Origin of the sequence: Nitrosomonas sp. Nm51, assembly GCF_900111165.1 — a bacterium.
In the GTDB taxonomy this organism is placed as follows: Bacteria; Pseudomonadota; Gammaproteobacteria; order Burkholderiales; family Nitrosomonadaceae; genus Nitrosomonas.
Genome location: NZ_FOGH01000008.1, coordinates 1 through 57,671 on the forward strand (window position 1 = coordinate 1; position 57,671 = coordinate 57,671).

Consider the following 57,671-nt stretch of genomic DNA (forward strand, 5'->3'; position numbering starts at 1 on the left):
CATTTCACCCATTGGGTGACTCCTGTCTTTAGTCCGAAAACCTTGACACTACTACGTTTGAGCTAATTTTTGTAGATCTAACTGAGGAAAATAGGTTTAAAGCATGCTTTTCCGCTACACTGCAGTACACTTTAAAATTCCGGATATCGTGGCATCAGGTGTTCTGGTGATTACTCAAAGGAATAATTCGTGGTGAATACTATCCGCCACGCCTAGCCTTCTCGTGTCAATTATCTTGACCGGTTCGCATCAGCGAGTGCGCCAGCTTCGTTCCCAAGGCTCGCCGCCCGGCCGTCACCGGGAGACAGAATGGCCGGTAATTGATTGTTCAGCAATCGGCGATATACTCCCGGTTGTATTTGCAGCGCTTTCTTGTTTTCGCGCTGCAACTGCCGCAAGATACTGCGTTCATGCCGCAATCGGGTATCAGTCAATAATTGAATGAATGGATCGGCTTCATATTCAGCCGACTGATGCATTTGCAACCATACGCGCCGTTTACAAGAAACCCGCGAAGCGGCATTACTGGCCCTAATCATCTTTACACTGGTATTATTCATGCAATCGCTTATCAGCTTGTCACTGCAATCCTCCAGATTGACTATTATTAAGGATCAGGTAATGATAGCTGAAATCCATACTGAAACAGGCAAGCATGAAAACAATTGGACAGAAGGAATAATGTTATGAAAATTGTATCAGTATTTAGCGCAATTGCGATATCTGCCCTGCTGGTTGCACCGGTTCCGGCTGCTCCGCTGAATAAATATATGGATGATTCACCAGCGGCAGTTATTCAGGCGCAACCCACGCCTGAAGATGTCAAGCGGCGCCTGAATGATAAAATGCAGCGTTCCATTCAAATTTTGAACAACATGGAGGAAGATGAAAAAACACAATGGATACAGGAATACCAAAAAAGACTGAAACAGGCGATCGAAACCAATGATTATTTGAAAGCGGCGTACTATAGAGAAATTCTGGATCAAGTCGAATAGTAAAACAAACATGAAAACACTCACTCTATTCTTTTTTCTGCTGATAATCGCTTCGGCCGCTGCCGCGCAGGGTATTGAATCTGAATCTACGGAAAAAAACGGTGCCGCTGAACTGGAGGACCTTGCATTTGACCGGGTGTTCGACAAAATTATTCTTGAAGAATCCACGCCGGCAGCAGGTACCCCGGATTCAGTCAATTCTATCCGCCATGTTCGTGTGGTAAATGAATTCTATTATGTCATCATCCTGTCCGTCATGTGCCTGTTGTCCCTCAGCATTGTCCTTTACTTTTTACTCAAACTAAAAAAAGACGCTCAGCCCAACGACATTGTCAGCGGTGCAGGCCTGATTCTGATCGTTTTCGGTACGATTATTCTGGTATTGATTGTCGATACTTCAGAACAACTGACAGCCGCGATTGGCATTCTTGGCGCTATCGCAGGTTATCTGTTCCGCACTGCACAAGAAAACGGACAACCATCTCAGCCTAACGTTAAAACAACAGTGGAAAAATAAACCCATTTTATTTTCTCATTGCACCTCTGAACTGCATGCATGAATTTCGCAAAGCGCTTTGTTTACAACGCGCGTACTGGTATACTCTCGCATCTTGAACTTACCGTTTATCTAAGATCAAGGGCGGGCCTCCCCGCATTGCAAAGTAGCGAACCTGGTCAGGTCCGGAAGGAAGCAGCCACAGCTATTTATTGCGAGTGCCGGGGGTCTGGCTCGCCACCCTGAATTTTCAAACAGCTTATCCCGCCTGTTCGTTCGCAGTCACATTTTCTTTTAAATCCAGGTCAAAACGGATAGATGCATGGCGCCTGCGTGACCTGTTATAATGATTCTAAAGCATTCCTAAATTTTCTAAAATTCAACGTGTCACAATCCCAAGTCCTTGCACGCAAGTGGCGACCGAAAAACTTTTCTGAGTTGACCGGCCAGGACCATGTCGTCAAAGCGCTAACAAATGCACTGGAGCAGAACCGGTTACATCATGCATATCTTTTCACAGGAACACGCGGTGTCGGCAAGACCACGGTAGCCCGTATTTTAGCCAAAGCGTTAAATTGCGAGACCGGTATAACGGCAACCCCATGCGGCACCTGTAACGCCTGCACACAAATTGATCAGGGACATTTTATTGACCTGATCGAACTGGATGCCGCATCAAATACACAGGTCGATCATATGCGCGACTTGTTGGAAAATGCACTCTATGCGCCAGCGGGAGCGCGTTTCAAAATTTATATAATTGACGAAGTGCACATGCTGTCCAAATCGGCGTTTAACGCCATGCTTAAAACGCTCGAAGAACCACCTGCCCACGTCAAATTTGTACTCGCCACAACAGATCCGCAAAAAATACCGGTGACTGTTCTCTCTCGATGCCTGCAGTTTAATTTGAAGCAAATACCGATTGCATTAATTTCAGAACATCTCAAACATATCCTGACACAGGAAAATATTTCATCGGACGGCGCCGCATTAGCGCTCATTGCAAAAGCCGCTCAAGGCAGCATGCGCGACGCATTAAGCATCCTGGATCAGGCAATTGCCTTTGGCGAAAACGAAGTAGCGGAAAACACTGTCCGTAATATGCTCGGTGCGGTTGACCAATTTTATCTTCACGACCTGCTTGAAGCACTGGTATCAAAAAACGGTGCCAAAATGCTGGCAATTGCTGACGAAATCGACGCTCGGGGCTTGTCATTTGATACCGTGCTACACGATTTCTCAGTGCTGCTGCATCACATCGCATTAGCACAGGTGGTGCCGCAGGCAATCCATGAAGATGAACCGGCACATCCGCATATACTATCATTCGCTGAAATGCTTGCAGCCGAGGATATACAACTGTTTTATCAGATTGCGCTGCACGGGCGCCGTGATTTAGGTCTTGCGCCGGACGAATTCTCCGGTTTTACCATGACATTAATACGCATGCTCGCGTTTATGCCCGATAACCACACAACAGGCCCGGCAAAACAGATGTCACGGACGCCCGGCATTCCGGACGCAAAAAATACATTCAGCGCATCTGTTCAAATTGACCAGCCAACGGTTTCTTCCGATCATTCAGGTCACTATAAGGAACCGCCGGCAACGCATAAAACACCTGCATCCGTTCCGGATCTGAACTGGCACGATCTGATTAAACAACTGAATTTAGCTGGTATGGCTAAAATGCTGGCGCAACATAGTGAGGCAAAGCTGCTGACTCCAGAGACCATCGAGTTGTTTGTCCCGGAAGTCCACAGACACCTGCTGGACAAGAAATACCAGAATGCCATTCAGAACGCACTGGACGCCTACTTCGGCCAGTCAGTCGCGCTGAATTTCTCAGTTGGCAGCATTACCGGCATGACACCGGTTGCATTACAACAGCTTGAAAACGAGCAAAAGCAGACCGAGGCGATTGCGGCCATTGAAAAAGACCCGATCGTACAGGATCTGATAGACAGTTTTGATGCAAAAATCATAGAATCTTCCATCAAACCTATTCGAAATTAAAGGAGATTTACCATGAAAGGAAATTTGGCAAACATGATGAAACAGGCACAGCAGGTTCAGGAGAGCATGAAGCAAATGCAGGAAAAACTGGCCACACTGGAAGTTGAAGGTCAGTCCGGCGCAGGGATGGTTAAAGTTGTCATGACCTGCCGCCATGACGTCAAAAGCATACAGATAGACAGCAGTCTCGTTGGTGATGGCGACGACAAAGAAATGCTCGAAGACCTGATTGCTGCCGCATTTAATGATGCTGTCCGGCGAGTCGAATCGACAACGCAGGAAAAAATGGCCGAACTGACCGGAGGGCTCGGCCTGCCACCCGGCATGAAGCTGCCGTTCTGATTGAGGTGACTAAGCTGTTTTCCATGCGCACACACAAATTATCCAGATCCGGCAAAACCAAAGCACCGCCACGATTACCTGGCGCTAACAGACAAGCCGTTCCCGCTGCGGCGGCAACCTACAAACTGCAAAAACTGCTGGCGCAAAAAGGACTGGGGTCAAGGCGTGAAATGGAAGCGTTAATTGCTGCCGGCCGCGTCAGTATAAATGGCAGAAAGGCTGTTTTGGGAGACCGCGTTGGCGCAAAAGACCGCGTTCAGATCGGAAAACGCATCATCCGTTTCGATTTGGCCGAACGCCTGCCACGTATATTGCTGTATCACAAACCAGAAGGCGAAATTGTCACCCGGCTCGACCCCGAAGGCCGGCCAACAGTATTTGACAAATTGCCCCATCTCAGATCTTCTAAATGGATCGCAATCGGCCGCCTGGACTTTAATACCAGCGGTCTCCTGATTTTTACTACCGATGGCTCGCTGGCAAACCGGCTCATGCATCCACGCTTTGAAGTGGAACGCGAATATGCGGTCCGAATTATCGGACAATTAACCAGCGAACAAATTATCCAGCTGACTACCGGTATTCAACTCGACGACGGCAGCGCATCGTTTGATCAATTAACGGAACTGGGTGGTGAAAACATCAACCGCTGGTATCGCGTCATTTTGAAAGAAGGAAAAAACCGGGAAGTCAGACGCATGTTTGAAACACTCGGTATAACAGTCAGCCGCCTGATGCGCGTGCGTTTTGGCCCGATTAACTTACCCGCCCGTATCAAGCGCGGAAAATGGCTGGAACTCGATGAAAAGGAAACTCGGCGGCTGTTAACGTTACTGGCCTGAACGGGTCCGCCAGACAGTCAGGCTGCAAGCTGATCGCGGCTTAACAAAAAAACAAAGCCGTTACCCGCGCTGGTTTCCAGCCATGTGAATGGCAACTGCGGAAACATCTCCAGCAACGCATCCCTGTTATGTCCAATTTCCACAACAAGCAGCCCCTGATCAGTCAAATGACCGGCCGCATTCAGCAGAATATGCCGCGTTGCATCCAATCCATCCATACCGCTGGCCAGCGCACCGGGCGGCTCATGACGGTATTCATCAGGCAGTGCCGCCATAGACACGGCATTTACATAAGGCGGATTACTGATAATCAGATCGTAGCGTTTGCCGGACAGCCCCTCAAACATATCGGATTGAATCAAATGGATTCGATGTATTAATTGATAATCGGCAACATTTTTATCCGCAACCGCCAGCGCATCCTGAGAAATATCAACCGCGTCAATTTCAGCCTGCTCGAACGCATGCGCCATCAGTATGGCAAGACAACCGGAACCCGTACACAGATCCAGGGCACAATGAATATGCCCGGAATCTGTAATCCACGGTTCCAGATGATTATGCAGAAGCTCCGCAATAAATGAACGTGGAATAATGGCACGTTCATCTACATAAAAAGCATAGTCACCCAGCCAGGCTTCGTGCGTCAAATAAGCCGCCGGCTTTCTTTCTAAAATCCGCTGCTGCAAGACCGCCTCGACTTCACTTAGCTCATCACTGGTTAACCGGGCATCAAGAAAAGGTTCAAGTTGGTCCAGAGGCAGGTGCAATGTATGCAGAATTAAATATACTGCCTCATCGTAAGCATGCGTTGAGCCGTGGCCAAAGAAAAGACCGGCCTGGTTAAACTTGCTGACCGCAAAACGCAACAGATCGCGAATGGTATATAAATGATTTTTTTCCAAAGAAAACATGTGCCGGTAACCGTCATGGACTTATAAAACAAGATTAAACAACCATACGCTATCATATGATATTGCCGGGTTCTGTGCGCTTGTCAATGACCATGGCAAGACGTGCCTTGCAGGTGGCGGTTCTGTTGTCAAAAGGCGCACAGACCATGGATGCTGACAAGCGCACCCACAGGCGTTACCATGGTGTCCTGCGACTGCGTTACTGTACTTGAAAAGGGAGCTACCTTTTCCAGCATGCTGCGCCTGTTGTATAACACCACGGCAACGCTGTACCCGGCAATATATGGATAGCGTACCAGAATGTCATAACACCTGCGCAAAGATTTGAATCTTTACAAGATTGCATTAAACTGTTACAAGTGGTACAAATAAAAAAAGATATTCAATTCATGCGTTCAGCGCTCGATCAGGCAGAAAAGGCGCGGATATTGGGCGAAGTGCCGGTGGGGGCTGTAATCGTGCAAAATGAAATGATCATCGGGCGCGGATACAACTGTCCAATTACAACACGGGATCCAACGGCCCACGCTGAAGTTATGGCATTACGCGATTGCGGTCATAAAGTGAATAATTACCGTCTTCTCAATTGTACGCTTTATGTCACACTGGAGCCCTGCACTATGTGTATCGGCGCGCTTTTTCATGCACGAATCGAACGTTTGGTCTATGCCGCAGCCGACCCTAAAACAGGTGTATGCGGCAGCATTATCGACTTGCCCACCGAAACACGGTTGAATCATCATATGCAGGTCGACAGCGGTGTTTTGGCTGAAGAAGCCAGCATACTGCTTAAGCACTTTTTTGCGCAACGGCGCAAAAAACCGGAAACGATATAATCCGCTGCGACACAATCAGGTAATGATGAAAATTAATATCTCCATCCACAGGCAGCAGCTCGATCTAGTCAATGAAGACGGCCGGTTCATTAAACATTATCAAATTTCTTCCGCAAAAAATGGCGTCGGCCAGCAGAACGGAAGTTTTTGTACGCCGCTGGGCAAACATACAATCCGTGCCAAGATAGGCTCAGGGCAACCCGTCAATACGGTATTTGTCCGCCGCCGGCCAACTGGAGAAATTTATACGCCGGAATTAGGGAAACAGTATCCGGCGCGGGACTGGATTTTGACACGCATCTTGTGGCTGTCAGGTTGCGAACCGGGATTTAACCGGCTTGGACCGGTAGATACGATGCAGCGGTATATCTATATTCACGGCAGTCCCGACAGCGTGGAAATGGGAAAGCCTGGATCTATCGGTTGTATCCGTATTTCAAATAATGATCTGCTGGAATTGTTTGACCAGGTACCTGCAGGCACCCAGGTCAATATTACGCAATGATTTTCGGCATACGATATTCGACCAGCAATTTAACCAGATTGCACTTTTCAAAATATATCCAGGATTTATCCCGGCAGTGCTCGAAAAAAACGCATCAAGCGAACGCAATTCAAATTGAGACCCGCGACATGGAGATGGCACGCACGTGAATCTGATTCATCAGCGATTGAATGGACTTATCAGTTGCTTATTCATCATTTTGACCATTCTGCCGGTATCTGCAGTTGCAGAAGAATGGATCTACACAGTACGCCCGGGCGATAATCTGTGGAACCTGTCTGAGCGCCATCTTTTGGGCATACAATATGTTAAACGCCTGCAACAATTAAATCAGATTCAGAATCCCTATGTCATACCGCCCGGCAAGCAATTGAGAATCCCCGTTGCCTGGTCACGCGTCTCCGATAAGGTATCCGCGCAGATTATCAGTGTTCACGGTGGCGCATTCATTGAACGTGCAAACCAAAAAAAAGAAGCTGCTGCACCTGGAATGCAGTTATCGGCTGGCGACACGGTTCAGAGCGAAAACGACTCATTTGTGACCATTGAATTTGCAGACAATTCTCTAGTGCGCGTTCAGGACAATAGCCGCATCCATCTGGAGAACATGCAGATACTGGGCGACTACGGATTAATCGACACACTGATACGCTTAGAACAAGGACGTACGGAAAATTCGGTGCCTAACAACACCCGCCAGGGCACGCGGCTCAGGATAAAGACACCGTCCGCTACCAGTTCTGTCAGAGGTACAGCGTTTCGTGTTGGCATAATTGAACCGCAATCCAGCACAACGAGCGAGGTACTTACCGGCAATATTTCGGTCAGCGCCTCAGAAGCGTTTGTTAAAGTACCTGCCGGTTTTGGCACCGTCACCGCTTTAAATGAACCGCCCGCACCACCTGTAGTACTGCTGCCGCCACCTGATTTAACCGGCACATCGAGCTATTACGAAAGTCTGCCACTGGTGATCCGCTTGAATCCATTGCATGGCGCTCATGCTTACCGCACACAAATTGCACTGGACCCGGATTTCAATCATCTGGTTTCCGAATTTAGCACAGCAACGTTGCCTTTTCGGGACGGCAACATACCTGACGGCGAATACTGGCTACGGATACGTGGCATTGATGAATCCGGCATAGAAGGCAAAGATGCAGTCATGCGTTTCGGTTTAAACGCTCACCCGGAACCGCCTTTCATCACCGCACCGTTACCCGGGGACGCGGCCGCACCGGAAAGCCAGCAATTCAGCTGGACGAGTCAATCCGGGCAGCTGCATTATGTCCTGATGATCAGTAGAAACACGGAATTTACCGATCTGGTCTATTTTAATTCTGAAATAAAAGCGAACACGTTCACGTTATCCGAATCGCTTACACCCGGTCATTACTTCTGGCGCATTGCGGCTGTTTCACCTGCAGAAGGGGCGGGCCCTTTTAGCGACGCCATGCCTTTCAGAGTGCCATATCCCGGTCCCTCACTTGAAGCTACCGAAGTTGACGAGCAGGAAATTACATTTGCATGGCGCGCTGCTGCCGAGGGTCAGCGTTTTCATTTTCAGTTTGCGCAAGATGCGTCATTTTCCGACATTCTGCACGAAGAAACGACCGAAGCATCCCGTATCACAATCGAAAAACCTGCAGGCGGCACATACTATTTACGTATCAAAACGATTGAATCTGACGGTTTCGAGGGCCCATGGGGACCGCCTCAAATGATAGATATTCCCCGTGATTTTCCTTACTGGCTGATGTTGCTGCTATTCCTTCCGCTGCTTGTTTTGATATGATTTATCTGCGAAGCTTTAGAAAACGCATCAATACGTTTGTTTTACGTATTGCAATACTGCTGGCCATCGTCGCAACCTTAGCCTATTCGGAAGTTTTGGAACGCCTGGATTTCATGATCTATGATGGACTATCGGTACTTATTCAATACCCGCAAAATTCTGATATCGTTATTGTCGCTATCGATGAACAGAGTCTGGATATTCTGGGCAGGTGGCCATGGTCGAGAGAAATCCATGCAAAACTTATTAACAGGTTGAAATCAATTGATAATCAGCGGATGGCTCTGGACTTGCTTTTCTCCGAACCACAACTTGATGATACGTATGCCGACCAGTTACTGGCTGCGGCAATTGCCTTGCACGGTAATGTTGTCCTTCCCCTGGTGCCGGTTTCAACCTCGTATTCAGAATCTTTGTATCTGGCCGCGCCTGATCCGCTTCTCAGACATAATGCCGTACTGGGCCACACCGACATCGAGATTGACAGTGATGGCATTGCACGGCGTGCTTTTCTTTACGCGGGGATTAACGCTCCAACATGGCCTGCGCTGGCTCAGGTATTGTTTGACCCTGCAACTGCAGTAGAACCATACCTGCTTAGCGCTGAAGATAAAAAACCGGGAAATCAGCCCAGATACTGGCTTCGTGCTGAAGAAGCATTGATCCCCTTTATTGAAAAGCCGGGAAGTTTTCGCCAGGTCTCCTACGCAGGCGTTCTGTTTGACGATAATATTCTGGCCAGCCTGAAAGACAAAACAGTGATTGTCGGCGTGACCGCTGCTGGATTGGGCACGCGTTTTGCAACACCTGTATCTTCAGCGAATCGTCAGCCCATGACTGGTGTCGAGTGGCATGCAAATGTCTATTCGATGCTGCAGCATAACCGCGCGATTTATCCGGTTTCCAGCACATGGATTACCTTGATTTCGCTAGCGTGGGTCGCGCTTATTCTGACAGGTATTAGCTGGACGAAAAAAAACCTGACAATTCCGATACTTCTTTTCGCTTCGGCGGCAGGCTTATTTTTAGCCTACCTGCTACTGAAAATCAATCATGTGTGGATACCGCCTGGCGCGGCCTTACTGGGGACTCTGGCGATTTATCCGTTGTCAAACTGGCGCCGCATCAATCAGTTTGTACGCGCGTACCTGATCACAAAGATACGCTCAAGCACTGCGCTGGAATCGATTAAAGACGGTGTTATCATAACCGATGCGCATGATCATGTGACCTATATCAACAATGGCGCCGAGAAAATTCTGCGTACGGAGTTCAGTCACATCAAAGGGAAAAACCTGCAACAGGTTTTGAATCTCCGTTCAAATATCAATAACCAGCCAGAAGATCTTTCCGTTAGAAATATTTTACCATCCGGTTTGGACGGTCCAGGAATGCTGGAATGCCGCCTGAGAACCAAATATGGTGATGAACGCTCTGTCAGAATAACGCGTAATCAGCTCTATGATGAGCGCAAAGTACTGATCGGTTCTGTTATCGCGATGTCCGATATCACGGACACGATCGAACTCGCTGAGCAGGTCGCGAATCAGGAAAATTATGATGCATTGACCAAGCTGCCGAACCGGTCAAAATTATTGTCCCAGTTCGATCACATGATCCAGGCTGCCGAAAATAACGGCAACATTATCACCGCCTTTTTTGTTGCACTGGATAATTTCAAAAAGATTAATGATGCTATGGGACATCAGGCCGGAGATAAGCTGCTCAAAATGGTTTCCATCCGCCTGCATGAAGCCGTGCAGCACAATGATATTGTTGCCCGCTGGGGAGGCGACGAATTCATACTGCTGTTCGATTATCTGGATAATATCGATTCGATATCTGAAATGGCACAAAAAATTCTGGATGTGATCAGACAAAAATTTGAAATTGACGATATGGAAGTCTTTGTTGCCGCCAGTATCGGCATCAGTTTTTATCCTGAAAGCGGCTTGACCAGCGAAACCGTGTTGAAAAAAGCAGGTACAGCCATGTACGGCGCCAAACGGGATGGCGGTAACCGTTTTGATTACTATTCTCACGAATCTTCCATAGTATGGACGCGTGACCGGCTAGAACTGGAAAAAGAACTGCGGAGCGCTATCCTTAACCGTGAACTTCAAGTTTTATTTCAACCTATCATTGATGCAAAAACGCACCATATTACGCGCATGGAAGCGCTGGTCCGCTGGCCGCATCCTACGAGAGGTTTTCTTTCACCCAGCGAATTTATCCCACTGGCGGAAAACGTCGGCTTGATTGAACAGCTGGGCGAACTGGTATTGAGAATGTCCTGCCTTTCAGCATATCAGCTTTTGCAACTGGGATACCCGGTCAACGTTGCAGTCAATGTTAATCCCCGCCAGCTGCTGAATAAAGACTTTCTGCAAACCATTGTTAAAGCACTGCACGACACCCAGTTACCCGCCTGTTCTCTGATACTCGAAATCACCGAAAGCTCCATCGTCAAAGACATCGAACGTGTTGGCATTATCCTCAGAGCAATCAAGGAACTCGACATCATGATTGCGCTGGATGATTTTGGTACAGGCTATTCCTCGCTCACTTTGCTGCGCGAATTACCGATTGATATTCTGAAAATTGACAAGTCTTTCATACGCACACTGGATCAGAATCAGAACGACCTTACGATAGTGCAGGCCATTATTGGTCTAGGCAACAATATGGGGCTGGCGGTCGTCGCAGAAGGAGTTGAAACAGCGCAGCAAAACCAGATTCTGCTGCAACATCACTGTTATTATCAGCAAGGTTACTTCTTTAGCAGGCCTGTTCCTTACAAGGCGTTATTGGAATTAGTGCACGAAAAGAATGAACGTCTACAGCCCGGCAATCTCTTTGATGCCGCAGCAGATACAACGGTACAGACTAGAAAGGCAGTAATTCGTTCGGATCACCAATAGCGCCGACTTCGCGCACCGCTTGCGCATAAGCCGCATCTTCCCGCAGCTTCATCATTGAAGCAAAATGCCGCTTTCCATGCATGCGCGCTAATCGCGCAAGGCTGGTTGCAGAAATATTCCATTGCAGTGTTTCCAGCAATTCATCTGCCGCCTGAAAATCGTTGCAAACCAGTATCATATCGCACCCCGCTTCAAGTGCAGCTTGTGCCCGGGCTGCAACAGACTTGAAATACGCAGCACCCTGCATGCTCAAATCGTCACTAAAAATGCAGCCTTCAAACGACAGTCGCTGTCTGAGTACCTTTTGTAACCATTGTCGGGAAAACCCGGCCGGATACTGATCAATATGTGGATAAATCACATGGGCAGCCATTATGCCTGCCAATCCAAAGTCAATCATGCGTTGAAAAGGCACCAGGTCATCCATTTCAATATCCGCATACCGGCGTTGATCAATCGATTTCTCAACATGTGAATCGGCCTGTATACCGCCATGCCCGGGAAAATGTTTGCCCACAGCTTGCATACCGCCTGTTTTCAAGCCGGTCATAAGCGCATGTGCAAGTTCGGATACTGCATGAATATCCCGGTGGAACGCCCGGTCACCAATAACGCTGCTCTGTCCGTAATCAATATCCAGCACAGGCGTAAAACTTAAATCAATACCGCAGACAACCAGTTCACTTGCCAGCACAAATCCTGCCTGCTTTGACAAATGACGTGCCCGCACCTGATTCTGATCCCAGATTTTTCCGAGTTCACGCATCGCCGGCAACCTGGTAAAATCATCTTTGAATCGCTGCACCCGGCCACCCTCCTGATCAACCGCGATCAGCAAGTGCGGTGTCCGCAGTGATCGAATCTCATGAATCAGCGCCGTCAGTTGCTTTCGAGAGGAATAATTCCGCGAAAACAGAATAACGCCGCCGGTTAGCGGATGCAGCAACCGCCGTTTATCCTCATCGGTCAGTGCTGTGGCAACGATATCGAGCATAACAGGGCCGAGTGGCATAATTATTTCTCCAGTACAACAAATGCACAGGCAATATTCATTTCATCGCTGATGGACAGGTAATGGCCCACAATACCTTTCTCGTGGATAAACCGGCTAAGTTCCGGATGAAATTCAAAATAGGGCTTTCCGAATATATCGTGCGCTATGGTGATAAAGTGCAGATTGACCGGATGCCGCAGGCCAGTTCCTATTGCTTTTGACAGCGCTTCCTTGGCGGCGAAACGACCGGCTAAAAACAGTACGGGCTTACTGCTGTTTTGGTATTCCCGCCATTCAGGTTCGGTCAGTATGCGGCGCGCAAATTTGTCGCCATACCGCGCTATCGAGCGCGCAATTCTTGCAGGATCAACCAGATCAGTACCGATGCCATAAATCACGCACCCGCCTCAGAAATCAACCGTTTCATTTCCCCAACTGCTTTTTCAAGACCCACAAAAATTGCCTGACCAATTATTGCATGACCGATATTGAGTTCGGAAACGCCAGGGATTGCTGCAATTGCCTGCACATTCTGGTAATGCAGACCATGGCCGGCATTGACTTTCAATCCCCGCCCGATACCGAAGGCAACCGCTTGTTTAATTTTTTCCAGCTCACTGAGCCGCGCGTCTGCGGTTGTTGCATCGGCATAGCTGCCGGTGTGAATTTCAATCACCGGAGCGCCTGACTGCACCGCTGCCTCAATCTGCTCTAAATCTGCGTTTATGAACAGTGAAACGCGTACGCCCGCATCCTTTAACTGGGTGCACACGCGGCTTATTTGTTCAAAATGTCTGACAACATCAAGACCGCCCTCAGTCGTCAGTTCTTCACGCCGTTCAGGAACCAGGCAAATATCCTGTGGTTTGATGCGCAACGCAAAATCGATCATTTCAGCAGTCACCGCACTTTCAAGATTCATTCGCGTTGTTAATATATAACGTAGCGATTCTACGTCGCGATCCTGAATATGGCGCCTGTCTTCGCGTAAATGCAGCGTAATAGCATCGGCACCTGCCGATTCAGCAATACGCGCAGCCTCAACAGGGTCCGGATAGATTGTTCCGCGCGCCTGCCTGATTGTTGCCACATGATCTATATTGACGCCAAGTTCCACCATCTGTTTCATTCTCCGTTTAAGCCAGTACTTTCAATCTGATATTGTCATGTACAGCGTTACCGTGGTGCTTTGCAGTAAGGCGCAGTGGACAGGAAAGGGTATTTCCCTTTTCAAGCAGTGTAACTGCGACTGCAGGGCACCACGGTAACGCCCTGTGGGTGAATTTGTCAGCGCACATGGACTACGTTGAGTCTTTTGGCAATAGAATGACTATTACCTGCAAGACGCGCCTCGCCATGAACGCTGACAAATTCACTGAACACGGTAGTATCAAGTTGAAAGAATACTGGTACGCTATCAATATGAAATAGAAGACTACTCATGACCAAGCTGTTTCAGAGCATGGGCATCATTTGCCCATCCACTACGCACCTTTATCCAAATCTGTAGAAATACTTTTTTATTAAAAAATGTCTCCATTTCTTTACGCGCCTGACTCGAAATCAGCTTCAGTTTTTCACCACCTTTACCTATGATAATGGCTTTCTGATTAGGCTTATCAATCAGGATTGTCGCATATATTGTGTTTAGCTTTTCAGTTTCGGTAAATTGATCGACGATCACGCTGGTGGAATAAGGTATTTCATCCCCAATCAGGCGAAACAGCTTCTCGCGCACCAGCTCAGCGGCAATGAACCGTACATTCCTATCGGTTATTTCATCCGCATCAAACAATGGCGGATTTTCCGGCAAGTGCGGGCGAATCGCGTCGATCAGATTTGTAAGTTGTATCTGACTGGCTGCGCTCACAGGAATTATTGCTGCATAACCAAATTGTTTGTCCATCTCGTCAAGAAAAGGCAATAACCGATTTTTATCAGCCAACCAGTCAATTTTGTTAATTACCAGTATAACGGGAGCAGTTTCGGGTATAAGTTTCAGTACCAGTCTGTCCCGCTCGTCAAAACGCAACGCTTCAATGACAAACAAAACAACATCGACATCCTGCATACTTTGTGTCACGACCTTATTCATCGCAGCATTCATTCGGTTTTTGTATCGCACCTGAAAACCCGGCGTATCCACAAAAATAATCTGCAGATGCTGGTCGGTAAAAATACCATTGATGCGATAACGCGTTGTTTGTGCTTTTCTGGATGTTATACTGATTTTTTGCCGTATCAGGCTATTGAGCAGCGTCGATTTGCCAACATTTGGCCGACCTACAATAGCAACGTAACCGGTGCGAAATTGGCTGTCATACTGCATGCTGAAGACTGCTCACCACAATACTTTTTTTCAATACGGCTATCAATTGACCAAGGACTATGAAAGTGTATCAACAGTAAGGGCCAAATCGTAGGCCTTTTTCGCGGCAGCCTGCTCCGCGCTGCGGCGGCTTGAGCCTTCGCCCTGAGTAAGAATGTTGAATTCCGGTACCGCGCATTCCACTCTAAATTTTTGTTGATGCGCCTTTCCTGTTGTTGTAATTACCGTATAGGCAGGCAAATCCAGTTTCCGACTTTGCAATAATTCCTGTAACAATGTTTTGGGATCTTTTCCATGCGTGGAACGATCAATAGTCTCAAGCGCAGGTGTGTATAATCTGTCAATAACCGCTTCAGCCTGTGCAAAACCGTTGTCCAGATAGATTGCACCGAAAACGGCCTCCAGTGCATCGGCCAGTATAGACGGCCGCCGTCTTCCCCCGCTTTTGAGCTCACCCTCTCCCAACTGGATCAGTTGATCCATTTCCAGAGACATCGCCATCTCAAATAAAGCCTTTTGATTAACCATGCTTGCACGTAAAAGGGATAGTTGTCCTTCGGGAATATCGCGAAACCTTTTGAAAATTAACGCAGCAACCGCGCAATTCAAAACACTGTCTCCTAAAAATTCCAGGCGTTCGTTGTGTATTGCATTATGGCTGCGGTGCGTTAACGCTTCATGCAGCAACGCAGATTTAGCGAATTGGTAACCGAGCCGGTTACAAAATAAATCTACTTTGATTTCCCAATTGCTTCGCATGCGTTATGTCAATCGTTTAGTAAATTTTTTGTCAATTCTACCTGATAGGCCGTCACCTACTTTGCATATCAAAATCGATTTGCAGAGAAATATTGGCAAACAACGGCACCTTTTCGGAATAGGCTACACTCAGGATATTTTGTCCTTTGTCCCGGGAAATCTTGATATCTTTAGCCGTAATTACCGTAATGCCGTCAACCTGGGCACGTTTGGAGAAAGCGAGCCTGATTTGACTGGCAGTTGCATTTTGCAGACTGGCGTCACTGGCAACTGCGGCCAGATTTTTTCTGATGGAAGCATTTTCAATATAAACCGGTATAACCTTCATACCCAGCAACAAAACCATGATCAGCACAACCGACCAGAACAGCATACCCGTTAAACTAATGCCATGTTGTCTATCACGCTGCCCATTCAGATTCATAGTTCCCCCCAAGAAAATGATATTCGATTACTGAATACGTTGGCCGATTCGATCAAAGTCTCCGAAATTCCACCAGATCATAAATGCTTTGCCTACGATATTTTCCTCCGGCACAAATCCCCAGTACCGGCTGTCACTGCTGCTATCCCTGTTGTCGCCCAAGGTAAAGTAGTTTCCAGGCGGAACTTTACAAGTAAATCCGGTGCGGCTGTATTGACAATTTTCGCGAAAAGGAAATGCGCGCACATTTGCGTACTGCAATCCGTGGACTTCCCGGTTCATTAAAATCGAATGATTGGTTTCTCCAAGATATTCGGTATATTTCTCAGAATAGATGTATCCCAGTCCAGGTTCCACATATTTATAATCATCCTCATATACCTGTTTTACGATCTGATCATTAATAAACAATTGCTTGTTATGATAGGTAATCACATCGCCGGGAACACCGACAACACGTTTAATATAGTCTATGGAAGAATCCTCTGGAAAACGGAACACCAGCACATCTCCCGCTTCGGGGCTATCCATTTCAATTATTTTTTTATTGATAATTGGAAGGCGAATGCCATACACAAATTTATTGACCAAAATAAAATCTCCAACTACCAGCGTGGGAATCATCGAACCGGACGGTATTTTAAACGGCTCGACAATAAACGAGCGTAAACAAAATACAATTAAAATAATCGGAAAAAAACTCTTGGGATACTCTATCCACCAAGGCTCATCTTCATCCGGCTTACGTCTATGGCGCCATATAAAATAATCAAGCACCCAGACAACACCGGTAATCACCAGCAAAGAGAATAAAACCAAAGGAAAGTTCATGTAATTACCTTTCTGATTTTTTTATGTAGTTATTAACAGGTTGTTGAAAAGCCATCGATAAACGGTCTGTTCAGCATTATTTCATATTTCCTTTGAGATAGATTTTAGCTGCCTTCGACAAATACCGGTTTTCACGATTTGATATCAGTCTGCAAAATCGCTAAGAAAGCTTCCTGCGGAATTTCCACATTACCCACACGTTTCATCCTTTTTTTACCAGCTTTTTGCTTCTCGAGCAATTTGCGTTTCCGGGTAATATCACCACCATAGCATTTCGCGAGCACATTCTTACGTAAAGCCTTGACAGTCTCTCTGGCGATAATATGCGCTCCAACAGCTGCCTGCACAGCTATATCAAACATCTGCCGCGGAATAAGCTGCCGCATTTTTTGCACCAGCTCCCGGCCGCGATGTTGACTGCTGCTGCGGTGAACAATTATAGATAACGCATCGACCCTGTCACCATTAATTAAAATATCCAGCTTAACCAGATCCGACACACGGAATTCTTTAAATTCATAATCCAGCGATGCATAACCGCGACTGGTCGATTTCAGCCGGTCAAAGAAGTCCATAACGACTTCATTCAGGGGCATTTCATAAGTCAGCATGACCTGTTTACCCATATATTGCATATTTTTCTGAATGCCCCGCTTATTGACACAGAGTGTAATGACAGCACCAACATATTCCTCTGGAACTAAAATAGTCGTCGTAATAATAGGTTCACGAATTTCAGCGGTCTTGGACAGATCTGGGATTCTTGAAGGGTTGTCGATTTCGATGATGGCCCCGTCACGCAGCAGTATTTGATAGACAACAGTAGGTGCAGTCGTAATCAAATCCATGTCATATTCTCTTTCAAGGCGTTCTTGCACAATGTCCATATGCAATAACCCCAGAAATCCGCAACGAAATCCGAATCCAAGTGCCTGAGAAGTTTCCGGCTCGAACTGCAAGGAGGAGTCGTTGAGCCTGAGCTTTTCCAGGGCCGCCCGTAGAGCGTCATACTGATTGGATTCAACCGGATATAATCCTGCAAAGACTTGTGGCTTGATCTCTTTAAAACCCTGTAAAGGTTTTTCCGCTGGATTCCGAGCCAATGTAACAGTATCGCCAACCTTGGCAGCATCAAGTTCTTTAATGCCAGAAATCACAAAACCGACCTCGCCTGCACGCAATATATCCCGGTTTAACGACTTGGGTATAAACACACCTACTTGCTCGCAAAGATGGGTTACCTTGCTGGCCATCAGTAAGATTTTGTCTCCTGGTTTAAGCGCACCGTCCATAATGCGAACCAAAATGACGACACCGACGTAATTATCAAACCAGGAATCAATAATCAGTGCTTTTAACGGCGCGTCAGGATCACCAACAGGCGCTGGTATTTGATTTACTACTGTCTCTAAAACATCTTCTATGCCGACGCCCGTTTTAGCACTGACCCGCAAAGCATTTTGCGCGTCTATGCCGATAACATCCTCAATATTTGCAATCACTCTTTCTGGATCGGCGGCAGGCAAGTCAATTTTATTCAATACGGGTAAAACCTCCACCCCCTGATCAATTGCTGTATAGCAATTAGCAACTGTCTGCGCTTCTACGCCTTGAGAAGCGTCGACCACCAGTAAAGCGCCTTCACATGCGGCTAGAGACCGTGAAACCTCATACGAAAAATCGACATGTCCAGGGGTGTCAATCAAATTGAGCAGATAAGTCTCACCATCCCTGGCTTTATACTGTAATGCAACGGTCTGCGCCTTAATGGTAATGCCTCTTTCCCGCTCCAGATCCATAGAATCAAGAACCTGGCTTTCCATTTCGCGCTCCGACAAGCCGCCGCAATATTGAATAAGACGGTCCGCGAGTGTCGATTTGCCATGATCGATATGAGCAATAATAGAGAAATTACGTATTCGCCGCATTGGAATTTCAGTAGAAATGTTCCTATCTGTTAATTTAAACGATTAGAAACCGGGAGTCTGACTATTCTTCTAAAGCCGGATCGCCCAAAGCATCTGAATCAAGAGGCAGCATTTTATCGAAAACTGGCAAGATAATCATCCAGTGCGGACGTATCAAGATAATAGCGACAAATTTCTTTTTGACCTGAAAGCGACATTAGAACGGGCACTTTATCGTTGTACCGGCTTACCAGTTGCGAATCCGTGTCAATATCAATCACTTGGAAATCAAATGACAATCTTGACTGATGTTGTTTCAGCGCCTGTACCATTTGCTCGCATAAATGGCATGCCTCACGGCCGTAAACAACCAGATCGATAGCCGGATCAACTTTCATCATTTTATTATGCGCGGTCACTCGTCACTGTTTAATTTCATGGTAATAAAGGTCGTCAGATCGCCCCGTTTGATCAACAAGGCAATATTGCGTCCATCTTCCACTTTATCCAGCAATTTATTGAATTGGTTAACGCTTTCAACATCCTTACTGTTAAACCCCAGGATAACATCGCCTTTGCGTACGCCTGACTGGCTCGCTATGCCCGGTTGGATATTTTCCACCAGCAGACCGCTCTCAATCTCCAACTGCGTCTTCTGCTGGTCGGTCAGCTCGCTCAAGACGAGTCCCAGGCGATTGGATTGATCAACTTCTTGGTCTTGTTTACTTTGATACTGCAGGTCCGATTCCTCTCTTGGAATCTCCCCTACCTTCAGCTGTAGATTCTTGATGGCACCATCCCGCCAGATCTTGACCTTTACTTTTGAGTCGGGCACTGTGTTTCCCACAATACGCGGCAAATCGGCTGAAGTCTCAACTTCTATACCATCAAAAGCCAGAATAACGTCGCGCGCCCGAATATCGGCAACACCCGCGGGACCATTTTTTTCCACTGAGACAACCAACGCGCCACGCGTGCCGGGCAAGCCGAATGAATCAGCCAACTCCTTGGTTACTTCTTGTATTAATACACCAATTCTTCCACGCCGAACGACTCCGGAAATTTTTAGCTGGTCCGCTATATCGGTTGCGACATTGATCGGTATAGCAAATGACAGCCCCATAAACCCGCCTGTTCGACTGTAAATCTGTGAATTGATGCCGACCACTTCTCCATGCATGTTGAATAGAGGGCCGCCGGAATTACCCGGATTAATAGCAACATCAGTCTGAATAAAAGGCACATAATTTTCTTGTGCCAAAGACCTTCCTTTTGCGCTTACAATACCAGCCGTCACGCTGTTTTCAAAACCAAACGGCGAACCAATCGCAACGACCCATTCCCCAACTTTGAGTTTTTCCGGATCGCCCTGGTTTACTTTTTGCAGATTCTCAGCTTCAATTTTTATCAGTGCAATATCGGTTTTTTTATCAGTACCGATTACTTTAGCGATAAATTCACGTTTGTCATTCAGTTTTACTGTTATTTCATCAGCCGATTCAACTACATGCGCATTTGTCAGAATATAGCCATCAGAACTGATAATAAAACCGGATCCCATTGATCTTGGTTCAGATCTTCGAGGTGTTGAAAAGGGTTCTATGTGCCGTCTGAAAAATTCGTAAAATGGCGAGTCCTTTGGAAGATTTGGAATCTCCGGAAAAAGTTGTGTTACAGCATTTTTCTGGGTTTGAATTGTACTAATGTTGACAACAGTAGCGCCATATTGATCAACAAGCCCTGTAAAATTAGGTAACTCTTTCGTCTGAGCCGAAACGGCCGAAGCAGTTACCATTATTAACCACAACACTAAGTAACGCACCATTTTTATCTTTAATATTCCTACCATGTTTAAGCTATACATAACAAAAAATAATTTTATTTAAAAAAATCCGCCATGCACCGTTTTTTCGCTTACCTGGTCATAGCAGATATGTAAGCATCCAGCGCGCCATTAGCCGTTCGGCGAAACCTCAAGCTTATTCAATATTCCTGCCAATAAAAAAGCGCTTTTTCAGCGCAACTGGAATTAATAGAATCTTGAATTTCCTGCATCGACACATGCTGCTTTTGAAAAGAAGCATGTCGTTCAATTACTTAACAAATACGGCATCTCCAATTAATTTAATCGTGTTTAATGGAACTTCGCCGACAGTTGTTATTTTGTTATTATTGAACTCACGTACATAGATATTTATTGCACCACGGCTTGAATAAAAACCCGTTACCGTTGGTGACGCATCTGCTTTAATCGGCTCGACAAAAACCGATACGGAAGCTAAATCATCGGATAAAACGATATGATCAACCATACTGCTTTTACCTACCGGCTTTCGCCTCATTTCGGTGATCTTTTTGAAGCCAGCCGGTAATTTCTTTAGCTTCCATTTCAATTCACCTTCAGTTAATACCTCCGTCGTCAAATCCACCTTTTTCCAATTAGTTGCTGTCATTAACTCAGGATTAAGCAAATTTTCGTCTATATTTCCACCAATCTTCAGTTGAGCAAAAGCAAACTGTTCAACAATATCTTTTTTATCCACTACAGCAGCTTTAAGCAGCAAACCACTATCAATATCAACCCAGAACTTATGGCCGTAACGCAGGTTATCATTTGGTATAAGCTTTATGAGCTGGGCATCATGCCCCGCAATACGCTCTTGCTTATCGACTTCAATCTTATAGTTTTCATAAATCCTTGCAGTTGGCTGCGGCAGCAAATCCGGGAAAAATTTTCTATGCCAGCGCTTTTCAGTATAAATTTTCTTGCTGTCTGGCATATAGCATTTCATTTCATCGTTATTACGATACACAATACGCGACTTGCCATCTAGGACCTCGATTTTCTCATATTCATCATCGTGATCCACTCGATGCGTGACCTGAGAAGTCTCTATATGATCATCGGCATAATATACAAAAGTACCTTGATAATTCAGCTGGCGTGGCGCGTCAGCGATCCTCTGCAGCCAGTCATGCGCATATTTGTTTGATTGGGATTGGTTTTCAGCGTAGACAGCCTGAAATGCCAATACGAACAACAATGAAAAAGCTGGTAATGCGGGGTATTTCATCTACCATATTGATCATGGAAATTATCACGAGAATCGGTCGCCGGATAAATATAGACTGATTGACCGCTATGTGTGGCTTGTCCAGATGAGAAATCTTTATAATGGTTCTGAAAATTATGATAAAAGAGATAACTACTCATTTCTTCTGCTGAAGCGTTGGGATAAGGATGCGCGGCCTGGTACGGGCGCGCAGTTTGTGGATGAGACACCAGCATCGACGTTGCAGGTTTGTCGACTTCAGCAGGTGCGGCATTGGACTGGTCTGCCACAACAATAGGCTGCGTTTGCAAATATACATCATTCATGACAAGCCATGCTGTAACCATTGCAAATACTGATGCCGCTGTGGCAAAGGCAAAAACTTTTGTCCTGGAATTTCCATAGGTGCGTTTACTGGGTTTGAGCACCGTAGGTTCAACTGCTAGCTGTTGTCTGACACGACGTGTAAGATTTGTTGGAAAAGTATCCGGCTGCCTTAATATATCACCGATTAAATGGTAGGTTTCCCACTCCTGATGTAAACCCTGTTCTTTCTTAATTGTTTCGATTATTTTAAGGGCGTCTGAACTTGCCAGCTCACCATCCATTAATTCGGATACTTTATTCTTCACTTTACCACCTCTTATCTTTACTTGTACCCAGTAAAGGGCGTAATTTCTCAGATATTGCTTCGCGCGCTCTAAAAATCCGCGAACGCACCGTGCCTATCGGACATTCCATAATGTTTGCAATGTCCTCATAACTCAATCCTTCAATTTCTCGCAAAATGATTGCAGTTCTTAATTCATTTGGCAATTCTTCTAATGTCCGGTTCACCGTTTGAGCAATCTGTTTACTCATCAGTTCACTTTCTGGCGTATGCATCTCGCGTAAAATGCCACCTTCTTCAAAATTTTCAGCCTCCTCGCTGTCAATACCATGCAGTGTCGGTGCTTTTCTGCCATGAGACACTAGATAATTCTTGGCGGTGTTAATGCCTATTCGATACAGCCAAGTATAAAACGCACTATCACCACGAAAAGAGGGTAATGCCCTATACGCTTTGATAAATGCTTCTTGCGCTACATCTTCAACTTCGGCCGGGTCGCGAATAAACTGTGAAAGCAAACGCATCAACTTGCGCTGATATTTAGCAACCAATAAGTCAAATGCGCGTTTATCGCCATTTTGTACCCGCTCCACTAATTGCTGATCGACTTCACGATCACCCATCCTGCCTGATCCTTGCGCATTAAGAATTGAAAAAATTGCTATAGATACAATATGGCTGTTATTAAAAGCCAGCGGGATCAAGTATACCTATTCAGCAGGGTCACGAAAACCAATAAGCTTCATTCATTGAAGACAACAAGCTGTGCGTGATAGTTCATTGATCATTCGCTAATATCATATGAATAGAGTACTAGAACCCTAGGGAGACCTAAAAAAGATTTCAGTGCCACTCGGTAGTAACTGCCCGGGATTATTTAACTACCCAACGTTATGGTATGAAATAAATTGACACAGATCGTTATTTTCTAATATTTGTTTGTTCATCAAATTGATTCAACGAAACAACAGGTTGCGGGATCCACCCGGGTTTGCGATGGTCGACTGTGACATTGGTAAATATGCCGCCGCGCACAAAAAAGCGCGCGGTTAAGCGGATATATCTCGGTTTTAAAACAGCGACAAGATCTTCAAGTATCTGGTTAGTCACAGCTTCATGAAAAACCGCTTCGTTCCGGAATGACCAAATATACAGCTTAAGGCTTTTAAGTTCGACACATTTCTTATCCGGAATATAATCTAAAATCAAAGTGGCAAAATCAGGCTGGCCGGTTTTTGGGCATACACACGTAAATTCCGGTATCTCCATATGAATTTGATAGTCCTTTTTAACAAAAGGATTAATAAATGTTTCAAGCTGCTTGCTGGGCTTAGTTGACATTCAGCGTTCTCTTCCTGGTGTTAATTCAGTTACAATAAACAAACTTTTACTTCATGCAATTTTGCATAGCGTCCACATTTTCGAATCATTCTATTATAACCGCTGTATCCAGCTCATTAGAAATTGCGCCTCGCTAAAATCAAACTCGCCGGTTTCAAATCATTCGTCGAACCGACTGTTATTCCGGTCACCGATGATCTGGTGGGTATTGTGGGTCCCAATGGGTGTGGTAAGTCCAATATTATCGATGCCGTACGCTGGGTGCTGGGCGAATCGAAAGCATCCGCCCTGCGCGGTGAATCCATGCAAGACGTCATTTTTGGCGGCACTGCGAATCGAAAACCTGTCGGCCGTGCCAGTGTTGAACTTGTATTTGATAACAGTCTGGGCAAAGCAGGCGGCGCCTGGTCAAGTTATGCAGAGATCGCCATAAAACGTATTATCCAACGGGACGGCAATTCAAACTACTACATCAACAATATTCATGTCAGGCGTCGCGATATAGCCGACCTCTTCCTGGGCACCGGCATCGGTGGTCGCGGTTATGCCATCATAGAGCAAGGTATGATCTCGCGTATTATTGAAGCCAAACCACAGGAACTGAAACATTTTCTTGAAGAAGCGGCAGGCATCTCCAAATATCGTGAAAGAAGACACGAGACAGAATCAAGACTCACCGACACCCGCAAAAACCTTACTCGTCTCGAAGACATTTCAAGTGAACTTAGCAAACAGATTGGTCATTTGAATGGTCAGGCTGAAATTGCCATCAAGTACAATGCACTCAAACAACAGCTGCAAGAAACGCAGCAAATACTCTGGCTGCAGCATAAAATTGAAATTATCAGCCAGCGCCAGGCCATAGAGAAGGAAATCGAAACGACTGAGCAAACTTTAGCGGCAGAAATTACTGCATTTCAATCCGGCAAGGCCCAAAGAGAAGAAACACGCGCGCGCGAACAACAACTTAGCGAGAAGCTGCATGAACTGCAAGGCCAGTTATACGCTGCCAACGCCGATAAAGCACGTATCGAGCAGGAAATCAAACAATTTCACAAAAACAAAGAGCGGCTTTCAGCTCAAATACTGGATATTGAAAAACAGATTGCCCGGAATCAACAGCAACTTGACGCGGCTAAGGGCAACCTGCAGCACTGGTTGTCGCAGAGATGCCATGCACAGAATTCACGCGAAGAGTGCATGCAAATCTGGCAAGTAGAAAACAGCAAACTACCCGAATCAGAAACAACTTTCAGCCGATGTCAAAAGACATTCGATTCATTGCAACAGAGTCTGATCGTGGCTGAACAAGCTTACAGTCTGGAAAAAACGCATCTGCAGCATGCAAACAAGACGATCCAGCAGCTTGAATCGCGCAATGACCGTCTGCGCCAGGAACTTGGTTCGCTGACAGCTCCCGATAGCGAGACACTAAAGTCTATTGAATTAAATTTAAACCAGGTAGGCGGCCAATTAAAGCAGACAGAAAAAGAGCTTGCACAAACGAAAACGGACTTTTCTGAGGAAAGTGTCCGCAAGGACAAGATCTCCGCACAAGTTCATGAAATACAGAAAAAAATATCGCATCTGCAAGCGCAGTTTAATGTCCTGCACCATCTGCAACAAGGCATAGAAAATAATGAAGCGCTTGCTAACTGGCTGCATAAGCATGCACTGGCATCCGCACCGCGTTTATGGCACTGCGTACATATTGATAAAGAATGGGAAAATGCACTCGAATCCATTCTATACGGACGCCTAAACGGCCTGGGACTACCGCAGCTTGAAATCATACAAGACTGGGAGAATGATTTACCCCCTGGCAAACTATCTATTTTTGAATTTCAGCAATTGGATAACCAGGCACGTGCCGACCATCAAGATCGGCCGGTCAGGCAGAACGACTGGAAAGTATTATCCAGCTTCCTGTCATGCAGCAATCAAAATATGACCCCTGTTCTCGGCGAGTGGCTCAGACATGTGTATGTCATCGAATCTATCCACGACGCTATACAGCAAAGACACCAATTAAAGCCCGATGAAAAATTCGTAACGCGCGAGGGACATGTTATTTCGCGCACCAGTATCCAGTTTCACTCTTCTGAGTCTCAATTGCACGGTGTTCTATCCCGGCAGCGCGAACTCGACCAGATTCAAACCGAGATTAAAGCGCTGGAAAAGAAACTGAATGATCAGCAGTCGCTTCTTAGACAATCTGTTGCTAACCATGAAAAAATTCAGCAAACCATACAATCTTGCCAGGTAAATCTGCAGCAGCTGGCACAACAGCAGCACCATTTACAACTTGAGAAAATAAAACTTTCTCAAATTCATGAACAGGCTGCGCAACGCAAAAATGCGATCATGGCAGAGCTGAAAGAAATTGAACAGGAGCTGGTTGCAGAAAACAAACAAAAAGCGCATGCTGAAATGCAATCAACAGGCTATCATAATCAAATTGAAGTCAATAAAAAACAGGCTGAAACGGCAAAAAATGAATTAGCAACCGCTCGACAGCAGCTTGCCGACCACCAGTTAGCAGTACAAAACTATAACAAGAAAACTCAAGAAGCGGTTTTTGACGAAAAAATATGTCAGAATAAAATCAGTGATATAGAAAATTCAATCAGTACACTTGATGATGAGGGCGTACATTTATCGACCAAACGAGACCAGATATTATCGGAGAAAAATCAACAGGATGATACATCCTTAAAAAACCAGCTAAACGATTGCAGGATTCAAGGTAACCAGCTGGAACAAAGTGTTACAAAGATACGTGGCAAACTTGACCACACAAGAAATCAAGCGCGGACGGCTGAAGACCTGTTGATGGCGTCGGAACAGAAACAAGCGTCTATCCGTGAATCGTTGAACGGACTGTATTTGAAAAAACAGGAATGCAATCTTCTGGAAGCGCGGTACACTGAGCAACTCAACGAGACACAAGCAGTTGAAACGCAATTAATAGAATTTGTGAATCGGACAAGTATGACTGCATTGCAAGACGAAATCAATCGTATCAACAAGCAAATTACAGCGATAGGCACTGTCAACCTTGCTGCAATTAACGAACTTGAAGCTGCTCGTCAACGGGAAGAAGCATTGAACATTCAAATACAAGATCTTAAAGACGCCATGAGCATCCTGGAAAATGCCATCGACCAAATCGATAAAGAAACCAAGAAACGGTTACAAGAAACTTTCCACGCAGTAAATCATAATTTAAATGAAATTTTCCCGGTTATGTTTTCCGGGGGAAGAGCCGAGCTTGTACTTTGTGAAGGCACAATACTCGAATCCGGATTGCTGTTAACTGCGCAACCGCCCGGGAAAAAAAACAACTCCCTGCACCTGTTATCAGGCGGTGAAAAAGCATTGACAGCGCTGGCGCTTATTTTTGCGTTATTCCGGTTACGGCCAGCACCCTTCTGTCTGCTAGACGAAGTTGATGCACCGCTCGATGACACAAATACAGGACGTTTTTGCGAATTAGTAAAAAAACTATCGCAACAGACACAATTTTTGTTTATCAGTCATAATAAAATAACAATGGAAATTGCGCAGCAGTTGATTGGTATTACAATGCAGAGTCAAGGTGTCTCCAGCGTTGTTGCTGTAGATATTGCGAGCGTTGCAAATCTGCCAGAAAAACAGGAAACTGCGCTATCCTAACAATAAAAAGTCTCACTCGGCAGCTTGGTGTAAGGCTGCTTTTTTCAGAAATATTCATGAAACGAGATGGTAAGGAAATAGTATGGATTTATTGAACATGAGCGACCTGCAAGTTAGTTTGATCATTATTGGCATTGTTATTATTGTTGGTGTGGCTATTTTTAACTGGGCTCAGCAAGTACGCTACCGGCGCAGAATAGAATCCACCCTCGATCATCAGCATGACGATGCTTTATTTAAAAAAAATGACGCCCACAGATCGCCTGAGACGCACAAAAGAATAGAACCAGAACTCGACCAGAGCTTTTTTTTAAACAATACATCTCAACACATACCGACCATCGAACCTGGCAATATTCCTGAGATAAACAGTTTGCCTGAGGATAATTCAGAAGCTAAAACACCTGTAGAGACAGAAACATTTTCCCCGGCAGACGTTTATGACAGCCGGTCAAACTATATCGTTATCATATCTGCAGACGACAAGATTCCGGATACAGAATTGGATAATCTTTTACAGAGAAGGTATGAATTCAGCAAGCCTTTACTTTGGTTTGGCAAAAGTGAAAAATCAAGTGCATGGGAAGAAATCACAACCGGAACAACAACCAAAGACACCAGCTTTACCAGTTTGAGAGGATGCCTGCTGCTGGCGGACAGATCGGGACCAATCAGAGAAATCGATTTATCGAAATTTCGCGATACAGTGCAGGATTTTGCTTCGCACATCGAAGCGAAAATTGAGTGCCCTGATATCGTATGCGCACATGAGCAAGCTATCTTACTCGATAAATTCTGTGCAGACGTCGATGTAATGATCGGCATCAATATTATCGGTAAAGATAACGGAGCTTTTGTCGGTACTAAAATCAGAGCCTTGGCCGAAGCCTCTGGATTCAGACTTGAGTCCGACGGCGTCTTTAAATATCGTGATGAAAACAATCATATTTTATTTACCCTGACCAATTATGAGCCGGACGCATTCAAGCCGGATAAAATGAAAACAATAACGACACATGGCGTTACCTTTTTATTGGATGTACCGCGGGTCGCCAATGGTGAAAGAGTTTTTGATCAGATGACCCAGCTGGCAAAAATTTTTGCCAATACGCTCGGCGGTATCATGGTCGATGACAACCGCGTACCGCTCAGCGAAAACGGACTCGCCAGAAGTAAACAACAACTCATCAACATCCAGTCTTCAATGAAAGAAAATAATATTATCGCAGGCAGTCCACACGCATTGCGGTTATTCAATTGAATATTATTCAGCACATTTTTTCTTCTCATTTAAAAAAATATTACTCAAATCAAACGGAGAATGTTTATGAGCCAGAACAGCAAAAGAACCTTTTCGCCGATCGAAATACAGCTGGAAGGCGGCAAACAATACTACTGGTGCGCCTGTGGCCGCAGTCAGTCACAACCATTTTGTGATGGATCACATAAAAATACAGCTTTTACGCCCAAAGCTTTTTCTGTAAATGAAAACAAATCCGCGTGGCTGTGCACATGTAAAAAGACAGGAAATGCGCCATTCTGTGATGGCACGCATAATAAGATATAGCAGGATATGATAGACTTAGACTGAACTTTATACTGGATGGTTTATCCTGAACATCGCTTCGAACTGCCTTGAATATTCATGGACCCAGAACTCAAATTTCTAGCGGAAGAAGTCGATCGGCTTATACGCTTGTATCAGGATGCCTGTATTGAAAATATGAAGCTGCGCCAGCAACTTGCAGAAACTAGCGCTAGAAATGAGAGATTAACCGAAAAAATTCATATTGCCAGCAGCCGTCTGGAAATCCTTTTACAGCATCTACCTGACCATGAATAATGAAGATATTTTAAAAGTCACAATCATGGGGCGCGAATTCAATATTAGCTGTTCAGAACAAGAGCGCGCAGAACTTTTAATGGCTGCAGAATTACTGGAAAACAAAATCCATACAATCAGGCAGGAAGGAAAAATGGTCGATTCTGATCGAATTGTTATAGCTGCGGCACTGAATATAGCGCATGAACTGCTTATTCTACGGCAGTCAAGCGGCTTTGACATTGATGAGATAAAGCGTAGAATAACGAATATTCGCAAAAAGATCAATGACGTATTGATCAAGAAATAACTGTCAACCAGTTGATATTTAGCGCGAATAATAGCGGATTTTTAAAATAGCTCCCTGCTGTGTACGTTAAGGCTGAAATTCTTTGAACCAATTATCAATCTTGGTTGTTAACTTAAGTGGCACTGGTGTGCGAACCCTAAACGGGCTTGCCTGATGTGCTCGGGAGACGACCACCTTGAACCATAAGGTTCAAGATGATGGTCTGGCGGCATCTGCGGGGAGCTCCCACCTAATTTGTAATACACACGATTCAATGTGAGACAAGCAAACGGTTAGTTAAAACTGTAACGAGCAAAGTCATTGATCAGAACATATTCAGTTAGCCTGGAAAGGTATGTTTCAGCGGATAAAGCATGCGGTTTGCATCCGGTCTGATCGTCAATATAATTGTGCGCCAGAACGTAATCCGGTTCGAAGAATTCTGTTTTCAAAACAAGTTGTACAATAGCTGTTAATAAGAAAACAGTTACTGGGGTCACACATTGACGGTTGGTGGTATTGATGTCGAAGCAACGATAACAGAAACACGAGAACTTCTGGCGAAGGATCAAGACGTATGGCCAGCATTATGCGCAATGTTGGAAGTACCGTTAATGGTAGTGCAACTGTTGGTTAATCGTACGGGGTTCAACAGTCGCAATAGCAGCAAACCGCCGTCATCAAACAAAAATCGTCCGCTGTGTTTACCAGTGGAAACTTTTAAAAGTCGCTGGTTACTGGCGAAATATCAGGGGCGCCAATGTTGATTACCTGCTGGCTGATCAGGCTTATGGTACAACTCATGACGACACTATCAAGTGTTTAATTGCATTAATTCGACATATACTTTTTAAAGAATACTCCATTACAAAACAATTGGTTGATCTGAAAAATAATACACATTATTTTTGCAATTAAACACTAGCACTCGGTAATGCTGACAGCCAGCCCTCCGAGTGATGTTTCCTTGAACTTGACCGACATTTCCAGTCCCGTCTGTTTCATTGCGGCAATACAATTGTCAAGTGACATAAAATGCCGGCCGTCACCGCGTATTGCCAGCGATGCTGCGGTATAAGCCTTGATTGCGCCAAAGCCGTTGCGTTCGATACAAGGCACCTGCACCAGGCTGCCGACCGGATCACACGTCATGCCTAAATGATGCTCAAGCGCGATTTCCGCAGCATTTTCAATTTGTTCAGTCGTGCCACCTTTTATCGCGCAAAGCCCAGCCGCCGCCATCGCGGAAGCCGAACCTACTTCACCCTGGCACCCGACTTCAGCGCCTGAAATGGAACTGTTATGCTTAATCAACCCCCCTACTGCCGCGGCAACCAGTAGAAAATCCCGTACTTGCGCATGGGTCGCGCCTTCATGTTTTACTGCATAATAAAGTACAGCGGGTATAACGCCAGCGGCGCCGTTGGTCGGTGCCGTGACAACCATATGGCCTGCCGCATTCTCTTCATTGACAGCCATGGCATAGGCACATAACCAGTCGTTTAAGTTCGCCTGTTGCGGCTTTTCCTGCAGTTGATGGTACAACGCACAAGCACGTCTTTGCACCTTGAGCCCACCCGGCAGGATTCCCTCTGCCGTCATACCATTCTGAATACAGGTATGCATGGCGTTCCAGATTGCGTCCAGACCAGCATCCAATTCTTCTTCACCGATACGTTCCAGCTCGTTGCTGCGTTTCATTGCTGCAATGGATAAGCCGCTGTCAGTCGACATTTTTATCATCTGGTTTGCGCTTTCAAAAGGATAACCACAGGAATTTGTCACCTCTATTTTAATCGGCGCTACCAATTGGCTGATTTCGGCCAGTGTTGTAACAAAGCCGCCACCGATTGAGAAATAGGTTTCCTGCAAAATCGTTTTTCCAATCGAGTCCATGAGTTGATATATCATGCCATTTGGATGTTCCGGTAACGGGTCTCCACGGTCGAATACGATATCATCCGTTGGAGAAAACAAAATATCAACACCGTTGAAATCAATCACAGCTCGTGAGGAAAGATCATTCATCAGTTTATTGACATCTTCTTTAGCCAACTCCTGTGGCGTGTAGTTATTCAAACCAAGAATGACCGCACGGTCTGTTGCATGACCTTTGCCGGTAAATGCCAGCGAACCTTTGAGCGTACAGCGCACGTGAAAAGGCTGGTTGCCGCCTTCACTTGCAATAAACTTCACGCAACGGCTGCGAAAGTTTTTGGCAGCCACCATCGGCCCCATTGTATGTGAACTGGATGGACCTATACCTATTTTAAAAAGATCAAGGACACTAATGAACATAAAAAAATCTAAAAAATTTAAAATACAAGCGCCTGAATATAAATGCGCGCGCCAGTCTGTTTGCTTGTCGAGATTTTAATACTTTTTTAATGAAGACGCCTGCCAAAATTACCGCTGTATCAGGCGGGAAAATAACCGTGTAATGAGCAGTCCTGCTTACATTAACCCAATAGCACCAGTACGCTGGATTTTGGCCTAATAAGCAGCTGCGGACGGTTTGAGAATAAACGTGCGGTGCTGAAACTCACCTTCACAGATCGCCGATCCATGTGCGGAATGGGGGGTATCTAACCCATGATTTATCATTATCTTTCAAACTGCTAGGTGATGATTTTACCCAAAATATGCAAGTGGTGCGCCATGACATAGTATCGTCGAACCAAATCTTCAGCATATTAGAAGAATGGGAATCTGTTCTACGAGTCCTTCCTTGATTTGTTTTTTTCGCTTAAGATATTCATTTTGGTTAATGTTCCCCATCTCAAAGTCCTCTTCAAGCTTATCTAACTGTTGCTTATTCTGATATTCATAGGCACCGCCAGTTGCACCGGCACCAACCAATGCCGCGCAACCAGTTAATGTACCGACTACCAGAAATATAACGATTAGTTTCAGTAGGTTATGAATATTAATCTACTCACCTTTGAATAAGATATTTGGATGATGAATTTAACCAGTTATGATTTTGGAGCGAATGCAGTACACCAACCCTCAGGGCTGATGCTGCCTTGTACAACTTTACAATTGCCATTAGCATCTGGTGTTTCACTAGGAATGAATTGAATGCAATTGCTGCATTTCTCACTTCCATTTGGCTCATCTTGATACTTCATTTGTGCTTTCGATGCTTTGGCTGCTTCGGATTTCGTGGTGTTAGAAAAACCCCAGATAAAAGGTATGGCTGCACCAAAAGCCATATACTTGATTAACTCACGACGCGAGCACTTTTTTTGATGATAACTCATAATCCCTCCTTGTAATCTGTTAATTTACAGCTTTACAAAAAATGTGGCTTGCTCGTAAATAGTATCATTTAAACATACCTAAAAACTAAATTTTCATCATTAACACATCGGAATACGCACCTGGGAAACTGAATACCTTCTCAAGCAGTATAAACGCCTCATGAACGAAACATCAGTCTTTATCCGACTCGTTTCCGCGCCAGTGCTTCAGCTGCAATACAAAGGCAGCAGGTGCGTGGACCATGCCGAACGAACTGATAAAGATAAGTATTTTTTTCAAATCCTGATTTTCCGTGTATGTAAAAGCCATTACCCATCCGAAGACAAAGCCTGCCACGATCAGAAACCCTCTCGTTATCAAGCGTGTACCAGGTGTATGGGCACTTAAACGGTGGTGAGCCCATACTGTCGCGAACAGAGCTGGAAGGCACAACAGAAATAGGAATAAAGTGCTCATCATAGGACAGACATTTTGAGATTGGTCAGCGCTGGCATTAGTACTCAATTCCGCGTGTAAATCACATATAACAGCAATTCGGAGGAGCTAAGGGTATAGGAATTTGAAAATAGAGCATTTTTTTCGTGCGACTGAATATACTGAAAGCTAGCTTAGCGAAAGCGCATGCAACTGGTACAGCAACGCAGTGCGCGGATTATTACGATCGAATCGGCGATGCAGCGTTATACTGGAGCACGCGCCAACAGCAACACGATCAAACAACTGACTGAGGCCGATTTAGCGCAGTTGAATCTTAGCTCAACCGAAATACTCGGATTGCAAACCAGCCTGGCTGTCATGCATGCACTGCAAGAGCAGATTGACCGTGTTGAAGCTGTATTGGAAAGTTATTGCCGGGCCGGCCCCGCTTTTCGGTTACTCAAAAGCACTGCGGGGATTGGCGAGGTGCTGGCGACAGTCATTTTGCTTGAGACCGGCAACATCGCACGGTTTGCCGGCGCCGGCAATTATGTTTCGTACTGTCGTTGTGTCGGTAGTGCGCATCTATCCAACGGTAAAAAGAAAGGCAGCGGCAACACCAGGAATGGCAACCGGTATCTGGCGTGGGCGTATGTCGAAGCGGCCAACTTTGCGGTGCGCTATTGCGAACCGGCAAGAAAATTTTATCAACGCAAGAAAGCCAAGCGCAACGGCATTGTTGCCATCAAGGCGGTAGCGCATAAACTGGCGCGCGCCTGTTATCACATGTTAAGAACGAGAGAAGTGTTTTCTGTGGGACAAGCTCTTCAAATACCCCGAGGATATCAGAAAAGCTATCTATACAACCAATGCCATCGAATCACTCAACAGCGTTATTCGGAAAGCGGTCAAAAAACGTAAATTATTTCCAACCGATGATTCCGCCAAAAAAGTCATCTTTTTGGCAATTCAGGAAGCTTCCAAAAACTGGACGATGCCGATAAAAAACTGGAAAGCGGCTTTGAACCGGTTTATGATCGAATTCGAGGATCGACTGATTGAGTATGTTTATCCCAGACAGTTACACAGTTTAATTTACAGTCCCCAAAAACGCACACCGACACAACCGTATCTTGCTGTTTATTAACGAAAAATAGAAATTTCTATGCAATGAGTATGGGTATCGTCTGGGCCTACATCAGCCCGGCAAAATCCGCCGCATTTGGATACAAAAATTGAATATTCAACTTACGCATTCAGAAAAAACGTGAAACTTTAGTTTCTAATACTCCCGATGTGAAAGCTTTTACTCATTCAAAGCCTCTCTAAACAATTCAACTGCATGATCAAAAAACTCTTCTAGCCATATCTTTAACTCTGGTGAGAGTGCGATTAACTTTGCTCTGCCGTCGCTTGGGTCTGGTAACTCAATTATTAAACCTATTGAAATGGCTTTATCAAGATACTTTTTTGCGGTTTGTGGACCTAGGTGCCGCATAAACAAGAGCGCCTCTTGCTTACGCACAAGCTCTTGTTTCGCCCATAACCCCGTGTATAGGTCTGAGTAGTTAATATCATAAACATCTTTGTCCTGCAGAAATTTCATCCATGCAGCGTCCATACGATTAAGTGCTTGCACGAATCTTAAGCGTTGTTGGTGTTTGTCCTTTGCCTTCATGTAACGCTCCCTGTTAATTAAATTGGTTGATTATTAAGAATTTTACTATCGATATATAAAACTAACAAAATTAATGTTATATTTACTTGTAAAGTTAATATTATTTGCATATACTATTTATCACATCATTTTGAAGAAGGATATCTCAATTATGAAAACGGAACTCCAATTATGGCGGCATACAGATGGCGCTATACCAAATTCGCTAGCTTTTGGGTATGTGTTTGCAATGCATGCGCTGGGAATCTATTTATTAGCGTCGGGCCAGTTACTTATTTGGTTTGCAGGCATCCTGGCCATCGCGCATTCCCTGGTCATAGCTGCCTATTTAATCCACGAAATTGCGCATCAATGCTTATTCCAGAGTCGCAAAGTGAATAGGGTTGTCGGTGAGGTGTTGTCATGGATATGCGGCACTGCATACGCACCGATCGGCAGAATTCAAAGAATGCATATGCGCCATCATGGAGACAGAGCGGATGTCACGCTTTTTAATCCCCGCGCTTTCTTAAAGCGCGCGCCGGAATGGTTCAGGAAAATAGTCTATTTGCTTGAGTGGATGTACCTCCCAGCAATAGAGCTCATCATGCACTTCAATGTAATGACCCGTCCATTTTTAAATGACGAGTTTAAGAACGAAAGATTGCGCGTCATTTTGATGGGATTTAGTCGGCTTGTATTTTTTGGGTGGATATATACATTCAGTCCTTGGGCTTTGGTTGGGTTTGCGATCGCCTATTTATTGTTCCTCATCGTTTTGTTTATTGGGGATGCTTATGCCCATACCTATGAGTTATTCATCGTTTCTGATGTGAATGAAAAAGTTGAGAAGAATAGTCGTGACAAGGCCTATGACATGCAACATACCTATTCAAATCTCATTTCTGAACGTTGGCCAATTTTAAATTTATTGAATTTGAATTTTGGCTACCACACCGCGCACCACTATCGGCCCGCAGAACCATGGTATCGATTGCCTGAATTACACAATGAACAGTTTTCATCTGACTCGCCACAGATTCTACCTTACAAAGAGATTTGGCGCTCCTTCAGAATTAATAGACTTAAAAGGATTGAGGCAGAAGAAGCTGGCGAAGTGGGGACTGGTACAGGGCGTGCTGATGATTTTTTGGGTGTGCACGGCGTTTCATTTCTCAGCATTGTTTAAAGGAGTAAACAGGAATGAAATTATATAACAAACAAGGCGTTGGAATTTGTATTTATATGCCATACCACACTTGATTAAAATCCACGGTGCTACTGTCAATATTGCTTCAGCAGTGGCATCAGTGGTAGAAGGTCAGTTTTGGCCCATACACCGTAGCAGAATGGCAGCATTATCAGAGTATCCATAGCGGCGCAGTAATGCCGTTAGCACCTCGAGAAATAAAAAATGAGAATCAAAATAACCAGCAAGGAAAGAGTTTTTCACGCGGTGATGTTTGAAGCGACCGCGTTAACGATTCTTATACCCATATCTGCATTGATGACCGATAAAGAGACCAGCGATTTGGCGTTCATTGGTTTCGGCTTGAGCCTGTTTGCGCTAGCATGGAACTATCTTTACAACATTGGTTTTGACTTAATTTTTGGCATTAATCGTAATTCGCGCAGGCTGATGATCCGAATTATTCATGCTACTGGTTTCGAAGGTGTCTTAGTTTTAATAACCGTACCGACGATAGCCTGGTTTCTGCAGATAAGTCTTTTGCAAGCCATTATTATAGAAGGTGGATTTTTAGTTTTCTTCTTTTTCTTTACGATCGGATTTAATTGGTTTTATGACAAATACCAGCCTTATCAGCGTTGGTTCAGCCCTAGATTAACAAAAACAAAATAAATCGTTGATAAATAACAGTATAAAACAGGGAATTTCATCATCAGACTGAGCTCGTAACACAGTTTTCGTTTAATAAAACTACATCAAACTTCGATTACTTAATGAAAAAATTGTGGTTATTTAACGCGCTATCGATGGCGTCAATCAATTGATTAATTTGCATATGTGTACTAATGTACGGCGGCATCAAGTAAATGAGTCGCCCAAACGGACGAATCCACACGCCTTGCTTAACGAAATGGGCTTGTATTTTTTCTATAATTACAGGGCGATGCGTTTCAACCACACCTATTGCGCCGAGCCAGCGAGTCGCTTTAACCTGTTGATGCCGAGTTAATTGCGGCAATAAGTCGGCAAATTGTGATTCAATGGTTGCGGTTTGGGTTTGCCATGATCCTTGCGCGAGCAAATCCAAACTGGCGCAAGCAACTGCGCAAGCAAGCGGATTACCCATAAAAGTTGGACCGTGCATAAAGCAACCTGCTTGGCCACCACAGACCGTATTGGCGACATGCTTTGTCGTCAGTGTAGCAGCTAAGGTCATGTAGCCCCCGGTTAACGCCTTGCCTAAGCACATAATGTCAGGTTTGATTCCGGCATGTTCACAAGCGAATAGTTTTCCGGTGCGGCCAAATCCTGTCGCAATTTCGTCAAGAATCAATAAAACACCATATTCATCACATAGCTGGCGTACACCTTTTAAAAATTGTGGGTGATAAATCCGCATTCCGCCAGCGCCTTGCACAATGGGTTCGAGAATGACCGCCGCAATTTGCCTGTGGTTATCCAACAGCTTGCGTTTAAAATCCGTCAGGTCGCTTTCGTCCCAAGTCTGCCAAAAACCGATTTGCGGCGACTTGGCAAAAATATGTTGCGGTAAAAAACCTTTATACAAGCTGTGCATCGAGTTATCAGGATCGGTTACTGACATCGCCGCAAATGTATCACCATGGTAGCCCTGTTTTAGGGCGAGGAATTTGGATCGCGGCTTTCCTTTAGCTTGCCAATATTGCAAGGCCATTTTTAAACTGACTTCAACCGCAACAGAGCCCGAATCGGCCAAGAAAATATGCTCAAGATTATTCGGCGCGAGTGCGAGTAATTTTTTACTCAATTCGATGGCCGGGCTGTGTGTGAGTCCCCCGAACATCACATGAGACATAAGATCAATTTGTTGTTTAGCTGCTTGATTTAGTGCGCGATGATTGTAGCCGTGAATGGCCGACCACCATGATGACATGCCATCAATCAATTGTTGGCCATCATCCAATTCAATAAATACACCATGCGCTTTCTTGACCGGATAACAGGTAAGCGGGGAAAGTGTGGAAGTATAAGGATGCCAGATATGCTGGCGATCAAATGCTAGATCCATCTGATAATCCTAAATTGACCTGCTCATCATTAGTTATCTCTAAAAAGTTAGCAAAAAATATGGAGAATGTTCAAGTCGTTTAAAATTCTACGTTTACTCAGATCGTAGTCATGGGAAAAACGCCAGCGTGTCATATTCAAGTTTTTTATGCTTTCCAAAAATGTCAGTTATAGCGACTGTAGCCCCAGTTTTTTGAATAAAACTTGATCCTTATTTGCTTCAGGATTACCCGTTGTGAGCAACTTGTCGCCATAAAAAACTGAATTGGCCCCAGCTAAAAAACACAACGCTTGTATCGCTTCTGACATTTCTTGCCTACCCGCGGATAAACGCACCATTGCTTTAGGCATGGTAATCCTTGCCGCGGCAATGGTGCGTACAAATTCAAATGGATCAAGAACTGCTGTCCCGTACAAAGGCGTACCCTCCACTTGTACCAAATGGTTGATTGGCACTGACTCTGGATAAGGCTTCAAGTTTGCTAACTGCGCAATTAAACCGGCACGGGATTGGCGTGTTTCGCCCATACCAACAATACCGCCGCAGCATACATTAATACCCGCATCACGAACTTCTTGTAACGTATCAAGACGATCCTGATAATCACGCGTTGTAATGATTTCATCGTATATTTCGGGAGCGGTATCAAGATTATGGTTGTAATAATCCAATCCGGCATCACTAAGCTGCGCAGCCTGCCCCGGCTGCAGCATCCCCAATGTCGCGCAAGTTTCCAGCCCCAACGCTTTCACTGCACTTACCATCTCTGTCATTTTGACAATATCACGTTGTTTGGGACCGCGCCACGCGGCGCCCATGCAAAATCGCGATGCACCTTGTGATTTGGCGGCTGTTGCTGCTGAAACAACATCATCTAATGACAACATATCCTGATTTTCAACACCCGTATGATAGCGTGCTGCTTGCGGGCAATAACCACAATCTTCTGGACATCCGCCCGTTTTTACCGAAATTAACGTAGACAATTGCACCGCATTGGCATCATGATATTGACGGTGGACTAACTGTGCTTGATAAATTAAGTCATTAAATGGCAAATCCAATAATAATCTGACTTTAGAAACACGCCAGCCTGTTGTTTTATCTGTCATGTCGATGATCCTATACAAACGTTGTTTTGCTATGCTTGTTAAATATTAGTCAGGCTTCACTTGTATATGAGCAAGGCAGTATCGCTATTATGGTTTGACACCCGTAACGATACTGTAATAACCAAAGGCTGGCAGCACTTGAATGTCAACAAACCCAGCATTTTTTAACATTTCTTTCAATTCCTGACCTGAATATTGCTCCCCTTCAGTCCATCCCATCATCAACATACTGAATGCAGCCGGCGCAAACGCGCCTGTTTTGTCGTCATTGTAGAGTACTTCATGGATAATGATGCGGCCACCCGAGTCAAGACTCATGAAGCTTTTATCCGTCAGAAAATTACATTTTTCCGGCGACCATTCGTGATACATATTCGAGAAAAAATGAAGGTCAGCTGAGGGCCAGTGATCTTTCCAGATATTTGCCGCGTACGTTTTAACCCGGTCCTGAACATCATATTGCGTAATATATTCTTGAATTACCTCGCATACCTGAGGAAAATCTAAAATTAACACCTGCAATTCCGGTAATTTTTGCACCGCTCCAAATGATTGAACGCCGGAACCTCTGCCAATGTCGAGCATCATCCGATGTTGAGAGAGATCCAGGAGTGTCGGCCAAACAAGTGACGCCGCCTTGTCGATACTGTGTAAACCACGCGTGAAGCGCTTGAGCAACTCAACCTGGTTTTCAGGTTTTTCAAAAATACCATCGCCAACACCTTCGCCACCATAAACCTGGGGAGAATCCGTGATGACCGCCATCTCCAAATTCTGAAAAGAAAATACTTGATGGTTATCAATCATCAAGTCCCAAAAATAACCGAAATAGTTGGGACTTTTTTCAAGCAAATAATCTTCGGAAACCACAGTTAACGCGTAACGTCCTTCTTGTAAAGACAAGAAACCCATTGATGTAGCAACCGTTAAAATTGCTTCGGCAGGACGCCGCTTAATGTTTAGCGCATCGCAGATTTCTATAAGGGTGAGCGGTCCGTCGGCAAGCAAGGGAAAAACTTTGAGTTTATGCGCCAGCAGTAATGCTGGGTAACCGTAAACCGCGAATACGACATCCCACATCTTACGATCGTCTACCCGCGGCTCCTCTATGTTCACATTTAAGTTTTGCGCCATTTGATCTCCTTTTACTTTAATTGATTTGTACGGCTAAACAATAAGGCTTCAACAAACCTATAATTAATTATTATTAACCATTGGTTGGTTGCCACGTGATTTAAGATGATTTTTGATTAGAAGCTGTTCTCATGCGGTATCTGTCTCAATCAATCGCTTGATATTTTGAACGGTTCTGTGAGCGCCATCTTTTATCGCAACACGGACCACTCCCTCAAAAGGCCGCATGACCGCTAGGAGTTCAAGTAATTCAAAGGTGAAAGTCAGTCTCACTGATTTTTCAGGGCTGATTTCCTCAAGCTCATATGTGCAACGAAAGGGATCGGAAACCCCGGTAAGCGTCAGTCGCGATGCATGGTCATAAGTAGTGACTTTAAAGTTTGATTCTGAACGACGTCCTTGGTCGATACGCACTTGTCGCCCTATTGTCCCCAGTTGCACCGGGCCGGGCGTGATCTGCTCGAGCTCTTTAACCTCCGGAGACCATTTCGGATAGTTTTGAAAAAGCTCTTCTCCAAGGTATTTAAATATTTCTCCGGTTGAACATTCAATGATACAATTTCCACTACCTATTACAGGTTCAGTAGAACCAAGGTTAAGCATTGAGCCTAAATTAAACATAGCGCAATAATCCTTTGTGTTTAATTGACAAATAATCTGTTTCTGATGGAGGCTATCCGAAAATAGTGGTTGTAGCGAGGAGAAGCGATTTCAAGGGCAGACTTTTTGATCATTTAAGACGAATAGTTGTTTTATTTAACGAAAATGATCGGAAAATCTGGCCACAATGGCTTCGCCGCAGTAGATCATTCTATTCTCGGACAGCCTCCTGTCAAAGCTTTCGAACAATTTGCTTGAATTCTTCGCTTTTTATCCTTATCACGTCACCCAGCACCAGACCGGATTTAGCTCGTACTAATAACAGACAAGATTTCGACTCATGTTTTTTTCGAGTTTCTTTTATATATCTTCATAGGTCGCATCTCGAAATAGCTGACGATTAACCGTTCGATTGATTTAAATACTCACGCCAACTGCCTAACTGACTAATATCTTTTGCATTCGTCACTGCATACTGCTCACATAGAAAACCGTGCACCATTTCCCCGTTGGCCAAAGTAATTGTACCTATTCCTAACGGCTTTGGTATGCCTGCCACAAAACTGCCCAGCTCGCCAACCGGTAACTCCCAGACCTCAACATCAATCGCATATCCGTGTTCATTCTCATTGACATGCACCATGCCCGGACGACTGGGTGTTTCTTCAGAAAGCGCATAAAGCCGGTAATCCGGAGATGTCTTGGTACATGTCAGTAATTTCCCTTTGCGCGCAGTCAGTTCTCCATTGAGTGGCAAGCCGGACAAATGCGCCCCACAAACTGCTAATCGTACTTGATCAGATCTTATTAATTCAGAAAACAGCTTATCATCCAGTTGGGCAGTATCTTGGATACCGGTAGCACCCAGCGGCAGCGAATATGCTTGCTGTATACGCGCAGCAAAATGTAAAAGCGCATTATCTTGATGAGCCGGCACCGCCAGTGTTACCCCAAAAGGCAAGCCATCGCGCTGGAACCCGGCAGGAACCGCCACTGCCGCATAATCCAGCAAGTTCATGAAATTGGTGTAATAACCAAGATGGGTGTTAAGGCTTATGGGATCTTGCAGCATCGCCTGTATGGTATAAATAGTGCCAGCAGTGGGTGTCACCAAACAATCCACATCGCTCCAAATACGATCTGCTTGACGTTTTATCGTCCGTAAGCGATATAAGCCATCATAGGCATCCGCAGCTGAAAATCGTATTGCACTGGTGATAATTTCACGTACCGGTGAAATTACTTCCTCGTTATTCCGTTTAAAAAATTCCCGAATCGCCGCAAAGCGTTCTCCTACCCATGGACCTTCGTAAAGTAAACGCGCCGCTTCCAGAAAAGGGGAAAAATCGATATCTATCGCTTCGCCACCCAGTTCTTGTAGATGCGTTATATGCGCATTAAATAATCGTTCGCTGTCGTCATTTCCAAAGAATTGGCGTTGCTCCACTCTGGGAACGCCAAACCTAAAATGCGGCATCAGACCGAAATCAATTTTTTGCGCTTCCCGTTGTCGAGAATAAATGTCATTGTTATCATAACCCGCCGCCACTGCCAGTAACTGCGCTGCATCTTCAGCCGTAAAAGTAAACACAGAGATGCAATCGAGCGAACGGCAGGCTGGCACGACACCGCGCATGGAAAGCCAACCCCGGGTCGGTTTATAACCGACAAGATTATTGAACGCTGCAGGCACTCGGCCAGAACCAGCTGTATCAGTACCAAGACTAAAACAAACTAAGCCTTTAGCAACTGCAACAGCAGATCCTGAGCTTGATCCGCCAGCGATATAGTCAGGATTGAATGCGTTGCGGCATACGCCATAGGGAGATCGCGTACCGTTTAGGCCTGTTGCGAACTGATCCATATTGGTCTTGCCGATTGGAATGGCGCCGGCGTTCATTAATTTTTGTACAACGGTTGCGCTTTGCTCGGGTATATAAGAATACGCCGGACAGGCAGCGGTGGTTGGCGTCCCTGCCAGATCAATGTTGTCCTTGATAGCAAAAGGTATTCCATACAATGGCAATGATGCCATCTCTTGAGCTTCTACTTCGTGGGCATAACGCAACAATGAATCAAGGGGTAACTTGTGTATCCAAACATGATCTTCGTCGTTGATAATTTGCGCATGTATCGCCTGCACTACTTGGCTGGGCTTTAATTTACCCTGGGCATAACACTGCAATAGGGCCGAGACGCGCCCAAGTGGCAACAACTCGTGCATGATTAGTCCTCCTGTATGACCAGCAACATTTGTCCAGTGGAGACATATCCACCTTCTTTGCAAGAAATCTGTTGAACTGTGCCATTCACGGTGGCGTCTACTGAGAATTCCATTTTCATCGATTCAATCACCACCAATGAATCACCCGCTGTTACATGTTGTCCTTTTTTGACCAGTAACTTCCAAACCGTACCCGTAATATGCGAGCCAATCGCACACGCGCCTTCTGGCATGTCCAATTCACTCTGAGCGTCAGACTCTTCCAGACTGTCTTCACTGACATATTCTGCTTGACCATTCAACTGCCAGCGTTCGCGTTCGGCGTCAAATGCAGCTTGCTGTCCGGCTTTAAATGCCTTAATAGACGTACTGTTCTGTTGCAAAAACTGGTTATACTGCTTTAAACTGAAAGTTGATTCCTCAACATGCAATTTAAACTGCCCAGTAATAAAATCCTTACGTAGCGCAAGTAACTCACTTTCACTCACCGGATAAAAGCGGATTTGATCAAAAAAACGTAGCAGCCAGGGCTTGCCATCTACAAAGTCTTCGGTTTGACGGAAGCGGTTCCACATTTGCACGGTGCGACCAACGAATTGATAACCGCCGGGGCCTTCCATCCCATATACACATAAATAGGCTCCACCAATACCGACCGCATTTTCCGGCGTCCAAGTTCTCGCTGGATTATACTTAGTTGTCACTAGACGGTGACGGGGATCCACCGGTGTAGCGACCGGCGCACCCAGATATACATCACCCAGCCCCATCACCAGATAGCTCGCTTCGAATAAAATCCGTTGCACTTCCTCAACACTACCCAGTCCGTTAATACGGCGAATAAATTCGATATTACTTGGACACCAGGGGGCATCTTTGCGAACAGATTGTGTATATTTTTCAATGGCCAATCGTGTTGCCGCATCATCCCATGATAATGGCAAATGGACAATCCGAGTTGGCACTTCCATCTCCTCAATCGCCGGCAACTGTGACTCCGCAGCAATCAGAAAATCCAATAATTGTTTACGTGGCAACACTTGAGAATCGAAGTGTATTTGTAACGAACGGATGCCAGGTGTTAAATCCACAATACCATTCAAATCGCCTGAATCCAGTGCACGCTGTATCCATTCCATCAATGCATGGGCACGGAACCGTAAATTCAAATCGAGTATCAGCGGTCCATACTCAACCAGTAAGTTTTTATCGCCAGACTGACGATAAATCACTTGTATCTGTTGCGCGCTTTCTGAAATACGATGCAGGATAGGATTATCCAATGTCAAGACACTGGATTGAGAGTTGATCTGAGGTGTATTTACCGGGCGCAAACTTTCAACCAATTCATTCTGACGCTTCTCCAATGCCTCCGCTTGTTCCATTGTCAACGAATTGAAACGTATTTTATCGCCTGGTTTTAATTGCCCCACTTTCCATAATTCAGCATAAGCAATGGTGACCGGACAAACAAATCCACCCAGGCTGGGGCCGTCTGGTCCTAAAATAACCGGCATATCACCGGTAAAGTCTACCGCACCAACGGCATAGGCGTTATCGTGAATATTGGATGGATGCAACCCAGCTTCACCACCATCGCTCCGCGCCCAATGCGGCTTTGGTCCCAGCAGTCTTACTCCGGTGCGGCTGGAATTATGGTGTACATTCCAATCAGTATTAAAAAAATCACGAATATCTTCATCTGTAAAAAAATCCGGCGCGCCATGCGGACCATATAAAACACCGATGTCCCAGCTATTGGTGTAATGTGGAATCAATTCTTGCTGCAGTGATTGACGGGTATGACTTTGCTTCGCCGGAATATGCAATACATCACCGCTTCGCAAAACTCGCCCGGCATGTCCGCCAAATTGGCCTAACGTAAAAGTAGACTTACTTCCCAGGTAATCCGCCACCTGAAAACCGCCCTGGACTACGAGATAAGCCCGGCACCCATGATGGCCGGTTTTTCCAAACTGAAGTAATGAACCCGCTTTAATATCATGCGATTGCCATAGCGACAATGGTTCTCCGTCCAGACGCACATCAATCGGTGCGCCGGTCATTGCGATAACGGCGTCACTATTGAATCTCAGTGTCGGTCCTGCCAAAGTAATCTCAAGGCCTGCCTTATCTTCCGCGTTATCAACAAGACGGTTTGCCAAACGAAATGCATATGAATCCATGGGTCCGGACGGCGGCACGCCGACATGCCAATACCCAAGCCGTCCAGGGTAATCCTGTATCGTGGTCTGTACGCCAGGGCTCAATACGTCAATCGTTTGCGCAATGTAATGAAAACCATTTAGGAAATTTGTGTTGTGTTGAACGTCACGAAAAGCCGTACACCCTAGAATCTGTTTAAGATAATCCAGATTGGTTTCTATCCCGTGCAGCATCGTTGTATCGAGTGCATTAAGCAGACTGCCAATTGCTTGCTCACGTGTTGGTTCATGCACAATAATTTTTGCCAACATCGGATCATAGAATGGAGAAATTTCTACGCCACTTTCAATCCAGGTTTCAATACGCGCGGTAGAAGAAAATGTTGCAGCAGTCAATGTACCGCTGGAAGGCTGAAAATCTTTAGCTGGATTTTCAGCGTATATGCGCACCTGAATGGCGGAACCGGCGGTTTTTATTTTAAATGAATCCAGTTGCGGTAAATCTCCGGCGGCTTGTTGCACCATCCATTCCACCAAATCGATGCCCGTGACTTCTTCTGTAACGCCGTGCTCTACTTGCAGGCGTGTATTGACTTCCAGAAAATAAAATTCGCCACTGGAAGCATCAAAAATATACTCTACCGTACCAGCGGATTGATAATTCACTGACTTGCCCAGTCGCACCGCGGCATCCAGCAGTGCTTGCCGCAAACCTGGCTTCAAATTTGGCGCGGGGGTTTCCTCCACTACTTTCTGATTGCGCCGCTGCATCGAACAATCACGCTCGCCTAATGCAATCACACTACCCTTGCCATCACCAAAAATCTGTACTTCAATGTGACGCGCATTCTCGACAAATTTTTCCAGGAACAAACCAGCATCCTTGAAATTATTTTGCGCCAAATACTTGACTGCATCATAAGCTTCAACGAGTTCATTTTTGTTCCAGCATAAACGTATACCGATACCGCCACCGCCCGCAGTACTTTTTAACATTACCGGATAGCCGATATGCGTTGCGGCATGTAACGCTTCATCAAGATTATCCAGCAGGTCCGTTCCGGGCAGTAGCGGCACATGATTTTGTTTTGCCAATTCACGCGCGGTGTGTTTCAAACCGAAAATACGCATTTGTTGCGGACTGGGCCCAATAAAACAAATGTTGTGCGTCGCACATTGTTCAGCGAAATCTGCATTTTCACTCAAAAATCCGTAACCGGGATGAATAGCCTGTGCTTGGGTTTGCTGAGCAATCTTCAGTATTTTATCTGTGCGCAGATAACTATCCGCCGCCACACCGCTGCCGATACAATAAGCCTCATCCGCCTCCATCACATGGCGCGACAATGCATCAGCATCCGTGTAAACAGCCACACTTTTTACATCGATACGACGCAAGGCGCGAATAATTCGGCAGGCAATCGCACCACGATTGGCAATCAACACTTTGTCAAACATCTTCTGCTCCTTTGGTGAATAAACCTTTGACAGGTTTTTCACCGCAAATAGGGTTAATTCCAGATCAGCAGTCTAATCGGTGTAGGATTGTAGGCATTACAAGGGTTATTGAGTTGCGGACAATTGGAAATCAGCACGACCACATCCATCTCAGCCCGCATTTCAACATACTTGCCCGGCGCCGAAACACCATCGACGAATTCCAGATCCCCCGCCGCAGTGACTGGCACATTCATAAAAAAGTTGATGTTGCTGGGCAAATCCCGTTTACTCATCTCGAGTTGCTTGCATAAAGGATCATGCGCCAATGCATGCAGGAAATTATCGCGGCAACTGTGCATTGGGTATTTCTCCAAAGCGTACCGCACGGTATTGCTTTCAGCAGCGCAGGCCCCGCCCAGCGTATCATGACGTCCGCAAGTGTCTGAGACGATAGTCAGCATCACATTGCCGTAGTTCGAGTAAAGTTTGCTGCCCGTTGTCAGATAAAGCCTGTTTTGCCGGCGTACTGTGTCGGTTGCGCTATAGCGCTCGGATGCATGGTTAGCATTAAAGAACAAAGTATCTACCGCCTGGTTGCCTTCCAAATCAACAATACGAAAAATTTGTCCTTTATTCACCCGTTGCACCCATGGTTCACCAGCTGCACAAATTTCATCCACGATTGCAAGATCAGGATCAAACTTGCTTTCAACTAAATTCTGCATATTCATGCCTCACCTCCATGACCGGCATAAAACCGTTGTGTATTTTGAAAACCACGCTTGTTTTCAGGAATACGCGCACATTCCGAAATTGCCTCAGGTGATGTGACAAATAACGCCAGACTAACATCACCCGGCTGATAGGATTCGGCAGTATCTAGTGGGTGGGGGGCTGCTGACAGCGCTATTAATGTATCCATTTCAAAACTTAAATCGACATAATCCCCCGCTTTGCTATTACCAGCATGGAAAGCCAGTTCACCGGCTGCATCAGCGGTCACCTTACTGAAAAAGTTAATATTGGATACAATATCGCGCCGCCCTAGCCCCCATTTACCCAGCTCTATCAACAGGCCATCCAGCCCGCTGCGATGCATCTGATTGCGATGCGACTGATACCGTGCAATACCATATTTCTGCTGGATCATTTCGGCATCACTTAAACCACAAACCGTGTCGTTCCAGCCCGCGGTATCCGCAGTAATACAGCAAAATATCCGCCCCATATCGGAATGGCACGCATGACCTTTGGTTAAATAGAAGGTATGCTGTGACTTCAAAGTGTCCGCCATATTGTAGCGCTCCAGCTTTTCTTCCTGATTGTAAAGAAGCACGGCCGCATTGGCGCCGCCATTGATATCCGTCAAGCGCAACGTCATGCCGCGGTGCATAATACCAGACCAGTGACATCCGCCTGGAATGTTTTCTTGCCAAAGAATCGGTTTTTGTTGATTCATCATTATCTCCTGTTAAACCGGAATTTTTGAATTGTTTCGTAATTTCTTCACCAGAATAGATACTGTGGTTACACTTAGAATGCTACCTAGCACCAAGGGTATCGCCCACAACTGCCACCAAGGCGCGTCAGTTCCCACCGCATAAGAACGAGGCCAGGCAATATTGATTAATTCAAATACTGACCAGAGAAAGGCGACGAAATTGATGATCAATCCCCAGACACCCAGCTTGAGTTCGCCAAGCGCCGGATTCCAGCGGCCCGTCAGCCGGGCAAATAAACCGACGCCAGTTGTCATGGCGAACATGGCGTATAACCCACCGGTACCGAAAGCAATCACCGTCGCTACTGCGCCGTCATTCAGCCCCAGCAGCAAGCCAAGCCCTGCCAATGTGACGGTAAAAAGGATGGCATTACGCGGCGTTTTGTCAGCTGTTACGTTGCTTAATACAGCAGGCATATTACCTTCACGCGCCATGGAATAGACGATTCGGGACGTATATTTAACGACTGAAGCCCCGCAGGCGAGAAAAGCGATCATAACAATGCCGGAAAATGGTTTCTCGATCCAGGCGCCAAAACGACTGGCTATCAAAGGGGTGACCGGATCAGATGTTTTACTGGTATTTACCAGTGTGTCATGATCGAAGGCCAATATCAGCGCGGCGGAATTGAACAACACAATGGTCCCTACCCCCATCAAAGCAAAAAAAATCGCGCGGGGCACCATTCGTTTGGGTTGATGGGTTTCTTCTGCAGTTGTCGAACAAGCATCAAATCCAATGAATGCCCAGCCGGCAATTGCTAGCGCCGCCAGGAAAGCAGCAGTCTCGGTTGGTGCTGAACCGGAACCCATGTGTTGAAATAATTCGGAGAAACCATGCTGGCGGAAAAAGAAAAACAATAACAAAGCAATACCGAACGACCCAATAATCTCAGCGTAAACACCCAATGCGATTATTGACTTAAAAATATTAACATGGGCAAGATTGAGCAGCATGCACAACACTAAAAATACCGCACCCCAGAATACCATAGTGGGGCCACCGCCATCGGTCGATCCCCAAAAGGTTGCCAGCCAAATGCCACCGGTATACGCAGTCGTGGTTAACATCGCGATGGTGGAACTGACGTAAATGACACCGGCATATTGACCCGCCGTAACACCGCCCAGCTGGCGTGCCCATTTATAGGATCCGCCGGCAATCGGAAATTGTGAGGATAGCTCAGCATATATCGTAGCCACCAGCAGTTGCATCACCAGACAAATAGCCAGTGCTGCAAACCAGCCGCCACCGGTTACCGTTGTCTGCACACCAATAATGGCATATAATCCAACCACGGGCGAAACAACCGCAAAGCCCAGCGTAAAACTGTGCCAGACACTCATGCTGCGATGCAGAATATCGGTATCAGCTGTATCGCTGCCGGAAGAAGATAATTGCTGCTGAAGGACTTTAGATTTAGACATAACAAGACTCTTTAACACGATTAATAAAAACGCCGAGAATCAATGTATTTAAACATCTCAATCTCCCGGGCTTTTATCCCTCCGTGGAGCCTCATTATTATGAGACCGGAAACTCTCGGACCAAGCGCCTAGCAAACAGGCCGGAACCCTAGTTTCCCCATTTTCGATCTGTACTACTTATTGATTAACTTATAATACGCGGCGTAGGTTAATAATAATATAAAGTACTTAATACTATTCTACCTGCCAAATTCCAAAAGTCAACAGTATACTCACCGCACTTCAGGGTGAATTTGTTCACTAATTAAAATCAATCAGATTCAGAAAGTTATTTAAAGATCTGGACAAGCGAGCATTTTCAGAGTAAAAAGTGCTCATGAAAATCAATCTTGGGCAATTAAGTACTCGCCCAGTACGCAAAGTTGAAGAGCCTCGCTACCGGGAGTTGATGCAGCAATACCACTATCTTGGCGATTTAGCCAAGATCGGTCATACACTCTGGTATGTTGCCACCCATGGCGATGAATGGGCGGCATTGCTGAGTTTTTCAGCTGCTGCCTGGAAGTGCGGTGTACGTGATCGTTGGATCGGATGGGATTTCCGTCACCAATATGATCGCTTGAAGTTAATCGCCAACAACAGTCGCTTTCTGATCTTGCCTGAGTGGCACTATCCCAATCTGGGCTCTAAAGCGTTGTCCTTGTGCCACCAAAGAATTGCCGGTGATTGGCGAATACATTTTGGCCAGTCCCTGCTCTTGCTGGAGACCTTTGTTGATCCGTCGCGTTTCCACGGTACAGTCTACCGTGCAGCGAATTGGACTTGCCTTGGGCTGACACGGGGATATAGCCGTACCCGCGATGGCTACAGTACTGTTGCCACCTCTCCAAAATTGGTCTTTACCCTACCCGTGCAACGTGACGCACGTGCACAACTCTCCCGTTTTACCCTCAACCCTATCTATCGTACTGGAGCCCCCAAGATCATGCTGACTGTCCAACAAATGCGCACACTACCAGATTTTTTTAATGACATCCCTGATCCGCGTAGAGCCGAAGGCAAGCGTCATCGGCTGTCTGTGGTGCTGGGTATCGCTGCAGGGGCAACTCTGTGCGGCATGCGTGGTTATAAGGCCATCGCAGCATGGGCAAAAGATCTGAAGCCCAAAGCCCGCGAACGCTTCGGGTGTCGACGCGAGAATAAAAAATACGTTGTTCCCAGCGAGTCTATCATCCGGGACGTGTTGGTCCGGGTCGATCCGGTCAAGCTTGATCTCGCTCTACAGCAATGGAACGCGGCCTTTGCCAAAGAAGACCAAAGCCTTGCAATTGACGGCAAGACGATGTGCAGCGCCATAGACGAAGCGGGACGGCAAACACACATCATGAGCGTCGTGGGCCACGAGACGGCTTTGTGTCTCACCCAAAAAAAGTCGGCACTCTGCCCGTAGAGAGCGGCGAAACCAAGCAAACCAATGAAATCGGTATATTCATCCCGTTGCTGGAAAGCATCGATATCCAAGGCAAGGACATTACCGCTGATGCGCTTCTGACGCAACGTAAACTCGCATCCTTCGTGGTAGATCGAAAGGCGCATTACCACTTTACTGTTAAAGGTAATCAGGCTTCGCTCAAGACTGACATCGCGCTACTTTTTGAGATCAGCTCTTAGACCGGATTGTCGATGCAGACTCGCCGCTGGTCGCCAAGGCGCTCGAAAAACGGATAGAGGAATTGCAGAGTCAAAAGCTTGTGATCGAGGAAAAATTAAACCGTTGCGGTCGTTCACTCAAAACCTATGACGAGATGTATCGAACTTCGTTACAATTTCTTCAAGAACCCCATAAAATATGGGCCTACGGACGGTTTGAGGACAAACGTGCGGTGCTAAAACTCACCTTTACTGACCGCCTAACCTATGTACGAAATGCAGGGTATCGAACCCCTGATTTATCATTACCTTTCAAACTGTTAGGGGATAATTCTGGTCAAAAAATGTTAATGGTGCCGAGGGGGGGAATCGAACCCCCATGATGTCACCATCGCTGGATTTTGAATCCAGTGCGTCTACCAATTCCGCCACCTCGGCAAGTGCCGACTGTTTTTTGCTAGTACAAAAGAAGAACGCAATTATCACTGAATTTGTCAGCTTCAGCAAGCCGCGCCGGTAAAAATACCACCATCAGTATATAATTGCGCATTTTCGATGAATTTGAGGCGTATCGCTGCTCTGGTTTATAAAATACAGGGTTTTCCGTTTTCAATACGCCAACATTTTTATCGATCGCGTATCTGTTAATTGAAATGAACATCCGGGAATTTGATTTTGATCTGCCGCTTGAACTTATTGCCCAGCAACCGGCTCAACAGCGCACCAGCAGCCGGTTGTTGTATCTAGACAGCCGTATACACGATTTACAGTTTTCCAATTTGTCCGATTACCTGCGTCCTGGAGATGTTGTCGTGTTTAACGACACGCGTGTTATTAAAGCAAGGTTGTTCGGTCAAAAAAATAGCGGAGGAAAAATCGAGGTTATGGTGGAACGCGTACTGGACGACCACCATGTTCAAGCAACAATCCGAGCCAGCCATGCGCCTAAATTAAATAGCCAATTAGTTTTGGCAGATACTGTTCCCGCAACGGTTATTGACCGCCTGGATACGTTCTATACGTTACGTTTTGATCACCCGCAAACTGTTTATGAATTACTGGAACGTTTCGGTCAGCTGCCTTTGCCTCCATATATAAGCCGCACTGCAACGGCAACAGATGAAACGCGTTATCAAACAGTGTATGCCAGAAATGCTGGCGCGGTCGCTGCACCGACAGCTGGCCTGCATTTTGACGAAACCATACTGAACCAACTACAGACAAAAGGCGTCATTATCGCTTATGTCACCTTGCACGTTGGTGCAGGTACCTTCCAACCGGTGCGTGTTGAAAAGATTACCGACCATACCATGCATAGCGAACTGTTCCATATTCCACAGAAAACAGTCGATGTAATTGAACAGGCCAGAACAACAGGTGGCCGTGTTCTGGCAGTTGGCACAACTTCGTTACGTGCGCTCGAAGCATCCGCTGCACGACATAATGGGCGGTTGGTTGCAGGCTTCGGCGAGACCGATATCTTTATTACACCGGGTTATCGTTTTCACGTAGCTGAGCGACTACTGACCAATTTTCATTTGCCGCGATCCACTCTGATTATACTGGTCAGCGCATTCGGCGGCATAGACAATATACGCAACGCCTACAAACACGCGATTGAACAGCAATACCGGTTTTTCAGCTACGGCGATGCCATGCTTATTGAGAGACAACCATGAAATTCGTACTGAAAGCCACCGATCAGGCAGCACGCCGGGGAACATTGACACTGTCACATGGACAGGTTGAAACGCCTGCTTTTATGCCCGTTGGCACTTACGGCGCAGTCAAGGGCATGTCTCCGGAAATGCTGCAGACAATCAATGCACAAATCATATTGGGCAATACCTTTCATTTATGGCTGCGTCCAGGGTTGGAAGTCGTTGATGCCCATGGCGGACTGCACGCCTTTATACACTGGCACGGTCCGATTTTGACGGACTCCGGCGGATTTCAGGTATACAGTCTCGGCGATTTACGCAAAATCAGCGAGCAAGGCGTAACGTTCAGCTCGCCGGTAAACGGTGACCGCTGTTTTCTGACGCCGGAAGAATCCATGCGCATTCAACGTATTCTGAATTCGGATATTGTAATGATATTCGATGAATGCACGCCATATCCGGCAGATGAAGCCGCCACACGGGATTCAATGGAACTCAGCCTGCGCTGGGCTAAACGTTCCAAACAGGCGCACGAAGGTAATGCAAACGCATTATTCGGTATTGTACAAGGCGGCATGTATAATAACTTGCGCGACCGTTCTCTGGACGGTTTGATATCGACCGGCTTTGACGGCTACGCAATTGGCGGTTTATCAGTCGGCGAACCCAAAACCGAGATGCGGCGTATTCTGGAACATACCGCACCCCAGTTGCCGGACGGCAAGCCGCGCTACTTGATGGGTGTCGGCACACCCGCTGATATCGTGCATGCAGTGGCGCAGGGAATCGACATGTTCGATTGTGTACTGCCGACACGCAACGCGCGTAACGGCTGGCTGTATACCCGCAAAGGCATTATCAAGCTGCGCAACAGCCGTTACAAACTGGATACTGCGCCGCCGGACGAGCAATGTGAATGTTATACCTGCCGTAATTTTACCCGTGCTTATCTGCACCATCTCCAGCGTATCAATGAAATGCTCGGCGCCCATCTGAATACGGTGCACAATCTGTACTATTATCAGCATCTTATGACTGAAATCCGCACTGCAATCGAGCAGGCGCAATTCAATGAATTTGTAGAAAAATTTACACGGGAATTTCAGTGATCAGCCTGCATCATGCTAATATGTGCACTTTTTGATTAATCGTTCCTTGGAGAAATATCATGCTGATTAGCGAAGCATACGCGCAGGCCGCCGAATCCGGACAAGCCGGTGCAGGTTGGGCGAATCTCATTCTGTTAATAGGTATTTTTGTTATTTTCTGGCTGCTGCTGATTCGTCCACAGGCGAAGCGCGCCAAAGAACATAAACAAATGGTCGAAAACCTGCAAAGGGGCGACGAAGTCATTACCAATGGCGGCATACTGGGTTTAATACTCAATGTCAGCGAAAGCTACGTAGTCGTGGAAATTGCGTCCAGCCTTGAAGTCATTGTGCTGAAATCCTCGGTTCAAACACTATTACCCAAAGGGACGCTTAAAAGTATCGAACCATCCAAAGGCGGCAAACAGGTTAAAAAAGCAGCCAAAAGCGCGCCTCCGGCAACAGCGACAGAAAGCAAAACGACCGATGATGCAGCAACGCCATCCGATCATGCATCCGATAACAGCAATGAGGGCGCATCCAAACCAGGCGACAAAGATTAAATCTTGTAGCGAACCTGGTTGATTCTTTTAGGGGTCTTTTTTCCACTTCATCGCTTTTCAACAACATTATAATCATTACTGAATACTCATGAACCGCTACCCGCTTTGGAAATACTTGATTATTGCGGTTTCCTTGTCACTCGGACTGCTCTATACCCTGCCTAATTTTTTTGGCGAATCCCCAGCCGTGCAAATTTCTCCATTGAGAATGGCAACCCAGGCAGATAATGCCTTGCTGCAACGGGTTGAAACAACGCTGGCAAACGCCGGTATCCCGATTGACGGTCTTTTTCTGGAAGAAGGCAGCATCAAGGTGCGCTTTGAGGACACTGACACACAAATCAAAGCCAAAGACTTACTCCAGTCAACGTTAGGCGACGACTATATGGTCGCGTTGAACTTGCTGCCCAACTCTCCACAGTGGTTGAGTGATTTGGGTGCGTTGCCGATGTATCTCGGACTTGATCTTCGCGGCGGTGTCCACTTCATGCTCGAAGTCGATATGGAAGGTGCAGTCAGTAAAACACTCGACCGCCACAGCACGGATATCCGCTCGACTTTACGTGAAAAAAGAATTCCCTATGCCGGTGTTGAAAAACAGGATAAAACATTAACGATCAGGTTCCGTGATGCCGAATCGCGTGCGCAGGCTTTAGACGAACTGAAATCAACCTACGAAGACCTGCAATTCAAAGAGGAACAGATTGGCAACCGCTTTAACTTGATCGCTGCCATTAAGCCGGAAGCACTGGTACAAATGCAGGATTCCACTGTTCAGCAAAATATAACGACGCTGCGTAACCGGGTCAACGAACTGGGTGTGGCGGAACCGATTATTCAAAAAGCAGGCGCTGACCGCGTAATCGTCCAGTTGCCGGGTGTTCAGGACACCGCCAAAGCAAAGGAGATCCTTGGCCGTACGGCAACGCTGGAAATACGCATGGTTGACGATGAACGCGATCTCGACGCGGCGCTGCAAGGCCGCATACCATTTGGCACTGAGCTTTACGATGAACGCGGTGGCGGGCCTCTATTGGTCAAAAAACAGGTATTGCTGACAGGTGAACGTATTATCGATGCGCAGCCTGGCTTTAATGAAGACAATCAGCCAGCCGTGCACCTTCGGCTGGATAATAACGGGGCGCAGATTTTTAAGAAACTGACACGCGAAAACGTCGGCAGACGCATGGCTATACTGTTGATTGAGCGCAATCTGGCTGAAGTCGTCACTGCGCCAGTTATCCGTGAAGAAATCGGTGGCGGCAGGGTACAAATCAGCGGGCGCATGACTACAGCTGAAGCACGCGATGTCGCGCTGCTGCTTCGTGCCGGTGCACTGGCCGCACCCATGGATATCATCGAAGAACGTACCGTCGGCCCCAGCCTGGGTGCGGACAATATTGCCAGAGGGTTTAATTCGACACTTTACGGCTTTCTGGCAGTCGCGGTCTTTATTATGCTGTATTACATGGCATTCGGTGTCATTTCCGTCCTGGCGCTCAGCTTAAATCTGTTATTGTTGATTGGTCTGCTGTCCATTCTGCAAGCGACGCTGACATTGCCAGGCATGGCGGCGCTGGCGCTGACCGTCGGCATGGCCATCGACGCCAACGTACTGATCAATGAGCGCATACGCGACGAACTGCGCGCCGGTGTATCGCCGCAGCTTGCGATTAGCGCCGGATACGAACGTGCCACCGGAACAATTCTTGACTCGAATATCACTACACTGATTGCAGGTATCGCACTGTTCGCATTCGGTTCCGGACCGGTAAAAGGATTCGCAGTTGTGCTTTGTCTCGGCATTTTGACTTCAGTGTTTACTGCAATCTTCGTATCGCGTGGCTTGGTCAACTATATGTATGGCAGCCGCCGCAAACTGGAAGTTGTACCCATCGGCAAAATCTGGATACCCGAGACTGAAAATGCCAGGAAACGGTTTAAATACAAATTACCGCCAGAACCGGGTGACGCCACTGCATCAGAATTGACGGAATCGACCCAAATACAAAACGAGAAAACATTCGGCACTGCGGTTGAGCCGGTCATTGAAAACACTTTAAAAAAAAGGAATGAAGCCGCGGCAATAACGAATCCCGAAGCGATTCCGGAAGAAAACCAATCTACTGCAACTAGTGAAAATGAACCGGCGGCAGCAACGGGCGCAACGCCAAAAAAATCGACGCGCATACGCGGGAAACGAAAACAGACATCCCGTAAAGCTAAGAAAAAATAGCCCGCCAAGACATGATTTAAACAGGATTTTTAGAGGAATAACCAATGGAATTTTTCAGATTCAGCCGTGACATCCCTTTTATGGACTGGCGGCGCAGTGCAGCGGTGATCTCAATCCTGGCATTCATTCTATCCGTTTTCTTTATTGCGACCAGAGGACTGAATCTTGGCGTGGACTTTACCGGCGGAACCGTACTTGAAGTCAGTTACGAACAAACTGCCGATCTGAATAACATCAGAGAAGTACTGGCAGGCATGAATATGTCAGACGCCACTGTGCAGAATTTCGGCACTTCCCGCGATGTGATGATTCGCCTGCCCATCATGTCTGAATATTCCAGCGCACAATTGTCAGAAGCGGTTCTGGACGCGTTGCGCGAAGCGGACAGTACGACTGAAATGCGCCGCGTGGAGTTTGTCGGACCGCAGGTCGGGCAGGAATTGCTGGAAAACGGTGCACTGGCTTTGTTATTCGTATCACTCGGTATCGTAGCCTATCTGGCGGTACGTTTTGAGTGGAAATTTGGTATTGCCGGGATAATCGCCAACCTGCATGACGTCATTATCATTCTGGGTTTCTTTGCATTCTTCCAATGG

Annotated in this window: 55 protein-coding genes, 1 tRNA gene, 2 other RNA genes, 1 pseudogene and 1 riboswitch (1 of these 60 running past the window's edge); of the genes and pseudogenes, 27 read left to right on the plus strand and 32 right to left on the minus strand. The window is 46.0% G+C overall.

Annotation, left to right across the window (positions count from 1 at the left end):
- Positions 1-230 precede the first annotated feature (230 nt).
- Entirely contained in the window at positions 231-539 is a 309-nt protein-coding gene (locus BMY60_RS04580; protein ID WP_143057354.1) for a hypothetical protein, read from the minus strand.
- 147 nt (positions 540-686) lie between these two features.
- Here BMY60_RS04580 and BMY60_RS04585 point away from each other — a divergent pair, with 147 nt between their 5' ends.
- The 6 genes from BMY60_RS04585 to rluB all read left to right on the plus strand — a co-directional run bounded on the left by BMY60_RS04585 (position 687) and on the right by rluB (position 4,697).
- Complete coding sequence (locus BMY60_RS04585) at positions 687-998, plus strand: hypothetical protein (protein ID WP_090331631.1); 312 nt, start codon at positions 687-689, stop codon at positions 996-998.
- A gap of 10 nt (positions 999-1,008) precedes the next feature.
- On the plus strand, positions 1,009-1,515 hold the full coding sequence (locus BMY60_RS04590) for a hypothetical protein (protein ID WP_090331632.1): 507 nt from the start codon (positions 1,009-1,011) through the stop codon (positions 1,513-1,515).
- Between the two features lie 122 nt (positions 1,516-1,637).
- An RNA gene (ffs, locus tag BMY60_RS04595) (signal recognition particle sRNA small type) lies at positions 1,638-1,736 on the plus strand.
- Between the two features lie 142 nt (positions 1,737-1,878).
- Positions 1,879-3,513 (plus strand): DNA polymerase III subunit gamma/tau, encoded by a 1,635-nt coding sequence (gene dnaX, locus BMY60_RS04600; RefSeq protein WP_090331764.1) that lies wholly within the window; start codon positions 1,879-1,881, stop codon positions 3,511-3,513.
- A 12-nt stretch (positions 3,514-3,525) separates the two neighbouring features.
- Positions 3,526-3,855, plus strand: coding sequence for a YbaB/EbfC family nucleoid-associated protein (locus BMY60_RS04605; protein WP_090331634.1), 330 nt, complete (start codon positions 3,526-3,528; stop codon positions 3,853-3,855).
- A gap of 23 nt (positions 3,856-3,878) precedes the next feature.
- Positions 3,879-4,697: a 23S rRNA pseudouridine(2605) synthase RluB gene (rluB, locus tag BMY60_RS04610; protein ID WP_090331636.1), complete on the plus strand. Its 819-nt coding sequence runs from the start codon at positions 3,879-3,881 to the stop codon at positions 4,695-4,697.
- Between the two features lie 17 nt (positions 4,698-4,714).
- On the opposite strand, the gene prmB is transcribed toward rluB, so the two are convergent.
- Positions 4,715-5,611 carry a 50S ribosomal protein L3 N(5)-glutamine methyltransferase gene (gene prmB, locus BMY60_RS04615; RefSeq protein WP_090331638.1) on the minus strand — a complete coding sequence of 299 codons (897 nt, stop codon included), beginning with the start codon at positions 5,609-5,611 and terminating at the stop codon, positions 4,715-4,717.
- Between the two features lie 128 nt (positions 5,612-5,739).
- Positions 5,740-5,931 (minus strand): hypothetical protein, encoded by a 192-nt coding sequence (locus BMY60_RS15230; RefSeq protein ID WP_143057355.1) that lies wholly within the window; start codon positions 5,929-5,931, stop codon positions 5,740-5,742.
- Between the two features lie 39 nt (positions 5,932-5,970).
- Here BMY60_RS15230 and tadA point away from each other — a divergent pair, with 39 nt between their 5' ends.
- The 4 genes from tadA (at position 5,971) to BMY60_RS04635 (ending at position 11,665) form a co-directional block, all read left to right on the plus strand.
- Positions 5,971-6,447, plus strand: coding sequence for a tRNA adenosine(34) deaminase TadA (tadA, locus tag BMY60_RS04620; protein ID WP_256250686.1), 477 nt, complete (start codon positions 5,971-5,973; stop codon positions 6,445-6,447).
- Positions 6,448-6,472: 25 nt separating this feature from the next.
- Positions 6,473-6,952: a L,D-transpeptidase gene (locus BMY60_RS04625; RefSeq protein WP_090331640.1), complete on the plus strand. Its 480-nt coding sequence runs from the start codon at positions 6,473-6,475 to the stop codon at positions 6,950-6,952.
- A 145-nt stretch (positions 6,953-7,097) separates the two neighbouring features.
- Positions 7,098-8,744, plus strand: a complete 1,647-nt coding sequence (locus BMY60_RS04630; RefSeq protein ID WP_090331642.1) for a FecR domain-containing protein — start codon at positions 7,098-7,100, stop codon at positions 8,742-8,744.
- On the plus strand, positions 8,741-11,665 hold the full coding sequence (locus BMY60_RS04635) for an EAL domain-containing protein (RefSeq protein WP_090331645.1): 2,925 nt from the start codon (positions 8,741-8,743) through the stop codon (positions 11,663-11,665). The genes BMY60_RS04630 and BMY60_RS04635 overlap by 4 nt, the downstream gene beginning before the upstream one ends.
- Here BMY60_RS04635 and nagZ read toward each other — a convergent pair.
- The 15 genes from nagZ to queF form a co-directional block, all read right to left on the minus strand.
- Positions 11,631-12,677 carry a beta-N-acetylhexosaminidase gene (gene nagZ, locus BMY60_RS04640; protein WP_090331647.1) on the minus strand — a complete coding sequence of 349 codons (1,047 nt, stop codon included), beginning with the start codon at positions 12,675-12,677 and terminating at the stop codon, positions 11,631-11,633. The two genes, BMY60_RS04635 and nagZ, sit on opposite strands and share 35 nt — an antisense overlap.
- 2 nt (positions 12,678-12,679) lie before the next feature.
- On the minus strand, positions 12,680-13,057 hold the full coding sequence (acpS, locus tag BMY60_RS04645) for a holo-ACP synthase (protein WP_090331649.1): 378 nt from the start codon (positions 13,055-13,057) through the stop codon (positions 12,680-12,682).
- Complete coding sequence (gene pdxJ, locus BMY60_RS04650) at positions 13,054-13,779, minus strand: pyridoxine 5'-phosphate synthase (RefSeq protein ID WP_090331769.1); 726 nt, start codon at positions 13,777-13,779, stop codon at positions 13,054-13,056. Before pdxJ ends, acpS begins: the two co-directional genes overlap by 4 nt.
- Positions 13,780-13,946: 167 nt before the next feature.
- Positions 13,947-14,102, minus strand: a complete 156-nt coding sequence (locus BMY60_RS15645; RefSeq protein ID WP_177166581.1) for a hypothetical protein — start codon at positions 14,100-14,102, stop codon at positions 13,947-13,949.
- Positions 14,095-14,988, minus strand: coding sequence for a GTPase Era (era, locus tag BMY60_RS04655; RefSeq protein ID WP_090331651.1), 894 nt, complete (start codon positions 14,986-14,988; stop codon positions 14,095-14,097). Before era ends, BMY60_RS15645 begins: the two co-directional genes overlap by 8 nt.
- Positions 14,989-15,045: 57 nt before the next feature.
- A complete protein-coding gene (gene rnc / locus BMY60_RS04660; RefSeq protein ID WP_090331653.1) occupies positions 15,046-15,747 on the minus strand; it encodes a ribonuclease III in 702 nt (233 codons plus the stop codon).
- A gap of 52 nt (positions 15,748-15,799) precedes the next feature.
- Complete coding sequence (locus BMY60_RS04665) at positions 15,800-16,171, minus strand: DUF4845 domain-containing protein (RefSeq protein WP_090331655.1); 372 nt, start codon at positions 16,169-16,171, stop codon at positions 15,800-15,802.
- A 27-nt stretch (positions 16,172-16,198) separates the two neighbouring features.
- Positions 16,199-17,002: a signal peptidase I gene (gene lepB, locus BMY60_RS04670; RefSeq protein ID WP_090331657.1), complete on the minus strand. Its 804-nt coding sequence runs from the start codon at positions 17,000-17,002 to the stop codon at positions 16,199-16,201.
- Positions 17,003-17,133: 131 nt separating this feature from the next.
- A complete protein-coding gene (gene lepA, locus BMY60_RS04675; RefSeq protein WP_090331659.1) occupies positions 17,134-18,930 on the minus strand; it encodes a translation elongation factor 4 in 1,797 nt (598 codons plus the stop codon).
- A gap of 113 nt (positions 18,931-19,043) precedes the next feature.
- The gene (locus BMY60_RS04680) at positions 19,044-19,310 is read right to left on the minus strand and encodes a glutaredoxin family protein (protein WP_090331771.1); all 267 of its coding nucleotides are present in this window, start codon (positions 19,308-19,310) and stop codon (positions 19,044-19,046) included.
- 14 nt (positions 19,311-19,324) lie between these two features.
- The gene (locus tag BMY60_RS04685; protein WP_371264188.1) at positions 19,325-20,773 is read right to left on the minus strand and encodes a DegQ family serine endoprotease; all 1,449 of its coding nucleotides are present in this window, start codon (positions 20,771-20,773) and stop codon (positions 19,325-19,327) included.
- A 229-nt stretch (positions 20,774-21,002) separates the two neighbouring features.
- Complete coding sequence (locus BMY60_RS04690) at positions 21,003-21,983, minus strand: MucB/RseB C-terminal domain-containing protein (protein ID WP_090331663.1); 981 nt, start codon at positions 21,981-21,983, stop codon at positions 21,003-21,005.
- Positions 21,980-22,594, minus strand: coding sequence for a sigma-E factor negative regulatory protein (locus tag BMY60_RS04695; protein WP_090331665.1), 615 nt, complete (start codon positions 22,592-22,594; stop codon positions 21,980-21,982). Before BMY60_RS04695 ends, BMY60_RS04690 begins: the two co-directional genes overlap by 4 nt.
- A gap of 1 nt (position 22,595) precedes the next feature.
- Positions 22,596-23,195 (minus strand): RNA polymerase sigma factor RpoE, encoded by a 600-nt coding sequence (rpoE, locus tag BMY60_RS04700; protein WP_090331668.1) that lies wholly within the window; start codon positions 23,193-23,195, stop codon positions 22,596-22,598.
- Positions 23,196-23,493: 298 nt separating this feature from the next.
- Entirely contained in the window at positions 23,494-23,913 is a 420-nt protein-coding gene (gene queF / locus BMY60_RS04705) for a preQ(1) synthase (RefSeq protein WP_090331670.1), read from the minus strand.
- Positions 23,914-24,036: 123 nt separating this feature from the next.
- On the opposite strand from queF, the gene smc reads away from it, so the two are divergent.
- The 6 genes from smc (at position 24,037) to ssrS (ending at position 29,945) form a co-directional block, all read left to right on the plus strand.
- Positions 24,037-27,588 (plus strand): chromosome segregation protein SMC, encoded by a 3,552-nt coding sequence (gene smc / locus BMY60_RS04710; protein WP_090331671.1) that lies wholly within the window; start codon positions 24,037-24,039, stop codon positions 27,586-27,588.
- Between the two features lie 82 nt (positions 27,589-27,670).
- Entirely contained in the window at positions 27,671-28,849 is a 1,179-nt protein-coding gene (locus BMY60_RS04715; protein WP_090331673.1) for a cell division protein ZipA C-terminal FtsZ-binding domain-containing protein, read from the plus strand.
- Positions 28,850-28,915: 66 nt separating this feature from the next.
- The gene (locus BMY60_RS04720; RefSeq protein ID WP_256250687.1) at positions 28,916-29,155 is read left to right on the plus strand and encodes a CDGSH iron-sulfur domain-containing protein; all 240 of its coding nucleotides are present in this window, start codon (positions 28,916-28,918) and stop codon (positions 29,153-29,155) included.
- 78 nt (positions 29,156-29,233) lie between these two features.
- Positions 29,234-29,431, plus strand: a complete 198-nt coding sequence (locus BMY60_RS04725; protein ID WP_090331677.1) for a hypothetical protein — start codon at positions 29,234-29,236, stop codon at positions 29,429-29,431.
- Positions 29,424-29,720, plus strand: coding sequence for a cell division protein ZapA (locus BMY60_RS04730; protein ID WP_090331679.1), 297 nt, complete (start codon positions 29,424-29,426; stop codon positions 29,718-29,720). Before BMY60_RS04725 ends, BMY60_RS04730 begins: the two co-directional genes overlap by 8 nt.
- 48 nt (positions 29,721-29,768) lie before the next feature.
- Positions 29,769-29,945, plus strand: a non-coding RNA gene (gene ssrS / locus BMY60_RS04735) — 6S RNA.
- 675 nt (positions 29,946-30,620) lie between these two features.
- Here the strand turns inward: ssrS and BMY60_RS04745 are convergent.
- The 3 genes from BMY60_RS04745 to BMY60_RS15650 form a co-directional block, all read right to left on the minus strand.
- Positions 30,621-31,997: an L-serine ammonia-lyase gene (locus tag BMY60_RS04745; RefSeq protein ID WP_090331683.1), complete on the minus strand. Its 1,377-nt coding sequence runs from the start codon at positions 31,995-31,997 to the stop codon at positions 30,621-30,623.
- Positions 31,998-32,674: 677 nt separating this feature from the next.
- A complete protein-coding gene (locus tag BMY60_RS04750; protein WP_090331685.1) occupies positions 32,675-32,962 on the minus strand; it encodes a high-potential iron-sulfur protein in 288 nt (95 codons plus the stop codon).
- 172 nt (positions 32,963-33,134) lie between these two features.
- A complete protein-coding gene (locus BMY60_RS15650) occupies positions 33,135-33,299 on the minus strand; it encodes a hypothetical protein (protein WP_177166582.1) in 165 nt (54 codons plus the stop codon).
- Positions 33,300-33,758: 459 nt separating this feature from the next.
- Here BMY60_RS15650 and BMY60_RS04755 point away from each other — a divergent pair, with 459 nt between their 5' ends.
- Positions 33,759-34,301, plus strand: coding sequence for a transposase (locus tag BMY60_RS04755; protein ID WP_256250692.1), 543 nt, complete (start codon positions 33,759-33,761; stop codon positions 34,299-34,301).
- Positions 34,207-34,449, plus strand: a pseudogene (locus BMY60_RS04760) (transposase); the annotation flags it as partial. The gene BMY60_RS04755 and the pseudogene BMY60_RS04760, both read left to right, overlap by 95 nt.
- Before the next feature lie 237 nt (positions 34,450-34,686).
- Here the strand turns inward: BMY60_RS04760 and BMY60_RS04765 are convergent.
- Positions 34,687-35,058, minus strand: a complete 372-nt coding sequence (locus BMY60_RS04765) for a hypothetical protein (RefSeq protein ID WP_090331689.1) — start codon at positions 35,056-35,058, stop codon at positions 34,687-34,689.
- A 151-nt stretch (positions 35,059-35,209) separates the two neighbouring features.
- Between BMY60_RS04765 and BMY60_RS04770 the strand changes: the two genes are divergently transcribed.
- Both BMY60_RS04770 and BMY60_RS04775 read left to right on the plus strand, forming a co-directional pair.
- Positions 35,210-36,226, plus strand: a complete 1,017-nt coding sequence (locus tag BMY60_RS04770) for a fatty acid desaturase family protein (RefSeq protein ID WP_177166583.1) — start codon at positions 35,210-35,212, stop codon at positions 36,224-36,226.
- Positions 36,227-36,451: 225 nt separating this feature from the next.
- Positions 36,452-36,898 carry a PACE efflux transporter gene (locus BMY60_RS04775; RefSeq protein ID WP_218141621.1) on the plus strand — a complete coding sequence of 149 codons (447 nt, stop codon included), beginning with the start codon at positions 36,452-36,454 and terminating at the stop codon, positions 36,896-36,898.
- A gap of 94 nt (positions 36,899-36,992) precedes the next feature.
- On the opposite strand, the gene bioA is transcribed toward BMY60_RS04775, so the two are convergent.
- The 9 genes from bioA to BMY60_RS04820 all read right to left on the minus strand — a co-directional run bounded on the left by bioA (position 36,993) and on the right by BMY60_RS04820 (position 49,877).
- Entirely contained in the window at positions 36,993-38,273 is a 1,281-nt protein-coding gene (gene bioA / locus BMY60_RS04780; protein WP_090331693.1) for an adenosylmethionine--8-amino-7-oxononanoate transaminase, read from the minus strand.
- Between the two features lie 167 nt (positions 38,274-38,440).
- On the minus strand, positions 38,441-39,385 hold the full coding sequence (bioB, locus tag BMY60_RS04785) for a biotin synthase BioB (protein ID WP_090331695.1): 945 nt from the start codon (positions 39,383-39,385) through the stop codon (positions 38,441-38,443).
- A gap of 87 nt (positions 39,386-39,472) precedes the next feature.
- Positions 39,473-40,519 (minus strand): methyltransferase, encoded by a 1,047-nt coding sequence (locus BMY60_RS04790; RefSeq protein ID WP_090331697.1) that lies wholly within the window; start codon positions 40,517-40,519, stop codon positions 39,473-39,475.
- Positions 40,520-40,648: 129 nt separating this feature from the next.
- Positions 40,649-41,140 carry an SRPBCC family protein gene (locus tag BMY60_RS04795; protein ID WP_090331699.1) on the minus strand — a complete coding sequence of 164 codons (492 nt, stop codon included), beginning with the start codon at positions 41,138-41,140 and terminating at the stop codon, positions 40,649-40,651.
- Between the two features lie 379 nt (positions 41,141-41,519).
- Entirely contained in the window at positions 41,520-43,343 is a 1,824-nt protein-coding gene (atzF, locus tag BMY60_RS04800; protein WP_090331701.1) for an allophanate hydrolase, read from the minus strand.
- A 2-nt stretch (positions 43,344-43,345) separates the two neighbouring features.
- Positions 43,346-46,966 (minus strand): urea carboxylase, encoded by a 3,621-nt coding sequence (gene uca, locus BMY60_RS04805; RefSeq protein ID WP_090331703.1) that lies wholly within the window; start codon positions 46,964-46,966, stop codon positions 43,346-43,348.
- Positions 46,967-47,019: 53 nt separating this feature from the next.
- Positions 47,020-47,679 carry an urea amidolyase associated protein UAAP2 gene (locus BMY60_RS04810; RefSeq protein ID WP_090331705.1) on the minus strand — a complete coding sequence of 220 codons (660 nt, stop codon included), beginning with the start codon at positions 47,677-47,679 and terminating at the stop codon, positions 47,020-47,022.
- The gene (locus tag BMY60_RS04815; protein ID WP_090331707.1) at positions 47,676-48,407 is read right to left on the minus strand and encodes an urea amidolyase associated protein UAAP1; all 732 of its coding nucleotides are present in this window, start codon (positions 48,405-48,407) and stop codon (positions 47,676-47,678) included. Before BMY60_RS04815 ends, BMY60_RS04810 begins: the two co-directional genes overlap by 4 nt.
- 12 nt (positions 48,408-48,419) lie before the next feature.
- Positions 48,420-49,877: an APC family permease gene (locus BMY60_RS04820; protein ID WP_090331709.1), complete on the minus strand. Its 1,458-nt coding sequence runs from the start codon at positions 49,875-49,877 to the stop codon at positions 48,420-48,422.
- A 60-nt stretch (positions 49,878-49,937) separates the two neighbouring features.
- A riboswitch (guanidine-I (ykkC/yxkD leader) is annotated at positions 49,938-50,040 on the minus strand.
- Positions 50,041-50,253: 213 nt separating this feature from the next.
- On the opposite strand from BMY60_RS04820, the gene BMY60_RS04825 reads away from it, so the two are divergent.
- Together BMY60_RS04825 and BMY60_RS04830 are read left to right on the plus strand one after the other, a co-directional pair.
- Positions 50,254-51,327, plus strand: a complete 1,074-nt coding sequence (locus BMY60_RS04825) for a Druantia anti-phage system protein DruA (protein WP_090331710.1) — start codon at positions 50,254-50,256, stop codon at positions 51,325-51,327.
- Entirely contained in the window at positions 51,291-51,548 is a 258-nt protein-coding gene (locus BMY60_RS04830) for a hypothetical protein (RefSeq protein ID WP_090331712.1), read from the plus strand. The genes BMY60_RS04825 and BMY60_RS04830 overlap by 37 nt, the downstream gene beginning before the upstream one ends.
- A gap of 330 nt (positions 51,549-51,878) precedes the next feature.
- Here the strand turns inward: BMY60_RS04830 and BMY60_RS04835 are convergent.
- Positions 51,879-51,965 (minus strand) — tRNA-Leu (locus BMY60_RS04835).
- Positions 51,966-52,180: 215 nt separating this feature from the next.
- Between BMY60_RS04835 and queA the strand changes: the two genes are divergently transcribed.
- From queA to secF, 5 genes are all read left to right on the plus strand, one after another.
- Entirely contained in the window at positions 52,181-53,206 is a 1,026-nt protein-coding gene (gene queA, locus BMY60_RS04845; protein WP_090331716.1) for a tRNA preQ1(34) S-adenosylmethionine ribosyltransferase-isomerase QueA, read from the plus strand.
- Positions 53,203-54,297, plus strand: coding sequence for a tRNA guanosine(34) transglycosylase Tgt (tgt, locus tag BMY60_RS04850; RefSeq protein ID WP_090331718.1), 1,095 nt, complete (start codon positions 53,203-53,205; stop codon positions 54,295-54,297). Before queA ends, tgt begins: the two co-directional genes overlap by 4 nt.
- A 59-nt stretch (positions 54,298-54,356) precedes the next feature.
- Positions 54,357-54,839, plus strand: a complete 483-nt coding sequence (gene yajC / locus BMY60_RS04855) for a preprotein translocase subunit YajC (RefSeq protein ID WP_090331720.1) — start codon at positions 54,357-54,359, stop codon at positions 54,837-54,839.
- Between the two features lie 88 nt (positions 54,840-54,927).
- Positions 54,928-57,075 (plus strand): protein translocase subunit SecD, encoded by a 2,148-nt coding sequence (secD, locus tag BMY60_RS04860; RefSeq protein WP_090331722.1) that lies wholly within the window; start codon positions 54,928-54,930, stop codon positions 57,073-57,075.
- A 44-nt stretch (positions 57,076-57,119) separates the two neighbouring features.
- Positions 57,120-57,671, plus strand: partial view of a protein translocase subunit SecF gene (gene secF / locus BMY60_RS04865; protein ID WP_090331724.1) — the 5' portion only. Its footprint extends 387 nt past the window's final position; the window shows 552 of its 939 coding nt (coding positions 1-552); its start codon is at positions 57,120-57,122; its stop codon lies off the right edge, out of view.

What these genes read in the sequence shown, in the direction of transcription:
- prmB (WP_090331638.1), bottom strand. Translation starts at nt 5,611, where the DNA reads ATGTTTTCTTTGGAAAAAAATCATTTATATACCATTCGCGATCTGTTG.
- lepA (WP_090331659.1), bottom strand. Translation starts at nt 18,930, where the DNA reads ATGCGGCGAATACGTAATTTCTCTATTATTGCTCATATCGATCATGGC.
- BMY60_RS04730 (WP_090331679.1), top strand. Translation starts at nt 29,424, where the DNA reads ATGAATAATGAAGATATTTTAAAAGTCACAATCATGGGGCGCGAATTC.
- atzF (WP_090331701.1), bottom strand. Translation starts at nt 43,343, where the DNA reads ATGCACGAGTTGTTGCCACTTGGGCGCGTCTCGGCCCTATTGCAGTGT.
- BMY60_RS04790 (WP_090331697.1), bottom strand. Translation starts at nt 40,519, where the DNA reads ATGGCGCAAAACTTAAATGTGAACATAGAGGAGCCGCGGGTAGACGAT.
- bioA (WP_090331693.1), bottom strand. Translation starts at nt 38,273, where the DNA reads ATGGATCTAGCATTTGATCGCCAGCATATCTGGCATCCTTATACTTCC.
- nagZ (WP_090331647.1), bottom strand. Translation starts at nt 12,677, where the DNA reads ATGCCACTCGGCCCTGTTATGCTCGATATCGTTGCCACAGCACTGACC.
- pdxJ (WP_090331769.1), bottom strand. Translation starts at nt 13,779, where the DNA reads ATGGTGGAACTTGGCGTCAATATAGATCATGTGGCAACAATCAGGCAG.
- queA (WP_090331716.1), top strand. Translation starts at nt 52,181, where the DNA reads ATGAACATCCGGGAATTTGATTTTGATCTGCCGCTTGAACTTATTGCC.
- secD (WP_090331722.1), top strand. Translation starts at nt 54,928, where the DNA reads ATGAACCGCTACCCGCTTTGGAAATACTTGATTATTGCGGTTTCCTTG.
- BMY60_RS04665 (WP_090331655.1), bottom strand. Translation starts at nt 16,171, where the DNA reads ATGAATCTGAATGGGCAGCGTGATAGACAACATGGCATTAGTTTAACG.
- BMY60_RS04770 (WP_177166583.1), top strand. Translation starts at nt 35,210, where the DNA reads ATGAAAACGGAACTCCAATTATGGCGGCATACAGATGGCGCTATACCA.
- yajC (WP_090331720.1), top strand. Translation starts at nt 54,357, where the DNA reads ATGCTGATTAGCGAAGCATACGCGCAGGCCGCCGAATCCGGACAAGCC.
- BMY60_RS04825 (WP_090331710.1), top strand. Translation starts at nt 50,254, where the DNA reads ATGAAAATCAATCTTGGGCAATTAAGTACTCGCCCAGTACGCAAAGTT.
- BMY60_RS04580 (WP_143057354.1), bottom strand. Translation starts at nt 539, where the DNA reads ATGATTAGGGCCAGTAATGCCGCTTCGCGGGTTTCTTGTAAACGGCGC.
- BMY60_RS15645 (WP_177166581.1), bottom strand. Translation starts at nt 14,102, where the DNA reads ATGAGTAGTCTTCTATTTCATATTGATAGCGTACCAGTATTCTTTCAA.
- BMY60_RS04585 (WP_090331631.1), top strand. Translation starts at nt 687, where the DNA reads ATGAAAATTGTATCAGTATTTAGCGCAATTGCGATATCTGCCCTGCTG.
- BMY60_RS04755 (WP_256250692.1), top strand. Translation starts at nt 33,759, where the DNA reads ATGCATGCACTGCAAGAGCAGATTGACCGTGTTGAAGCTGTATTGGAA.
- BMY60_RS04765 (WP_090331689.1), bottom strand. Translation starts at nt 35,058, where the DNA reads ATGAAGGCAAAGGACAAACACCAACAACGCTTAAGATTCGTGCAAGCA.
- BMY60_RS04720 (WP_256250687.1), top strand. Translation starts at nt 28,916, where the DNA reads ATGAGCCAGAACAGCAAAAGAACCTTTTCGCCGATCGAAATACAGCTG.
- BMY60_RS04750 (WP_090331685.1), bottom strand. Translation starts at nt 32,962, where the DNA reads ATGAGTTATCATCAAAAAAAGTGCTCGCGTCGTGAGTTAATCAAGTAT.
- BMY60_RS04625 (WP_090331640.1), top strand. Translation starts at nt 6,473, where the DNA reads ATGAAAATTAATATCTCCATCCACAGGCAGCAGCTCGATCTAGTCAAT.
- rnc (WP_090331653.1), bottom strand. Translation starts at nt 15,747, where the DNA reads ATGCGAAGCAATTGGGAAATCAAAGTAGATTTATTTTGTAACCGGCTC.
- lepB (WP_090331657.1), bottom strand. Translation starts at nt 17,002, where the DNA reads ATGAACTTTCCTTTGGTTTTATTCTCTTTGCTGGTGATTACCGGTGTT.
- BMY60_RS04715 (WP_090331673.1), top strand. Translation starts at nt 27,671, where the DNA reads ATGGATTTATTGAACATGAGCGACCTGCAAGTTAGTTTGATCATTATT.
- queF (WP_090331670.1), bottom strand. Translation starts at nt 23,913, where the DNA reads ATGTCAACTAAGCCCAGCAAGCAGCTTGAAACATTTATTAATCCTTTT.
- uca (WP_090331703.1), bottom strand. Translation starts at nt 46,966, where the DNA reads ATGTTTGACAAAGTGTTGATTGCCAATCGTGGTGCGATTGCCTGCCGA.
- BMY60_RS04745 (WP_090331683.1), bottom strand. Translation starts at nt 31,997, where the DNA reads ATGTTCATTAGTGTCCTTGATCTTTTTAAAATAGGTATAGGTCCATCC.
- BMY60_RS04810 (WP_090331705.1), bottom strand. Translation starts at nt 47,679, where the DNA reads ATGAATATGCAGAATTTAGTTGAAAGCAAGTTTGATCCTGATCTTGCA.
- BMY60_RS04635 (WP_090331645.1), top strand. Translation starts at nt 8,741, where the DNA reads ATGATTTATCTGCGAAGCTTTAGAAAACGCATCAATACGTTTGTTTTA.
- BMY60_RS04685 (WP_371264188.1), bottom strand. Translation starts at nt 20,773, where the DNA reads ATGTATAGCTTAAACATGGTAGGAATATTAAAGATAAAAATGGTGCGT.
- BMY60_RS04775 (WP_218141621.1), top strand. Translation starts at nt 36,452, where the DNA reads ATGAGAATCAAAATAACCAGCAAGGAAAGAGTTTTTCACGCGGTGATG.
- BMY60_RS04815 (WP_090331707.1), bottom strand. Translation starts at nt 48,407, where the DNA reads ATGAATCAACAAAAACCGATTCTTTGGCAAGAAAACATTCCAGGCGGA.
- BMY60_RS04820 (WP_090331709.1), bottom strand. Translation starts at nt 49,877, where the DNA reads ATGTCTAAATCTAAAGTCCTTCAGCAGCAATTATCTTCTTCCGGCAGC.
- BMY60_RS04725 (WP_090331677.1), top strand. Translation starts at nt 29,234, where the DNA reads ATGGACCCAGAACTCAAATTTCTAGCGGAAGAAGTCGATCGGCTTATA.
- bioB (WP_090331695.1), bottom strand. Translation starts at nt 39,385, where the DNA reads ATGACAGATAAAACAACAGGCTGGCGTGTTTCTAAAGTCAGATTATTA.
- BMY60_RS04690 (WP_090331663.1), bottom strand. Translation starts at nt 21,983, where the DNA reads ATGAAATACCCCGCATTACCAGCTTTTTCATTGTTGTTCGTATTGGCA.
- rluB (WP_090331636.1), top strand. Translation starts at nt 3,879, where the DNA reads ATGCGCACACACAAATTATCCAGATCCGGCAAAACCAAAGCACCGCCA.
- BMY60_RS04680 (WP_090331771.1), bottom strand. Translation starts at nt 19,310, where the DNA reads ATGATGAAAGTTGATCCGGCTATCGATCTGGTTGTTTACGGCCGTGAG.
- BMY60_RS04590 (WP_090331632.1), top strand. Translation starts at nt 1,009, where the DNA reads ATGAAAACACTCACTCTATTCTTTTTTCTGCTGATAATCGCTTCGGCC.
- tgt (WP_090331718.1), top strand. Translation starts at nt 53,203, where the DNA reads ATGAAATTCGTACTGAAAGCCACCGATCAGGCAGCACGCCGGGGAACA.
- BMY60_RS04605 (WP_090331634.1), top strand. Translation starts at nt 3,526, where the DNA reads ATGAAAGGAAATTTGGCAAACATGATGAAACAGGCACAGCAGGTTCAG.
- BMY60_RS04795 (WP_090331699.1), bottom strand. Translation starts at nt 41,140, where the DNA reads ATGTTTAATTTAGGCTCAATGCTTAACCTTGGTTCTACTGAACCTGTA.
- rpoE (WP_090331668.1), bottom strand. Translation starts at nt 23,195, where the DNA reads ATGGGTGATCGTGAAGTCGATCAGCAATTAGTGGAGCGGGTACAAAAT.
- era (WP_090331651.1), bottom strand. Translation starts at nt 14,988, where the DNA reads ATGCAGTATGACAGCCAATTTCGCACCGGTTACGTTGCTATTGTAGGT.